General features: G+C 43.0%; 51 protein-coding genes (1 of these 51 running past the window's edge). 25 read left to right on the forward strand and 26 right to left on the reverse strand.

Annotation, left to right across the window (positions count from 1 at the left end):
* Both WS34_RS03050 and WS34_RS03055 read right to left on the reverse strand, forming a co-directional pair.
* Positions 1-650, reverse strand: a 650-nt coding sequence (locus WS34_RS03050) for a hypothetical protein (RefSeq protein ID WP_046403084.1), incomplete at its 3' end; no start/stop codon positions are given.
* A 5-nt stretch (positions 651-655) separates the two neighbouring features.
* Positions 656-985 carry a hypothetical protein gene (locus WS34_RS03055; protein WP_046403086.1) on the reverse strand — a complete coding sequence of 110 codons (330 nt, stop codon included), beginning with the start codon at positions 983-985 and terminating at the stop codon, positions 656-658.
* Positions 986-1,264: 279 nt separating this feature from the next.
* Between WS34_RS03055 and lon the strand changes: the two genes are divergently transcribed.
* Entirely contained in the window at positions 1,265-3,685 is a 2,421-nt protein-coding gene (lon, locus tag WS34_RS03060; RefSeq protein ID WP_046403088.1) for an endopeptidase La, read from the forward strand.
* 165 nt (positions 3,686-3,850) lie between these two features.
* Entirely contained in the window at positions 3,851-4,102 is a 252-nt protein-coding gene (locus WS34_RS03065) for a hypothetical protein (RefSeq protein WP_013613248.1), read from the forward strand.
* 49 nt (positions 4,103-4,151) lie between these two features.
* On the opposite strand, the gene WS34_RS03070 is transcribed toward WS34_RS03065, so the two are convergent.
* The 4 genes from WS34_RS03070 to WS34_RS03085 all read right to left on the reverse strand — a co-directional run bounded on the left by WS34_RS03070 (position 4,152) and on the right by WS34_RS03085 (position 7,421).
* Positions 4,152-5,360, reverse strand: coding sequence for a DUF4934 domain-containing protein (locus WS34_RS03070; RefSeq protein ID WP_046403090.1), 1,209 nt, complete (start codon positions 5,358-5,360; stop codon positions 4,152-4,154).
* A gap of 4 nt (positions 5,361-5,364) precedes the next feature.
* Positions 5,365-5,595: a hypothetical protein gene (locus tag WS34_RS03075; protein ID WP_046403092.1), complete on the reverse strand. Its 231-nt coding sequence runs from the start codon at positions 5,593-5,595 to the stop codon at positions 5,365-5,367.
* 109 nt (positions 5,596-5,704) lie between these two features.
* A complete protein-coding gene (locus WS34_RS03080) occupies positions 5,705-6,289 on the reverse strand; it encodes a hypothetical protein (RefSeq protein WP_013613245.1) in 585 nt (194 codons plus the stop codon).
* Positions 6,290-6,314: 25 nt separating this feature from the next.
* A complete protein-coding gene (locus tag WS34_RS03085; RefSeq protein ID WP_022161126.1) occupies positions 6,315-7,421 on the reverse strand; it encodes an AI-2E family transporter in 1,107 nt (368 codons plus the stop codon).
* 421 nt (positions 7,422-7,842) lie between these two features.
* On the opposite strand from WS34_RS03085, the gene WS34_RS03090 reads away from it, so the two are divergent.
* From WS34_RS03090 to WS34_RS03105, 4 genes are all read left to right on the forward strand, one after another.
* On the forward strand, positions 7,843-8,052 hold the full coding sequence (locus tag WS34_RS03090; protein ID WP_013613243.1) for a DUF4492 domain-containing protein: 210 nt from the start codon (positions 7,843-7,845) through the stop codon (positions 8,050-8,052).
* A 3-nt stretch (positions 8,053-8,055) separates the two neighbouring features.
* Positions 8,056-9,603: a cytochrome ubiquinol oxidase subunit I gene (locus WS34_RS03095; protein ID WP_046403096.1), complete on the forward strand. Its 1,548-nt coding sequence runs from the start codon at positions 8,056-8,058 to the stop codon at positions 9,601-9,603.
* Between the two features lie 72 nt (positions 9,604-9,675).
* Positions 9,676-10,794, forward strand: coding sequence for a cytochrome d ubiquinol oxidase subunit II (gene cydB, locus WS34_RS03100; RefSeq protein WP_046403098.1), 1,119 nt, complete (start codon positions 9,676-9,678; stop codon positions 10,792-10,794).
* A gap of 226 nt (positions 10,795-11,020) precedes the next feature.
* Positions 11,021-11,899: a DMT family transporter gene (locus WS34_RS03105; protein WP_046403100.1), complete on the forward strand. Its 879-nt coding sequence runs from the start codon at positions 11,021-11,023 to the stop codon at positions 11,897-11,899.
* 171 nt (positions 11,900-12,070) lie between these two features.
* On the opposite strand, the gene lacZ is transcribed toward WS34_RS03105, so the two are convergent.
* The 7 genes from lacZ to WS34_RS03140 all read right to left on the reverse strand — a co-directional run bounded on the left by lacZ (position 12,071) and on the right by WS34_RS03140 (position 24,648).
* Complete coding sequence (lacZ, locus tag WS34_RS03110) at positions 12,071-15,163, reverse strand: beta-galactosidase, LacZ type (protein ID WP_046403102.1); 3,093 nt, start codon at positions 15,161-15,163, stop codon at positions 12,071-12,073.
* A gap of 187 nt (positions 15,164-15,350) precedes the next feature.
* Positions 15,351-16,256, reverse strand: a complete 906-nt coding sequence (locus WS34_RS03115) for a hypothetical protein (RefSeq protein WP_046403105.1) — start codon at positions 16,254-16,256, stop codon at positions 15,351-15,353.
* Positions 16,257-16,275: 19 nt separating this feature from the next.
* The gene (locus WS34_RS03120; protein WP_013613238.1) at positions 16,276-17,700 is read right to left on the reverse strand and encodes a RagB/SusD family nutrient uptake outer membrane protein; all 1,425 of its coding nucleotides are present in this window, start codon (positions 17,698-17,700) and stop codon (positions 16,276-16,278) included.
* Positions 17,701-17,708: 8 nt separating this feature from the next.
* Positions 17,709-21,122, reverse strand: coding sequence for a TonB-dependent receptor (locus WS34_RS03125; protein ID WP_046403107.1), 3,414 nt, complete (start codon positions 21,120-21,122; stop codon positions 17,709-17,711).
* Between the two features lie 79 nt (positions 21,123-21,201).
* Entirely contained in the window at positions 21,202-22,395 is a 1,194-nt protein-coding gene (locus WS34_RS03130; protein ID WP_022161117.1) for a FecR domain-containing protein, read from the reverse strand.
* A gap of 79 nt (positions 22,396-22,474) precedes the next feature.
* Entirely contained in the window at positions 22,475-23,038 is a 564-nt protein-coding gene (locus tag WS34_RS03135) for an RNA polymerase sigma-70 factor (RefSeq protein WP_046403110.1), read from the reverse strand.
* A gap of 191 nt (positions 23,039-23,229) precedes the next feature.
* On the reverse strand, positions 23,230-24,648 hold the full coding sequence (locus tag WS34_RS03140; protein ID WP_022161116.1) for an amidophosphoribosyltransferase: 1,419 nt from the start codon (positions 24,646-24,648) through the stop codon (positions 23,230-23,232).
* A gap of 430 nt (positions 24,649-25,078) precedes the next feature.
* Between WS34_RS03140 and WS34_RS03145 the strand changes: the two genes are divergently transcribed.
* From WS34_RS03145 to WS34_RS03160, 4 genes are all read left to right on the forward strand, one after another.
* Positions 25,079-25,471 carry a hypothetical protein gene (locus WS34_RS03145; protein ID WP_013613233.1) on the forward strand — a complete coding sequence of 131 codons (393 nt, stop codon included), beginning with the start codon at positions 25,079-25,081 and terminating at the stop codon, positions 25,469-25,471.
* Between the two features lie 294 nt (positions 25,472-25,765).
* Positions 25,766-26,980 carry a BACON domain-containing protein gene (locus tag WS34_RS03150; protein ID WP_013613232.1) on the forward strand — a complete coding sequence of 405 codons (1,215 nt, stop codon included), beginning with the start codon at positions 25,766-25,768 and terminating at the stop codon, positions 26,978-26,980.
* A 10-nt stretch (positions 26,981-26,990) separates the two neighbouring features.
* Positions 26,991-28,181 (forward strand): BACON domain-containing protein, encoded by a 1,191-nt coding sequence (locus tag WS34_RS03155; protein WP_286693613.1) that lies wholly within the window; start codon positions 26,991-26,993, stop codon positions 28,179-28,181.
* Between the two features lie 243 nt (positions 28,182-28,424).
* Entirely contained in the window at positions 28,425-30,098 is a 1,674-nt protein-coding gene (locus WS34_RS03160) for a SulP family inorganic anion transporter (protein WP_046403115.1), read from the forward strand.
* A 31-nt stretch (positions 30,099-30,129) separates the two neighbouring features.
* Here WS34_RS03160 and WS34_RS03165 read toward each other — a convergent pair whose 3' ends face one another.
* The 5 genes from WS34_RS03165 to WS34_RS03185 form a co-directional block, all read right to left on the reverse strand.
* Positions 30,130-31,842, reverse strand: coding sequence for an ATP-dependent nuclease (locus WS34_RS03165; protein ID WP_046403118.1), 1,713 nt, complete (start codon positions 31,840-31,842; stop codon positions 30,130-30,132).
* 108 nt (positions 31,843-31,950) lie between these two features.
* Positions 31,951-33,471 carry a 4Fe-4S dicluster domain-containing protein gene (locus WS34_RS03170; protein WP_046403121.1) on the reverse strand — a complete coding sequence of 507 codons (1,521 nt, stop codon included), beginning with the start codon at positions 33,469-33,471 and terminating at the stop codon, positions 31,951-31,953.
* Positions 33,472-33,541: 70 nt separating this feature from the next.
* The gene (locus WS34_RS03175) at positions 33,542-34,471 is read right to left on the reverse strand and encodes a DUF362 domain-containing protein (protein WP_013613228.1); all 930 of its coding nucleotides are present in this window, start codon (positions 34,469-34,471) and stop codon (positions 33,542-33,544) included.
* Positions 34,472-34,529: 58 nt separating this feature from the next.
* Complete coding sequence (locus tag WS34_RS03180; RefSeq protein ID WP_013613227.1) at positions 34,530-34,937, reverse strand: phosphoribosyltransferase; 408 nt, start codon at positions 34,935-34,937, stop codon at positions 34,530-34,532.
* Positions 34,927-35,448 carry a hypothetical protein gene (locus tag WS34_RS03185; protein ID WP_013613226.1) on the reverse strand — a complete coding sequence of 174 codons (522 nt, stop codon included), beginning with the start codon at positions 35,446-35,448 and terminating at the stop codon, positions 34,927-34,929. Before WS34_RS03185 ends, WS34_RS03180 begins: the two co-directional genes overlap by 11 nt.
* A 115-nt stretch (positions 35,449-35,563) precedes the next feature.
* Here WS34_RS03185 and WS34_RS03190 point away from each other — a divergent pair, with 115 nt between their 5' ends.
* Entirely contained in the window at positions 35,564-35,932 is a 369-nt protein-coding gene (locus WS34_RS03190; protein WP_013613225.1) for a YccF domain-containing protein, read from the forward strand.
* A gap of 6 nt (positions 35,933-35,938) precedes the next feature.
* Here the strand turns inward: WS34_RS03190 and WS34_RS03195 are convergent, their stop codons facing one another.
* Positions 35,939-36,550: a LysE family translocator gene (locus WS34_RS03195; RefSeq protein ID WP_013613224.1), complete on the reverse strand. Its 612-nt coding sequence runs from the start codon at positions 36,548-36,550 to the stop codon at positions 35,939-35,941.
* Positions 36,551-36,658: 108 nt separating this feature from the next.
* Between WS34_RS03195 and WS34_RS03200 the strand changes: the two genes are divergently transcribed.
* The 13 genes from WS34_RS03200 (at position 36,659) to WS34_RS03260 (ending at position 51,452) form a co-directional block, all read left to right on the forward strand.
* The gene (locus WS34_RS03200; RefSeq protein ID WP_046403124.1) at positions 36,659-37,210 is read left to right on the forward strand and encodes a LemA family protein; all 552 of its coding nucleotides are present in this window, start codon (positions 36,659-36,661) and stop codon (positions 37,208-37,210) included.
* 9 nt (positions 37,211-37,219) lie between these two features.
* The gene (locus tag WS34_RS03205) at positions 37,220-38,149 is read left to right on the forward strand and encodes a DUF3137 domain-containing protein (protein ID WP_046403126.1); all 930 of its coding nucleotides are present in this window, start codon (positions 37,220-37,222) and stop codon (positions 38,147-38,149) included.
* A 14-nt stretch (positions 38,150-38,163) separates the two neighbouring features.
* Positions 38,164-39,108 carry a calcium/sodium antiporter gene (locus WS34_RS03210; RefSeq protein ID WP_013613221.1) on the forward strand — a complete coding sequence of 315 codons (945 nt, stop codon included), beginning with the start codon at positions 38,164-38,166 and terminating at the stop codon, positions 39,106-39,108.
* 27 nt (positions 39,109-39,135) lie between these two features.
* Positions 39,136-40,209, forward strand: a complete 1,074-nt coding sequence (locus WS34_RS03215) for a DUF4934 domain-containing protein (RefSeq protein WP_157741857.1) — start codon at positions 39,136-39,138, stop codon at positions 40,207-40,209.
* A gap of 122 nt (positions 40,210-40,331) precedes the next feature.
* Positions 40,332-40,922, forward strand: coding sequence for a LemA family protein (locus tag WS34_RS03220; RefSeq protein WP_013613219.1), 591 nt, complete (start codon positions 40,332-40,334; stop codon positions 40,920-40,922).
* 3 nt (positions 40,923-40,925) lie between these two features.
* The gene (locus tag WS34_RS03225; protein WP_013613218.1) at positions 40,926-41,363 is read left to right on the forward strand and encodes a TPM domain-containing protein; all 438 of its coding nucleotides are present in this window, start codon (positions 40,926-40,928) and stop codon (positions 41,361-41,363) included.
* Between the two features lie 2 nt (positions 41,364-41,365).
* Entirely contained in the window at positions 41,366-42,127 is a 762-nt protein-coding gene (locus WS34_RS03230; protein ID WP_013613217.1) for a TPM domain-containing protein, read from the forward strand.
* A gap of 17 nt (positions 42,128-42,144) precedes the next feature.
* Positions 42,145-42,720 carry an RNA polymerase sigma factor gene (locus WS34_RS03235; RefSeq protein WP_013613216.1) on the forward strand — a complete coding sequence of 192 codons (576 nt, stop codon included), beginning with the start codon at positions 42,145-42,147 and terminating at the stop codon, positions 42,718-42,720.
* A 128-nt stretch (positions 42,721-42,848) separates the two neighbouring features.
* A complete protein-coding gene (locus WS34_RS03240) occupies positions 42,849-43,982 on the forward strand; it encodes a FecR family protein (protein ID WP_046403127.1) in 1,134 nt (377 codons plus the stop codon).
* 184 nt (positions 43,983-44,166) lie between these two features.
* Positions 44,167-47,607 (forward strand): TonB-dependent receptor, encoded by a 3,441-nt coding sequence (locus WS34_RS03245; RefSeq protein WP_046403128.1) that lies wholly within the window; start codon positions 44,167-44,169, stop codon positions 47,605-47,607.
* Between the two features lie 17 nt (positions 47,608-47,624).
* A complete protein-coding gene (locus tag WS34_RS03250; protein ID WP_046403130.1) occupies positions 47,625-49,061 on the forward strand; it encodes a RagB/SusD family nutrient uptake outer membrane protein in 1,437 nt (478 codons plus the stop codon).
* Between the two features lie 11 nt (positions 49,062-49,072).
* Complete coding sequence (locus tag WS34_RS15390) at positions 49,073-50,260, forward strand: TlpA disulfide reductase family protein (protein ID WP_013613212.1); 1,188 nt, start codon at positions 49,073-49,075, stop codon at positions 50,258-50,260.
* 4 nt (positions 50,261-50,264) lie between these two features.
* Positions 50,265-51,452 (forward strand): TlpA disulfide reductase family protein, encoded by a 1,188-nt coding sequence (locus WS34_RS03260; RefSeq protein WP_046403131.1) that lies wholly within the window; start codon positions 50,265-50,267, stop codon positions 51,450-51,452.
* Between the two features lie 53 nt (positions 51,453-51,505).
* On the opposite strand, the gene WS34_RS03265 is transcribed toward WS34_RS03260, so the two are convergent.
* Complete coding sequence (locus WS34_RS03265; RefSeq protein ID WP_046403134.1) at positions 51,506-52,291, reverse strand: hypothetical protein; 786 nt, start codon at positions 52,289-52,291, stop codon at positions 51,506-51,508.
* 182 nt (positions 52,292-52,473) lie between these two features.
* Here WS34_RS03265 and WS34_RS03270 point away from each other — a divergent pair, with 182 nt between their 5' ends.
* Positions 52,474-53,238 (forward strand): CDGSH iron-sulfur domain-containing protein, encoded by a 765-nt coding sequence (locus tag WS34_RS03270; RefSeq protein ID WP_046403135.1) that lies wholly within the window; start codon positions 52,474-52,476, stop codon positions 53,236-53,238.
* Between the two features lie 100 nt (positions 53,239-53,338).
* On the opposite strand, the gene WS34_RS03275 is transcribed toward WS34_RS03270, so the two are convergent.
* From WS34_RS03275 to WS34_RS03300, 6 genes are all read right to left on the reverse strand, one after another.
* Entirely contained in the window at positions 53,339-53,809 is a 471-nt protein-coding gene (locus WS34_RS03275) for a CYTH domain-containing protein (RefSeq protein WP_013613208.1), read from the reverse strand.
* 90 nt (positions 53,810-53,899) lie between these two features.
* Positions 53,900-54,994: a 2-aminoethylphosphonate--pyruvate transaminase gene (phnW, locus tag WS34_RS03280; protein ID WP_022160349.1), complete on the reverse strand. Its 1,095-nt coding sequence runs from the start codon at positions 54,992-54,994 to the stop codon at positions 53,900-53,902.
* Positions 54,995-55,001: 7 nt separating this feature from the next.
* Positions 55,002-55,787: a phosphonoacetaldehyde hydrolase gene (phnX, locus tag WS34_RS03285; protein WP_046403138.1), complete on the reverse strand. Its 786-nt coding sequence runs from the start codon at positions 55,785-55,787 to the stop codon at positions 55,002-55,004.
* 40 nt (positions 55,788-55,827) lie between these two features.
* Entirely contained in the window at positions 55,828-57,141 is a 1,314-nt protein-coding gene (locus WS34_RS03290) for a DUF5690 family protein (RefSeq protein WP_046403139.1), read from the reverse strand.
* Positions 57,142-57,239: 98 nt separating this feature from the next.
* Entirely contained in the window at positions 57,240-57,473 is a 234-nt protein-coding gene (locus WS34_RS03295) for a hypothetical protein (protein ID WP_013613206.1), read from the reverse strand.
* Between the two features lie 122 nt (positions 57,474-57,595).
* Positions 57,596-57,671: the final stretch of a TlpA family protein disulfide reductase gene (locus WS34_RS03300; protein ID WP_286693614.1), read on the reverse strand. 1,160 nt of this gene lie beyond the right edge of the window; 76 of the gene's 1,236 nt are visible here — the last part of the coding sequence; its start codon lies off the right edge, out of view — the gene reads right to left on this strand; its stop codon occupies positions 57,596-57,598.

Below are 57,671 nucleotides of genomic sequence, written 5' to 3' on the forward strand. Positions count from 1 at the left end.
CGCGCCCACTTCACGACACTCTTCAACAATGGCAGGCTGCGGTCGCCCAATCCACTGTTAGTGGGTTCGTTGTAAAGGTCCCAAACGAAAATGCGATCGTCTTGGCCGAAGCGGGTCATGATATCCTTGACATAAATTTCAAGCAAGGAATGCGTGCGCTCGTCGATGACCATCGTATGGCCGGGCGAGGGCGACCATGCCCATGCATACCAACCTTTAAGCGGTTCGGGTTGTGGTCCGGTCACAGGATCGGTGTTGGCCCCGAAAACGCAGTCATCGAAGAAGATTGGCATTACCTTGATATGGTATTTGTCGCAAATCGACAGGAATTTGTCGAACGCCTTGATAAAATGCTTCGGATTCTCGGCATAGACGGCATATTGGAGTACGACGCGGGCGCAGTTCAACCCGACCTCCTCGGCCAGTGCGAGTTCGCGCTCTATCACTTCAGGCGAAAAATTCGTCTTGTCCCACATAGCCGTATAATTAACGGCATTAGCGGGAATGTAGTTGAAACCGCAGAACCACGGATTGGCTTCGCTCCATGCCTGTGCCTGCGCTTTGGTCCAGCGTTCCGAAGCATTTACACCGGTAGTATGGATCGTCAGGGCCGCCAGTAGGGCTGCAAATTGGATAATAGTCTTTTTCATCAGTCTCAGTTTGAAATCTTATTGTATTCGGACAACACTTTGTAGAAGGTTTCGGTATCGGTGTGGTGCGTTTCGTACGCCGGAATTTTCAGAGCTCCGATCTCCGTAAGGTCGTGCACCGAAGCATCGGTGATGCACGGAACTTCATTCTTCGAAAAGACGAGGTGTACGCCGAAAGCTTCTGCTTCGACTATCAGGTCCATCATGACCGGATCATCTGTGTCGTAGTACTGCATAAACGCCTCTTTCGGCTTTTTGGTGAATTTGAAAGACCAAGGAACGTAAGGCGGCTTTTCACCGCCGAGGACGCACTTGATCACTTCTTGTTTGATCATATCGTTAGTTTATAAAAAATGGAGCGAATTTAATTGTACAAATATATAGGATAAGAAATCTGCTATCTACTGTGTTATTTGCAAATAGTTGTGCTATATTTACACTAAGAGCCATTCCTTCTATAATAATAAGAGGTGTTTATATAATACTCCCTACTCGATTGTGGCACAGGATTTGTGCTATAGGTAATGAATTCTATTTTTACACAAAACATTGACAAAATGTCAGTTGTTACTCGTATAAAAATTTATAACCATAAAACAAGAGAGGACGAATAAATGGATAAAATAAATCTGAAAGCAGTGTTATTACAGAACATGGGAGAAGATTCGGCAGATTTCCTACCCATCATGGGGGACGAGAAAGAACTGCTGAATGATAATATGCAGATTCCTGACACACTGCCAATTTTACCGCTACGGAATACGGTATTATTTCCGGGCGTAATCATTCCGATCAACATCGGACGGGATAAATCTTTAAAGTTGATCAAAGATTCCTACCGGCAGAGTGCCCTGATCGGAGTAGTTGCACAAAAAGATACCAATACTGAAAATCCGGATATAAACGATCTTTACCAGATCGGAACAGTAGCTTCTATCCTGAAAATACTGGAAATGCCGGACGGAACCACCACAGCCATCATTCAAGGCAAGAGAAGGTTTTTATTGGAAGATATCCTTTACGACGATCCTTACCATGTTGGGAAGATCAGTTTGAAAAAAGAAGAAGGGGTACCTAAAAACGATCCGGAATACAATGCGATAGCAGAATCGTTGAAAGATATGGCTTCCAAGATCGTCAAATATTCCAGCCATATCCCTAATGAAGCAGGTTTTGCGCTAAAAAATATCGAGAGTATGCTTTTTCTGATCAACTTCATCTCTTCGAATACAGATGTAGACTATCAGAATAAACAAGAGTTGCTGGAAATCGACAACCTGAAACAACGGGCGATCAAACTACTGGAAATCCTGAGTAAGCAGGTGAGTTTACTGGAATTGAAAAACGATATTCAGAAGAAAGTAAAAATGGATATCGACAAACAACAGCGCGAATATTTCCTGCATCAACAGATGAAGACCATACAGGACGAACTGGGAGGTAATCCGACCGACGAGGAAATCAAAGAACTGGAGGAACTGGCCGAAACGAAAGAATGGAACGGGAATGTCCGGGAAATTTTCAACAAAGAGCTGAACAAGCTGAAACGGTTGAATCCTTCTTCCCCCGATTACTCGGTACAATCCAATTATTTGAGGGAAATGCTGGACCTGCCCTGGAATCACCTCTCGGAGGACAACCTGGATCTGGAACATGCACGCCAGGTACTGGATGCCGATCATTTCGGACTGGAGAAAGTAAAAGAAAGAATTTTAGAATACTTAGCGGTTTTAAAGTTAAAAGCCGATATGAAATCGCCGATTCTGTGCCTCTACGGCCCTCCGGGAGTAGGTAAAACCTCCCTGGGAAAATCTGTAGCCCGGGCCTTGAACCGCGAATTTGTACGGATGTCTTTAGGTGGATTGCACGATGAATCGGAAATCCGGGGACACCGGAAGACCTATATCGGAGCTATGCCGGGACGAATCCTTCAGAGTATCAAAAAAGCAGGAACTTCTAATCCTGTTTTCATTCTGGATGAGATCGATAAAGTGGGTAACGATTTCCGGGGGGATCCTCAATCTGCCCTGTTGGAAGTGCTCGACCCGGAACAAAACGGCAGTTTTCACGATAATTTTCTGGATATCGACTATGATCTGTCGAAAGTGATGTTCATCGCCACAGCCAATGACCTCAGCACGATTGCAGGTCCTTTGCGCGACCGGATGGAAATCATCGAAGTGACGGGTTACCTCATGGAGGAAAAACGGGAAATCGCCAAGCGGCACCTGATTCCGAAGCAATTGGAAAACCACGGAATTACGGCCGGGCATGTAACGATCCCAGACGAGATCATCGACCTGATCATCGAGAAATATACCCGCGAATCGGGCGTTCGTAGTCTGGACATGACCATAGCTAAAATTATGCGCCATGTGGCCCGGAAGGTCGCTATGAATAAAAAATTCACGATTACGCTCGACGAAAATAAGGTGAAAGAATATCTGGGAAGCCCGATTTTCTCCCGGGAGGAATATCAAGGGAACGAACTACCCGGTGTCGTGACCGGATTAGCCTGGACAGCCGCAGGAGGAGAAATTCTCTATATAGAATCGAGCTACAGCAAAGGCAAAGGGCATCTTAGCCTGACCGGTAACCTGGGAGAAGTGATGAAAGAATCCGCTACTTTAGCACTCGAATACATCAAATCGCATGCAAAAGAGATCGGGATCGACGAAAAGATGTTCGAAGAAAACGACATCCACGTCCATGTTCCGGCTGGAGCTGTTCCCAAAGACGGACCTTCGGCAGGGATCACCATGGTTACTGCACTAGTATCCGCCCTCACCGGCCGGAAAGTGAAAAAAGCCATCGCCATGACCGGAGAAATCACCCTCCGTGGCAAAGTATTACCGGTAGGGGGAATCCGCGAAAAAATCCTGGCCGCCAAACGAGCCGGAATAAAAGAGATCATCCTTTGCAGTGAAAACAAAAAAGATATCGACGATATCAAAAAAGAATACCTGAAAGGGCTGAAATTCCACTATGTGGATCATATCAAAGAAGTGCTGGAAACAGCGCTTCTAAAAGCATAAAGGAATCTCCTGTGAGACCTATGGTTTTTAGTTACAACGGCGATAGCAGTCCGACTAGACTTCTGAACCGTTGTAACTATTTAAAAATATGTTTACAAATATGAATATATATAACTACCTATTTTATAAAATTGTCGTCTATATAACTACCTAAAAAAAAAACTCATGGAAAATCAAGAACTACAAACCACCCGGAATCAATCGATCGTTACAATCGGTGATTGGATCATTACGATGATCCTGATGTGTATTCCTTTTGTGAATTTTATTATGTTATTAGTCTGGGCTTTCAGTGCCGGTACTCCTGTCAGTAAAGCCAATTGGGCAAAAGCTACTCTTATCTTTATGCTGATCGGATTTGTATTGGTGATCCTGTTTTGGGGAGCCATCGGCGGACTACTCTTAAGCAATATGTAGACACACTTAAATTCAAATAATGACATTAAGATCTCCGGTTTTAATATCATTATTTGAACCGATATCCTACAACTACCGTATTTCCTTCCTCCCCCTGCTCCCGGTAGATTTTCATGAGATCGGGATGAGCCCGTCGGTAGGCCTCCCATTGTTCCTCATTCAAGGAGGCTTTCAAGCGGTCCAGCATCATACAGTAATCAGAAGAGGGAAAATAAAAATACATATAATCGTCGCACTGACGCATGCCCGGGTTCCAGTTATGGTATAATCGCAACACTGCATTCGGTTTATATCTGAAATTTCCCACCGACAACAAATCATCGTCCACTAAATCATAATTACAGGTTACTTTTTTCAACTTATCATAAACCAATAAATAATATTTTTGATTCACTAAAACTACAATCAAAACATATTTATTATTTTCCGACATCTCAATTACAGTCAAACAATTATCTGAATACCCAGCCTTTCCGCATAGACGAAAGTTTTTAAAAGAACCTTTATCTAAATAATAACGTAAGGTAACCGTATCTTCCGAAACCTGATAAATACTATTGTCGATATCAGAATAATAACAAAAGGTATCATTCACTACATACGACTTATTCCTTACAGCATATTTCCCTACTTTCTGACCTGGGAAATAAGAAATTTTTAACTGTCCGCTCTTCCAGTTTACCAGATTCACCAAACATTCCTCAGACCGATATGTCGATCCACAAATAGGTGTGTTTAGATATACTGCACAACTATCATTCAGCATCCACGTAAAATACCCCACTCCATATTCATAAGAAGGATGCTCGGATCTCTTCTGCCAAAGCAACGTTCCGTCCAAAGCATAGCAATGAAAACCCAACACATCCCCGGCTAATACATTCGAATCAGGGGTCAATACAATTTCATGCGGCAAATAAAGATATTCATCCGGTCCACGGCCAAACCGGCCAAGAGTGTGCTGAAACTCACCGGCAGAATCGAATACGCTCAAGGTTACCACATCAGTCATGCCCTCGGTCACTATGGAAGTCGCAACAATCCGATCCCCCATTTTTACAAAGTCTCCGATTCTATTACATACGATCCCTTTAAAAGTCAGCACTTCATATCCATCGAAAAGCTCGGACATCTTCAATGTCCGGGCTTCATCAGGCTTAAAACGAATAACCGGTACCGACTCTTCCTGCATACTCCCGGAAGAACATGCCACCAAACAAAGCCCTATAAGAAAAACAATCGAAAAACGATACAACATAGGATTATTCTGCTATGAATTGACACTGAGGCCCCCAAAAACCTTGGAAACAAACGCAATAACCATATACTGTCGTTGCATTTTCACCGGTTTTTTCAAAATATCCGGAGACACAATACTCTTTTTCAGGTACATTTTTATCCCAAGCCCATATTTTTTGTTCGGCCCAAGCCGTCAAAACAAAAAACAAGGCTATTCCTATCAAAACGAATGATTTTTTCAATGCTGTTTTCATAATACAAAGGGTTTAGATTAATAATTGCAATATATTAATTTATATTAATAAAAACAACTATTTCTAAATAATTTATCAATAATGCCCGAAAATAAAAATTTTCCAGTGATTAAAGTCCGATAATAAAAACCACTCCGAAGCTGATATCCAACCAATTATAGCGCCACCGGCTATCGGTCACCCGTTTGTTGGAAACTTTATCCCTCATATACACTTCTTTATATTCCAGGCTCATCAAGCTAATATCCAAAGCCAGATACTCTTTGAGCCGCGCCCATAAGCCCGGTTTCAAGGTAGACACCCATAATTCGTGTTTTCCATCGTGTCCTTTTTTCAGAAAGCTTTTTCCCCAGCCATATCCACTGGTTCCCTGCAGGTATAACCGGACTCCCCCACGAGGAGCATACAGCCGGAAAAATCCACCTGTCTCCAGTGTATACTGGTGTCCCTCGTCATCCATCATATATTCGTAAGCCAGATCGGCTCCCAAAGCGATATTATTCGTCACAAAATAACCTGGCGAAACAATGCCTTTGATGGTATATCCCAGATTGACAATCTTCCCGTCATAGGTCACTAATTTCCCGCCTCCGGTGTAATTCAACCGGGCTCCGATCGTCATTTCGCCTCCATATTGTGCTTTGAGGGTCATACCCAAGCATAAAAATAAACCGAAGAACAGTATTTTCTTCATGATCTGTTTTATTTACCTGCACAAGCTATTCATTCAAGCTCTGCGTCAACTTCTTCACCAGCTTATACTTATTAAAAAATTCCTTCAACACAACCCGCAGAACCGTATAGGACGGAATCGCCAGAATCATTCCCAAAATACCGGCCATACTACCGGCCATCAAAATCACCAAAAATATTTCCAAAGGATGGGCGTGTACACTACTCCCATAAATAAAAGGCTGAAAAACAACATTATCGATCAATTGAGTCAACAACATCGCTATAGTCATATAGATCAACAGCGGCAGCATCTGATCGTAAAAATCCAGCCCCAAATTCAACACGACTCCCACAGCCAATCCGAAAAATACCCCGATCATAGGCCCGATATACGGTATCACATTCAAAACTCCGGTCACCAAACCGATGACAACCGCATTACTAAAGCCCAAACCGACAATCGTCAGTCCGATCGTATTCAAAGCCATAACCCCCAAAACTTCGAGCAATAATCCGACAAAATAACGGACCAGTAATTTTTGTATGGAATCCAAAGCATTCCGGGCCTGTTCTTCGAAGCGGGAAGGAAGCACCGCCATCACCATCCCTGAAAACAAGCGGCTATCCTTCAGAAAGAAAAATAAAATAAACGTAATGGAAAAGAGAGCGACAAAAATATCCGTCATCGTTCCGGCTACCGTCCCGAACCAGGTTTTCAGCTGACCGACATTAAACACTTTACTCAATAAATCCGTCACATAAGCATCCACATCCTGATCCTCATCCATCAAACCGTAATGCTTCATAAAATGTCCGGCATCCTCGATCGGGCTTTCCAATTCGGAAACGATATTAGACACACTTACATTGCCCAACGACTGAAATTCACGGATAGCGAGCGGGATAATGGTACTAAAAAAAAGAATAAATAATCCCCAAAGGCAAATCACCGTGATTCCGGCTTTCAAACCATCAGGCAAACGATAGCCCCGGATCTTCACCCGGCCTAATAAATCGATAATCGGCCTGCCGATAAAAGAAATGACAGCTGCCACTAAAATATAAACGATGACAGAAAAAAAATACCAGGAAAAGAAAATTGCCCCAGCTAATGCGACAATTCCTAACACATATTTGGTGACTGAATTCATTCCGCTCCCTTTTTTCAATTGCTTTTCTCCTCTCTTAATTTTCCAAAAATAAATAAAAACCTTTGATTATTTTCTTAAATACCTCAATTTTTAAAAAGATCGATCAAAACCGGAAATGAAGGGGTTTATCCTGTCTGTATTCCATATACGGTAATAAAAGTAAAAAGTAAACGCATATAAACGGCAGTCCTCCAAGGTGACTGACAGGAACCGGAAGTTCCGCCAGAAAGATATCTCCACGGATCCACCAACTTTAAACACCCAAAAACTCTTTGAACACGATAAACTTTATAAGCCTCTGCCCCCTCTAAACCGATTTTTTTTAAAGATTCAGAAAAAGAGCGAAGAAGATCAGGTTATTTTTAAAAACCTTTATATCTTTAATACGTTAATTTTAGATCGAAACAAACCGTTTAAAAACATGTTCATACGCCTTTGGCATATCTATTATGATGGTTTCAGCCATTTACCCAAATGGGGAAAAATATTGATCGCAATAGTTGTGGCCAAACTATTGGTCCTGTTTGTGGTATTTAAATTCCTGCTCATGCCGAATTATCTCAATACGACCTATACGACGGAACAGGAAAAAAGTAATCATGTACTCAACGAATTAATTACCAAACCTTAGCTTATGATATCAGAATTAACCACTACAACTTTGGTCGAATGGTCACGCTGGCAATTTGCGATGACCGCCATTTACCATTACATGTTCGTACCTCTCACTCTGGGGTTATCCTTTCTACTGGCTATTATGGAAACCATGTGGGTCAGGACCGGTAAGGCCGAGTGGTTGAATGCCACCAAATTCTGGATGAAGCTTTTTGCAATCAACTTCGCCATCGGTATAGCTACGGGACTGATATTGGAATTCCAATTCGGTTCCAACTGGTCGAATTATTCCTGGTTTGTCGGGGATATTTTCGGAGCTCCTCTGGCCATCGAAGGTTTGTTCGCTTTCTTTCTCGAAGCCACTTTCTTCGCCGTCATGTTCTTCGGCTGGAACAGGGTAAGCCGTCGTTTTCATCTGGTTTCCACCTGGATGGTATTCATCGGTTCCAACATTTCCGCTTTGTGGATCCTGGTAGCGAATGCGTGGATGCAAAACCCGGTAGGCATGGAATTCAACCCGATGACAGCCCGCAACGAAATGTCGGATTTCTGGGCGGTACTACTCTCACCGACAGCCATGAGTAAATTCTTCCATACCGTCACCTCGGCTTATACGCTTTCGGCTTGTTTTGTCGTTGGAGTAAGCGCCTGGTTTATTCTGAAAAAAAGACATTTCGAATTTGCCCGGAAGAGTATCCTGCTGGCCTCCGTTTTCGGCTTCCTGAGTATCATCGCTACGATCTTCACGGGCGACATCAGTGCCCAGGATGTTACCCGTACCCAACCGATGAAACTAGCTGCTATGGAGGGACTCAACGAAGGAGGGAAAGGAGCCCCGTTTACCTTGATCGGCTTGACTTGCACCGATCCTCAATTACCGTCCGAACGTATGAAAACGGTAAAATACGGTATTACCATTCCTAAACTTTTATCCTTCCTGGGGTATCATGACTTCGATGCCTATGTGCCCGGTATCCAAAATATCATGGACGGCTACACCTCCGAAGACGGAAAAGTATATCCTTCTATAGAGCAACGCATGGCCAACGGCCGTCTGGCGATAGATGCACTGAAAACGTACAAACAAGCTGTTAAAGACAAAGACGATGCGCTGGCTAGCCAATCTTTACAGACACTACGGGCCAACTTCCAGGATTTCGGTTACGGCTATCTCAATTCGCCTTACGAGACGATCCCTCCTGTTCCTCTGGTATTCTATAGTTTCCGGCTGATGGTAGGTCTGGGCATGCTATTCGTTTTGTTGTTTATCTGCTCCTGGTGGTATGCCAAGAAAAGAAAATTCGAAAAATTCAAGTTCATCCCCTATCTGGCTATCGCGTGTGTTCCGTTGGCATATATCGCTTCGCAATGCGGATGGATCGTAGCTGAAGTAGGACGTCAACCTTGGGTGGTACAAAACCTGATGCCTACGAATGTGGCCATCACCCGCATCGCTTCGGGTTGGGTTGTCACCACCTTCTGGATGTTCGCCATTCTGTTCACCTTATTATTGATTGCCGAGATCGGAATCATGTTCACCCAGATCAGGAAAGGGGTAAAAGAGTAAAAAATGAAAAATGAGGAAACCATAACGGCCTGAAAAGTTATAGTCCTCACAAACGATAAATAATAATGGATTATGGATTTAAATATATTACAACATTACTGGTGGATCTTGATCTGTATATTAGGAGGTTTACTGGTATTCTTATTGTTTGTACAAGGAGGACAAAGTCTTCTTTATACCATAGGAAAAAATAAAGATGAACGGGATTTGATCGTCAATACCCTGGGACATAAATGGGAATATACGTTTACCACATTAGTGGTATTCGGCGGAGCTTTCTTCGCCAGTTTTCCCCTATTCTACTCAACCAGTTTCGGAGGAGCCTATGTCGTCTGGATGCTGATCCTCTTTTGTTTTGTCTTGCAAGCGGTATCTTATGAATACCGGAATAAAAAAAACAATTTTCTGGGCAGTCGGACTTACGAAGTATTCCTGATGATCAACGGATTCGCTGCGCCTCTTTTGTTGGGAGCCGCTGTAGCTACTTTCTTTACAGGTTCCCCTTTCCGTCTGGGTGTAATGCATGATGTCGAATGGATGACACCCTGGCGCGGTCTGGATGCCTTGTTCGTCATCACCAACTATTTCCTGGCTCTAGCCGTTTTCTTCCTGGCACGGACATTAGCAGCCCTTTATTTTATTCTTACTATCGATGATCCGAACATCCGCATACGCAGCCACCGGCAAGTGAAATTCAATGCCGTACCGTTCGTTCTCTTTTTCCTGTTGTTTATCGGTTTTATTTTTGCCGGTGAAGGGTATGCAATCACCCCGGAAGGAAACATTGCATTAGTACCCTATAAATATTTTTATAACCTGATAGAAATGCCGCTGAATGCCTTGATATTCATGATCGGAGTAGCGGGAGTACTCTACGGCATTATCCGAAACTGGATATTTCCCCGATGGACGAAAGGAATCTGGTTTGCAGGATCCGGAACGGTATTGACCGTTATCGCTCTGCTGATTCTGGCAGGTTTCAACCAAACCGCCTTTTATCCCTCATATGTCGATCCTGATTCCTCACTGACTATTTACAACGCTTCTTCGTCCTTATATACCCTGAAAGCGATGTCCTACGTATCTATTATCATACCTGTAGTAATCGCCTATATCTGGTATGCCTGGCGGACGATGACCCGGAAAGCCATCGACAAGCAGGAATTAGAAGAAAGTGAAAATAAATATTAATCCACCGATCCCTCCCAGGGAGGGATCGGCATTATGCCGCACAGGCAATGCAAAAACTTTTAAACCATATCCGGTGCCACGATCCTCGTTCCCCTAACTAACCGGATAATTCAGTACCGATGATACCATCAAAGAACGGGAAATGAAAAGTCTGAAAACCGATCTCACCCTTTTCTGATTTTCACTCAAAGCCTTATCTTTGCGCAACTGAAAAATTCATACGTTCATGAACAGAATTAAAGGTATCCTATATGCTATCGTCTCCTCTTCGACTTTCGGACTGGCCCCTTTTTTTACGCTGACCCTACTAAGCTTCGGCTATTCATCTTTTGAAGTATTGACCTACCGTTGGGGGATCGCTTCCCTTTGCCTGATCGGATTCGGTCTATTGGCCGGGTGTAATTTCCGGTTAAGTAAAAAGGATTTCGGGGTCGTCTTTTTGTTAAGCCTGTTTCGGGCAACGACCTCATTCAGCCTGGTGATCGCCTATCAGAATATTGCCAGCGGTGTAGCTTCGACAATTCATTTTATGTATCCTTTAGCTGTAGCGCTGGCCATGATTTTTTTCTACCATGAGAAAAAATCCGGCTGGGTCATTTCGGCAGTACTCCTATCCATTCTCGGAGCAATCCTCTTATCTTCAGGCAATATAGCAGGTTATAACGCCAACGTGACGGTAGGTATTATTTGCGCCTGCATCTCTATTTTCTCTTACGGAGGTTATATCATCGGAGTCCGGAAAACACGGGCTGTAGCGATCAACTCCACCGTACTCACTTGTTATGTCATGGGATTAGGGGCATTGTTTTTCATTATCGGCGGGTGCCTTACAGAAGGCATCCGGTTAGAAACCCAAGGAAAGGTATGGCTTTATATTCTAGGCCTGGCTTTACCGGCAACCGCTATTTCCAATATGGCCTTAGTCAAAGCAATCAAGCATATCGGTCCCACATTAACTTCGATCTTCGGAGCGATGGAACCGTTGACCGCTGTTTTTATCGGTATAGTTGTTTTCCATGAAACCTCCACGATAAGCGGTATTTTAGGCATGCTACTCATTATTATAGCAGTCTTCATCGTCGTCGTCAAAGAAAACCGGAAGTAAAAGGAAAATAACCTTAGGTATCCGGAATAAAATCGCAGATTTATACCTGTAATATGTATATCACTGCCTAAATTCGAATCAAGGCTTAAGGATTCTTTTAACAGAACTTTCAGTTTGCCCGACAGTCGGGCAAACTGAAAGTTCCTAAACAACAAAATCCTATTTTTGAGTTCAGTATTTCCGAATCGGCGTAATCACCACCTGGAAAGTATAGTCCTGATAAGGCAACAGATAAGGTTGTAACGGCCAGGCACCCCAGCTATTGATACATCCCAATCCCATTTGTTTCAGGTCAAAAGACAAGGTGGTCAATCCACGTGGTTTCAATTCTCCGGAATGCCGCTGATCTTTGTCCCAACCGTCATCCAGGTCTTCCGGCAAATAATTCAAAGCAGAGGCTGAGAAAGGAACATCCGAACGAATAGCCAAACCACGCCCATCGATATCGGTCAGTTTCCACCAACGGATATCCGATTTCGTACCGGATTCCTGCGGACGGATATAAGGATAATACTGATCTTTCACCAACTGACGGTAACGGCCCAGACGCTGACTCTCATTCCGGTCGTCATAATTCTCAACAGGTCCCCGGCCATAATAATCGATCCGGTCGAATCTGCCCGGCATCACCAGTTGCATACCGAAACGGAACAGGTGGGGCATATCTTTCTTCTCCTTGTCGACAGCAAGCTGTTCACTGATCCGAATCTCCCCGTTTCCACCGATAAGATAAGTCATGGTCAATACAGCTGCCAATCGGGGTAATTCATAAGTTGTCACCACCTGAACCCGATTGCCTTGTTCCTCTGCCTCAAAGCTCTTCAATTTCAATCCGGGATTCTTCCAATCCACAAAGCGGCGGTGAAGATTCGCCCCGAAATCATTATCTGTCGGAGCCCGCCAGAAATTGGGCCGTAAAGCATATCCATATTCGATCATCTCATACCCATTCAGACTGATCCCCTCTATCCAGCCGGACCATTTTCCAAAAGTTACCTGTACTTCTCCGGCACTCACGACAGCATGTACCAAATCTTCATACAGAGAAGCCTTTTGCCCGGTTTCGGCCAATTCAACCTGAAACAAAGGATAAGGGGTAATCTCCAATTGTTCTTCCGCAACCGCATAACCTGCCGGAAGTAATTGCCGGGCTTGTTTCAGGCGATAGGTCACATTCAGCAGAATTTCACCTTCAGCAGGAAGATCCGTTTCTTTATACCCCAATACGACCGGTTGTGTTTGTTGCGGGGCGATCTGCAAATCCATCACAACACCCTGTCTCACCGGCTCTCCATTCTGTAACAATTGCCACTCCAGGTAATAATCCGAAAGATCGGTAAAAAAATACTCGTTGTACACGTCTACGATTCCTTTCCTAAGATCTGCCGGCGTAGTCCATATCGACTGATACATCTTCCGCACTTCATACATATGGGGATTCGGCACCCGGTCCGGACTGATCAAACCGTTGCAGTTAAAATTCTTATCCGAAGCATCGTAGCGGTTGTAATCTCCCCCGTAAGCATAAATCATTGCGCCGTCTGCCGTATACTTCCGAAGTCCCTGATCTACAAAATCCCAGATAAAACCGCCCTGCAAATTCGGGTATTTCCGGATCAAATCCCAATATTCTTTAAAACCGCCCAAAGAATTTCCCATGGCATGCGCATATTCACACTGAATCAGTGGTCGTGAATCCCCACTCTTAGCGAAATTTTCCATCCAATTCAGGTCGGCATACATCGGGCAAACAATATCCGTATGGGCTCTGCGTCCTGCCTGTTCATATTGTACAGGACGGCTGCCATCTCTCTGTTTGATCCAGTCGTAACAAGCCACAAAGTTCGGTCCGTCACCGGCTTCATTTCCCAACGACCAGAAAATAATCGAAGGATGATTTTTAAAAGTCTCCACCATCCGCTGATTTCTTTCGAGGTGAGCCTTGGCATAAGCCGGTTCCTTGGCCAGTGTCCGTTCGCCATACCCCATTCCATGAGATTCGATATTGGCTTCACACACGACATACAACCCATATTCGTCACAAAGGTTATACCATTCGGGATCGTCCGGATAATGACACGTCCGCACGGCATTCAGATTATTCTCCTTCATCACCCGTATATCCTCGATCATTCTCTCCCGGGATACCTGATATCCGGTCAAAGGATCCAATTCATGGCGGTCGGCTCCTTTAAACAAGACCGGCTGCCCATTGACCCATACCTGCCCCAATTCTTTCTTCAGTTCGATTTTCCGGAATCCGACCCGTTGCGGAACAACTTCCAGCACTTTTCCGGCATTATTTTTTAAAGTCAGCAACAAAGTATACAGATTAGGCTCTTCAGCACTCCATTTTGCCGGATTTTTCACTGCCATTTCAGTACGCACAATTCCTTTTCCATCGGGCTTGACACTCGTTTTTTCTACGATATTTCCTGCTTTATCTTTCAATTCGAGTTCCACTGTCCCGCTGTTCCGGGACACTTGGGCCACGACATTCAAAGACCCGTCACGATACGCCTCATCCAAATCGGGAGTGATAAAAATATCCTTCAGATGTAACGGATTCCGGGCATACAACCAAGCTCCCCGGGCAATTCCGGATAAACGCCAAAAGTCCTGATCTTCAAGATAACTCCCGTCACACCAACGATATACCTGCATCGCGATCAGGTTCTTTCCCGGCCGTACATAACCGGTTATATCGAATTCGGCTGCCAGCTTACTATCTTCGCTATAACCGACAAATTTTCCATTCACCCATACATATAAGTTCGAAGTGGCAGAGCCTACATGCAGAAACACCTGCTGTCCTTTCCATGAAGCAGGAATTTCAACGGTTTTTCGATAAGAGCCCACATGATTATTCACCGTTTCTATTTTCGGAGGATCAGGTGTAAACTGATTCGACCAGGCATAACCCGAATTACGGTATAAGGGATCTCCGTATCCATTCATTTCCCAGATTCCGGGCACCGGAAAGTCCACCCAATATTGATCCTCGAAATCCAACCGATAAAAGTTTACAGGCCGTTCGGTTTGATCCTTTACCCAGTTAAACTTCCACATCCCGTTCAACGATAGAAAATTGGATGATTCTTCTCTTACTCCTTGCTCAGCCATTTCCCTGGAAGGATAAGCAAAATAATCCGCCCTTGCCGGTGCACGGTTGATCGCATTCAACTCCGGATCGAGCCATTCCTTCTTTTGAGCAAACGTTGTCATAGAAAGGCATAAGCCTAGACACAATAACAGTTTTTTCATAAATTATAATATTAAATGCCAATTTATTCTGCTCAAAAATAGTCAATATTACACCTATCGAGGTAGAAAAAGAATTAAAAAAGGAAGAAAAATATACGAATAGTCTGAAAGTGGTTGTATGAAACCCTCATTCCAGCGTCATTTTCTCTGGTGTACAAATGTACATGAGGGTTTCATAACATGCTTGTCATTCATTATTGCCGATCTGCATTTTCGTTAGGAATACACGACTCGGGTTTTTATACAAATGTTTGGCAAAACCTTTGCGGCCACTTTCTGTCACAAATCCACACGTAGCATTATTCGCCATAGTCAACTTATCTATTCCGTCCGATATCACCAGCCCGGATAACTCTTTTTCCGTTATCAACATAAAGTTCAAAGTTATTCCTCCCATAAACTTCGTTGTATTCATTTCAGAAGCTTTATAATCGGTATATCCCAGCCCGTGCATAATATCTTCTGTCTCTGATGCTGCCGGATTCAAACAATAATATTTAGAATCGTTGTCAACATACAATATGACATCGATCTCACTCAAATGAGCTTTATAATCGGCCATATCATAAACCACATCTTCTGTCGGATTATACAGCCATGCCACGTTCTTTCCAGTCATTGTTATGCCATGGCGGTTATTGATGTACCTGATCATCTCAAATTTCTGATCCAACACTTTTGTGGTTCCGTCATTCCGGGTAACTTTCAGTTTTATGCCCAGACTTTTACCACGCAGCGATTCGTCATCCGGCATAATCAACGGATATTTCACCAATACGGTAGATATCTCCCGGGAAAAATAGCCTTCACTATCCAAGGATAATGCTTTATCTTCATCCACCATAGCAAAAGTAACGTCTTCCACGATAGGCCGGATTCCATCTTCCGAGGTAATCTCGATCCGGCTCAATTCTCCTTTACTGGTTGAAGCGACAAACTGAAATACAACTGTTTCTCCCGGTTCGGCTTTAATAGGATTATTGGTTTCTATGACGGTAAGGTTCAGCTCCCCATTGGATTCCAATACATCATCCATAGAACAGCTTCCCCATAAAAACAAAACCGGTAACAATAATAAATATATCTTTTTCATAATTCTATACTTTAATCGATTAAAGTGGTTTTTGTTCTACACTGGTATTATGCTCAAACTCAGCCCGCGGTATCGGGAAACAAAGCTGATCGTCTTTTTCATAATTATCGTTCCAGGTTTTCAACAGCCGTTTGCCTCCGACTCTCATCCGCACGGCAAGATAGTACAAGGCTCCATTCTCCATACCGATTTCCCGGAGATTTTCATTGAAGATTTCATTCATCAGACTTTCCCGGTCCGGATAATCCGATGCTTTCAACGGCGTAGCTCCTGCCCGGTTACGGACAATATTCAGGACATCCACCACGTCTTTCACAGGACTGTCGGTCCGTAACATCGCTTCCGCCTTGATCAGGTACATCTGAGCTACACGCATATAATACATCGGACAGTCGCCGGTGGATACATAATGCTTCTTCCAGATTTGTCTTTTATATTTTTCCCCGTTCAGATTAGTAAATTCCAGAGAATCGAAAGTCACTTCATACCGGGGATCCTCTTCCGGAAAAACCGCAAGATACGCACTCGACGGTTGATAAGTCCCGCCACCGAACATTTTAAACAAACTCCCCACATTGTCATCCATCGCAGGAGGATTCTTCATGAAACGGGTAAACAATAACTCTTTCGAGTCATATCCATGCTGAAAAATATCAGCATAAGTATCCTCCATTCCAAACTCCGCACTACCGATCACTTCATTTGCCAAACGGATGGCTTCGCTATAATCGCCATCAGCCCCCCGGTTCATCAGTAAGTCGGCTTTAAAAGCTTTCGCGAAAGTAGCACACACACGGTACCTGGAATAAAATGCCGGAGCATATTTTATGGCATAGTCCAAATCTTCAAAAATCTTTTCATAAGATTCTTTGACTGTAGCTCTTGCCTGATTGTTGTTGGAAAGCGAAGAAGGTTCCAGGCGTATAATCGTCCCTAACCGGCTGTCGAGATCCCAGAAATATCCGTATTTCCGTAACAAAAAAGCATGCGCAAAGCCCCTCAGGAAACGGGCTTCGGCCAACATTTCCGTCTTACGGTTCGGCCCGAAAGCACTTTCCGGTAAACGATCGGTATAATAGATGAAATTATTGGCCGAATTCACAATCTTATAACCACTCTTCCAGGGATTCTCCGCATCAGAATTATCATCCAATACCTGCAAACGGGGTAATTGTTCCCCTTCCGTTTTTGAACGATAAAAAGCTGTAGGATCTAACAATCCTGTACGGAATTCATTATCACAAATGTAATAGGCACTCCATGTTCCCCATCCCTCCAGGTAGGAGTATACCCCATTCAAAGCGACCTTTGCCGAAGATTCATTGGTAATCGCATTATCTCCCACCAAATCATGAGGCGGAATTTCATTATCGAACATACTGTCACAACTTCCTAACGTCAGCAGCAAAAGTATCAACGACAAACTGCTATATATCTTATTCATAATCATGCTTATTTAATAGTTACTTTTACTCCGAAATTAAATGTTCGCGTTGTCGGATACATATCGTTATCGACAGAAGCGCCTTCGATCGCATCCGTACTGAAAGACTCCGGAGAAGGACCCGGATAAGAAGTAAAGGTATACACATTATTTGCAGAGGCAAATATGCTGACATTACCGAAAATCCTGGTTTTATCCACCCAGTGCCGCGGCAGGCTGTATTCAAGATTTATATTCTGTATTTTCACATAAGAAGCATCGTATACCGCATTATCTCCAAAGTCATTATAATAAAAATTATACCTGATGCTCGGATATTTATTCGAAGGATTCTCGGGTGTCCACCTTTTCAACGCTGTGCTCTGTGTATTTTGATTCTCCGCCATATTGAACATATTGGCTTCTCCCATCCAGATTTTCTGCGCACCATGGCTAAATGTTCCCTGAACACTTAATTTCAATCCTTTCCAGGACAAACGGGTAGCAAATCCTCCCTCAAAATCGGGCCGGGAACAACCGATCACCGTTTTATCTTCAGTGGAACCGGAGACTTTATTTACATACCCATCTCCAGACAAATCTACATATTTCAAATCGCCGGGCATCGTTTTCCGTCCGTAAGCCTCCTGGTAAGGTTGATCCGGATTCAAAGCCTCATAACGGTTCACTTCCTCCTGTGTCTGAAAAATACCATCTGTCTTATACCCGTAGATCAAACCCAAGCTCTTGCCTTCCTGAATCACTGTATTTCCCAGATAACTGCTCCCAGGATAAGAAACATATTCGGCATCGATATCCGCAATTTTATTTTTATTCTTCCCGATATTAAAGCCAACGAACCAATTCCAATCCTTATTATCAATAATATTAGCTTTTATTTCAAATTCGATACCTTTATTCTCGATATTGGCAAAATTAATCTGTGTAGTCTCCAGGCCTGTACTCAACGCCATAGTATAAGCATACAACAAACCATCCGTTTTCTTTTTATAAAAACCTAAAGTTCCGGAAATCCGCTGGTTGGGTAAGAATCCAAAATCAAGTGCCAGATCGACCTGTTCGGTAGCTTCCCATTTCAAACGGTCATTCCCGATTTGTGAAGGCCGGGTGGCAGGCTGATTCTCATAGTCCGCATTTTCATAAAGTGTTCTCCAGCCATACTCACCGACATAAGCATTTCCGGTTTTACCCCATCCTCCTCTCAGTTTCAGGAAAGTGAAAATATTCGATTCCCGCAGAAAATCTTCTTCCGACACAATCCAGGCCGCAGCCACTGACGGGAATTTACCCCAACGATATTTAGGGGCAAACCGGGAAGAACCATCGGCACGGAAAGTACCTGTCAACAAGTAACGGTTCATAAACTTATACTCGGCACGGGCAATATAAGAAAACATCACCGAACCGACAGCTGAACCACCTTTCCCTCCATAATCCACCAAATCACTGCCTTGCCAGATTCCATTCTGTACCTCATCGTCCGGGAAATCCCGTAACTTAAAATAGGTATTATTCTGCCGGTCCTTATTATATACGATGGCCCCTAAAGCGTTCAGGCTGTGTTTCTCATTAAAAGTCTTGTTGTAAGTCAACCGGCCTTCGAACTCCATGGTTTGCCCGGCAGAATATGCCCAGCGTCCAACACCTTTCTGATCTCCCCAATAACCACTACCCTCTTGGGTATTACTGGAAGCATAAGAACTCTCTTCTCCTTTCCGGCGTTGATACGTATACTGGGTCAAAAGTTTCAATTCCGGCAGAATCTGAAATTCAAGGTTCCCCGTCAATCTGAAATTATCCTGACTATAAGTCGTCGTATTTTCCGTCATCTCAATAATCGGATTCTTAACATAATACACCTTCCCTCCGGAAATATAAGGATGCAAATACAAGGACCCATCTTCATTATAAGCCGGTATATCCGGTCGTGCTGCAGCTGCTGTTGACAAAGAAGCGCCGTTCACATGCCGGTCAGAAGTAGTACCGGAGAATTTTGCATTCGCTTTTATCCATTTATTGATATCGGCATCAAAACCCAATGTATAAGTATATCTCTGAAAATCAGTAGCTTTCACCATTCCTTCTTCGTTAGCATATCCAAAAGAAGCATAATATCCGAAATCCTGGCTTCCACCCCGGATGGAGAGCCGATGTTGCTGAGTAGAGCCATTACGCATGATATGTTTCATCCAGGGAGTATCTTCTTCACCGAAATATCCGGGAGCCGTGACCTTCTGATACATCGGATACAGATTTACATCCTCAAACCCATCGGCTTTAGCGGAATTTGTGATCGCCTCCAAAAACAACATCTTGTACTCGTCAGCATTCAGCGTATTTACATCCGATACCAGACGGGTAGCACTGTAATCATAACTATAATTAATAATCGGTTTCTGATTTCTTTGTCCGGCTTTCATCGTAATCATAATGACTCCGGCAGCTCCCCGGGACCCATATATCGCTGCTGAAGAAGCCCCCTTCAAAATATCGATACTCTGTACATCATCGGGATTCAATTCATTAATATCGAAATCCGAAGGCATAGGCACATTGTCCACGACAATCAACGGAGCCAAAGCTCCTGTCAGGGAAGGTACACCCCGAATTTCCAGCCGGGCAGCGCTACCCGGCGAACCGTCGCCATTCAGGATACTCAAACCGGCCACCTGTCCCTGCATCATATGGGCAATATTCGTTGCAGTAGACTCCTCGATAATTTTAGAGTCAAAACGGGCTACTGCTCCGGTCAAATCTTTTTTCGTAGCCGTACCGTAACCGATCACCACCACCTCATCCAGATCGCTTTGATCATATTCCATAACTATATTGAACTCCCCGTTCCCCTGAACAGTTAATTCTTTATTTTTCATTCCGACATAAGAAAATTGTAACACCATTCCCGCTTTCGGAATATTTAAGGAAAAATTCCCATCGACATCGGAGGCGGTACCTATCGTCGTGCCTTTCAATACGATAGTTACTCCCGGTAAAGGCATCCCTTCCTTATCAGTCACCTTGCCTTTTACCGTTACTTCTTCGACATGCTGCGGTGTTGCTGGCTGTTTTACCAGTATAATATAATCGTCCATGAATTTATACGACATCCCCTGGCCTTGCAACACTTGTTTCAATATCTCTTCCAGTTCTACATCGGTAAAATTTGCTTTTACTTTCTTACTCAAAGTCAACTGATCGTCATTATACACGACCGCCTTATTTGTCTGACGCTGGATTTCTTTAAATACCTCTTTTAGTCCGGTTTCACCCAACCGCATAGTCAACCGTTGCTGTGACCAAACCTCTGCCGAGACTGAAGTCGCAAAAAAGACACACATCAAAAAGGGTAATTTCATCACCCAAAATAATTTACGCGGCTTGTTTTTTGGCAGAGCAAGCCACCAATTCGCACTTTTTTTCATAAATTTGTAAATTAATTATTAAATTTATTTCCCCAAGGGGAAGATTTGTCGGTGCGCGCTTCCAACACGCACCGATTTTTTATTTTCTATTTACTACAATAGTCCTCTCGTTCAAAACAAATTGAACATTCGTAATCTCTTCTATAATATTCAAAACATAACGTATATCATTATATTTCTTAAAAGCACCGGAATATTTCAAAGTTTTCAGTTCTTCAGCAACAAAAAAGAAATCCACATCGTACCAACGGCCCAGCCTGCGAGTGAGTTCTTCCAAAGGCATCGAATCAAAATTCAGGATTCCATCTTTCCAGTCGACATACTGCGACACATCTACCTTTCTAACTGTTCCCCGCCGGGTAGTCGTCTGATAAACATATTGTTCATCAGGTTGTAAGATCTGTTGCCGATGGTCCGTCTGCACCCCGACCTTTCCATGCACTAAAGTTACTGCCGCCTCCATCTCCTCCGGATAAGCCATCACATTAAATCCGGTTCCCAATACGGTCACGCTCATTCCCGATGTCTCCACCAGAAAAGGATGTACTGTATCGGCAGCTACTTCAAAATAAGCTTCTCCCTCCAGAAAAACCTTTCGTTGTCCGCCTGTAAATGCTACCGGATATTTCAATTTCGAAGCCGAATTCAACCACACTTTCGTACCATCGGATAATACCAGCTTATATTCTCCACTCCGCGGAATAGTAATCGTATTGAAAAGCATTTCCTCCTGCTGCATATCCCCGGCCTTTTGTTCATATGTCAGTTCCCCTTTTCTCTTTCGGATCAATGTCCCATCTTTCCAAAGCGAATCCCTGCCCCATTCCTCCAGGTTCACCTGTTCGCCACTAGCCAATGTCAACACGGCCTTATACGATCCAGGCAGGACAGCCGGCTGTTGCGCCATCGGCGATATTTCACTACTCCGATCTTCCCACGGCCTTTCGATCAGTCCTATAGCGATCCCGATCGTAAAAACCGCAACAGCGGCATACCGCCAAAAATAATTTCCGGACAAAAGGAAACGCCGTTTATTTCCGGACAATTTCTTTTTCAGTTTTTCCATATCCTCCCGGACACGTTCCGGATTCCGGAATACATTCTCTCCCTCACCTCTTTTCAAACGCTCACGTATCCGGCAATATCTCATATAGTGGCGTTCATCCTCCGCCAACCACACATTAAGTCTCTCCTTTTCCTCCGGCGTAATTGTTTCTGACAATTCAGCCGTAATCAAGCGTGCTATCTCATAATACGCAGACAAATCTTTCATCGCTTATCAAATTTGTATATAAAACACACAGCTGATAAAAAAGATGAATGAAAAATAATTTTTTTTGAAAAAAAATGGTTTATCCTTGTACCTCAAACCAGGCAAGTAATAACAATAACGATCCTGTCAATTCTTTCCGAAGGATATTCAAAGCATTGTATTTCAGGGTTTTTACGGAATTGACCGAAATTCCTAACTGATCGGCGATCTCTTGATTTTTATCTCCTTTTACAACCAAACGCATAATCCGGGCAGATTGTGCCGGAAGACGATCGATAGCCGAATAAAGCGCTTCAATAGCTTCCTCTTCAATCACCATCAAATCGAAATCGGCATCTGTTTCTTCCGAAAACCTCCCGGCCAGATCCACCTCTTTCCGATGGTCCCGGATATAGTTCAGGCACTGATTTCTGATAGTAATATATAAAAAAGATTTCACAGCTACAAAATCTCTGAAATCTTCCCGTTTATTCCACCATTTGATAAAAGCATCCTGAGCAACATCCTTACTCAACATTTCATTATTAAGGTAATGGTTGGCAATATTACACAATCCCGGATACAGACTCACAAACAAACGTTCGAAAGCCTTCATGTCACCGGAACGCATTTTCCGAAAATCCTCAGCCTGTTTTTCTAGCATCTTACCTTAAATTAACCTAAACAAAAATATTGAAAATAAGAAAACAAAAAAAATATACCCTGAAAATCACGAAAAATTTAGGAAAAAAAACTTCCCCGAAAGTTAAATGAAAAACTTTCGGGGTTCAGTAGACAGATTAAATAAAATAGATATCTATTTAAATAATAAAAACTTTCGTCTCCACGACGAGTTTATTCCATATAACTGGAATTATCCCAGCAATGTGTACAGAGCTGTTCTTTAGGTAAACCGATCGCTTTCACGAGATCGTCCAAGCGCTGGAATTGCAGAGAATCCAACTGGAGATGCTGGCACATCACCCTCACCATCTCCTTATATTTCTCTGAATCCGGATCCGAGTAAGGTTTCAGTATTTCGTCCGTCAGTTCGGAAGTTCCTTCCAGGTCGCGGATGACACGGCGGGCAAATAAGTCAAAGGTCGAACGGGAAGTGGAGAAATTAAGAAAACAACAGGGGTAGATCAAAGGAGGACAGGCGATCCGGATATGTACCTCTTTCACTCCGCATTCACGCAATTTCACGACATTGTCTTTCAACTGGGTACCCCGTACGATAGAATCGTCCAAAAAAACGATCCGGGCATCCCGCGTAAACGCCTCGTTCGGTAACAACTTCATCTTAGCGACCAAATCACGCATATTTTGATTTTGCGGCATAAAACTCCGCGGCCAGGTCGGTGTATATTTCACAAAAGGTCTTTTATAAGGAATCCCCTTCTCGTTGGAATATCCGATAGCATGTCCCACACCCGAGTCCGGAATTCCGGCAGCAAAATCAGGAGTCAATTCATCACGTTTCGCCATAGCAGCCCCACAACGGTAACGGGCATCTTCTACATTGATTCCTTCGTAATAAGCAGAAGGATAGCCATAATAAACCCACAAAAAAGAACATATCTGTTTTCTGCAACCGGCAGCAATAATCGGTGTAATCCCGTCTTTCGAAACCCGTATCGCTTCATGCGGTCCCAGATCACGGACTATATTATAGCCTAAATTGGTAAACGAAGAGCTTTCACTGGCCACAACATAACCGAATTCATTCTTACCGATAATGATGGGAGTACGGCCGAACTTATCACGGGCAGCATAAATACAACTGTCTGTCAGAATTAAAAAAGAACAAGACCCCTTGACCATACGGTAAACGTTCTCTATACCTTCCTTGAATGTCTCTCCTTTGTTGATCAGAATACTGACTACTTCGGTCGGGTTGATGGCCGACCCGGACATTTCGGCAAAGTGAATCTTTTCCTTCAACAACTGAGCGGATATCTCTTCCAGATTATCGATTCGCCCTACCGTCACTACGGCAAAACGCCCCAAATGCGAAGTTACCGTTATCGGCTGCGACTCCATATCACTGATCACCCCGATCCCCAGGTAAGAACCAATGAAACGTCCCAATTCCGGCTCGAACTTATTCCGGAAATAAGCACTTTCTATACTGTGAATCGACCGGACAAAATCCTCTCCGTTATAAAAAGCCATACCGGCTTTCTTCGTTCCCAGATGTGAATGGTAATCGGTGCCGTAGAAAACATCGGCAACGCACTCTTTGCGTGATACGCAACCAAAAAATCCGCTCATATAATTGTAGTCATTGATTTAAGGCTACAAAATTACAAAAAAAGTAAAAAGTAGAAAGCAGAAAGCGTTCAAATTCTCCCCGCAAGAGCAGGTTCTTATAAAGCAAGTTATCCGGTAAGAAAATAAAAAGCAAGATCTGTTTTCAAAATTCCAAAATAATACTTACATTTGCAACGAAAATCACATCTATATGCGTAAAAAGCCGATCTACTAAGCACAGAAGGAGTGCCTGGAGATTTTTTTGCCTGTATCGGGTGTATTCAAAAAAAGAGTTATGAAACGACGAACGTAACATCTTTGGATGTTAAACATTTGAAAAACAACATTTTAATTCGGATTATCCGCTAAAGAGGGTAAAGTATGTCCGAACAGTTCTTTGACATGTTGTGTTTTTCAAAATAAAATGTTTAACTATAAAATCCAAAATGTTATGAATTCAAAAAGTCGTTATGAATTAGCCGCTTCGGTATGTCGCGGAAAAGTATGGCTCGACAATACAGCCCTGGCAGCCATTAGCCGAATGTACCGGAAACGAATAGAAAATGCAACCTCTAAACTGGAAGCGACCGTCGAACAAGGACGCTACGCTTCATTCAGAATCGATCAGGCGCTCGATCACCCTAAAGCCTCCCGTCTTGTTTTACAACAAATGATTGCTTCATTGGAAGAGGTCATCGGTCAATTATTTATTTTTGAAGCAGGTAGCCGCATCAATACGAACCGTTATACCTGTCTTATCTCACAATTCCGGGAAAAACAGGCTTTAGCCAAGCGCGCACTTGAGCATTCAGATAAAAACAATACCCCGGAAGTGTTTGTTTAGCAAACTTTTCATTATTTTTGTAGGGTCTCTTCGGGGACTTACATATTTCGATGAAAGTGTTTCGCTTTTATCCTGTGCTGAAAATCTGGTAAATTTAAAGTAAACAAGGAGAAGCAATACAAAACACTCATCACTTGCACGTTATTGCGTCAAATCACGTAATACTGTCAAGTGTGGGGTATTGTTTATTTGTTTACAGGTTTACCAGAACCTTCAGCACAATAAACCGATAACTCCACACTTTCTTTATATTAACGAATCACTATCCCGGAGTTAGATAGTAGCTCAAACATCATGAAAAAAATTTTATTCCATTTATTTCTGCTGGCCTCATTATTTATGGCAGCTTGCCATGACGATAACGGAGGTCCCTCTTCTATTGTCATCGACAAAGATCAGCAAAACCAGACAGCTTACGCCGACGATACAGAAAAAACCATCCGGTTCGAAGCGACAGAAGCCTGGCATACCGAAGTCGACTACACAGCAACAAAAGCAACGGAAACCGTAGAAAAATGGGTAAGTCTCGATCCAGCCAGTGGCGAAGCAGGCGAAATCACCATTAAACTCGCCTTATCCACCAATTACACCGGTACTGACCGAAAAGCGACGATCCACATCATTTGCGGAGGTACGACGATCACGGTCATCATCGAACAAAAAGGAGAAACTGAAAACGGAGAGGTGCCGGATGAAGATTCTCCGGCCGATGGAGTACGTAAAATCTCTGAAATCATTACTTCCACCGACGGCGAACCGAATCACATCGTATTTACCTACGATGAACAAGGACGTGTACAAGAATACTCACTGTATAAAGAAATCTCCGGTCAGAAAAAAACAGAATACGTGACGACTCTGACTTACTCAGAAGACCGGATCGTCAAGAAAACCCAAGCTTACAACGACAGTTATACGACAGGAACAACAACCTATTCGCTATCCGAAGGCCGTATCGGCAAAGCAAGGGCGGAAACCGACAATTTCGATTGTGACACCTGGTACTACGACTCAGAAGGCAATATGACCAAATATATCGAAAGATATACGATTACGATGGGAAGTGTCGATCAGGAAGGAAATACAGGAGCAACCGTCGAAGTTCTCGATTCGACTGTCACCACTTATATCTGGCAAAACGGAGTGGTGAAAACCATGCATTACTATCCGGAAGACAATGTTTCCAACGATATCATCACCTCGGAATTCGAATATTACGACCTGGATGAAATCCGGCCATTACCATCGGTAATAAAACTACAATATTACCCGGAAGAACTGGCGGGTGAAGATCTGACTTTATTTGGTTATAACGGTAATGTTCCTGCCCGGTTCATAAAAAAAGTAACTACTTCGGGAGACCGGTGGAATAAAGACAATGGCACGACTACTTATCGCTATGTAACCGATTCTAAAGGATATGTGGTCCAAATCTACAGCAAATGGGAGTCCGCGCAGGGCAAGACCGATGCAGAAGAAAAACTGGAATGTGAAATCATTTATGAATAATTCTACGGCAATGAAACATTACCTATCCTTATTCACCCTCTGTCTGAGTATTATTTTCCTATCCTGCAACGATGATAATTCTTCGGACAGCATCAGCATTTCAAAAGATCAGCTGAACCAAAGTGCCTATGCAAACGCCTCGGAAAGAGGCATTACTTTCACTGCACAAGAAGCCTGGAAGACTGAAATAAATTACAATTCGGCTACGAAGGCTACAGATACTTCGAACTGGATCACCCTCGACCCACCCAGTGGTGAAGCCGGAACAGTAACCGTAAAGATTCTCTTATCTCCCAATTATACAGGAACCGACCGTAAGGCTACGATCCGGATTATCTGTGGTGGTAGTAGTATTACGGTAACAATCGAACAAAAAGGTCAAACCGAAGAAGGAAATACGCCTATCGATCCGGAACGCCCTGATCAGTACAAGAAGTTGGTCAGTAAAATAGAGATAACCAACACACATTACGGTTCTTCCGGTAATCTGACCCATAAATCGGAACGCCTTTTCACTTACGATGAACTCAACCGGATTTCCACCTATGAGGAATACGATTATACGGACAATAAACGTATGCTGGACTGGAGTGATTCCTACAGTTATTCCGGCAATACGATCACTTGTCTGGAAAAAGTCGAAGATCAGAATCAGATATTCGAATATAAAACCATATATAAACTGGACGAAGAACAAAACGTAAAAACATGGACCTGTGAATATAACGAAATCGGAAAACCGGAAATCGATCAGGGTGAACTGTCTTATGAAAACGGATACTTTTCAAGCTCAAGAACTGAAGTCAGCAATTCCGGACCAACGACAGACCAGGCTATTTGGGTAGACGGTAATCTGGTAAAAGCAGGAGAAACCGATGAGCCACGTGCCACAACGAACATAGAATACAGCCATATCCCCAATAATAGTAACGTCGATTTCAATTACCTGTTATCCCAGACCGAATGGTTGGATTGCCTGGCATTCGAGGAATCAGGCATAAAAGCCTTCGGCTGTTTCGGAAAACGGAGTGCTTACCTGATGAGCAAAGAAAAAGACGGGTACAACAATGACGAACATGTCTTCGAATACCGGACAGACAACGAAGGCTATATCCGGGAAATCACCGTTACAACTTACGATGGCCAACACCAGGTAAGCAGTAAACGTATTCACACCATCAGCTACATCGACGCAAACTGATTCTATCGTTTCATCGATCGGAATCATTCCCCTATCTTCCCGCTGAAAGCCGATTCGCTTCATATAGAGAAGATAGGGTTTCTTTATTTCGCCATAACAACCGGGGAAGCGTCTGATATGATTCACTTTGACCGGCGATCAAACGGCTTTTACATCATAAAGTCAACTTTGTTAGCGCCGGACATTCTTTATTTAAAGTTTATTTTATAATTTTGCAGCTTGTTATAAAAAAGTGTGCTAGTCATGAAACGGATTGATTTTCAACCGGTATTATTCGATACCCTAAAAAATTATTCGAAAGAAAAATTCTTTACCGACCTGATGGCCGGAATTATTGTCGGAATCGTTGCTCTTCCATTAGCCATCGCTTTCGGTATTGCTTCGGGGGTAAGTCCCGAACAAGGTCTGATCACAGCCATAATCGCAGGATTTATCGTTTCCTTCCTGGGAGGGAGTAACGTACAGATCGGAGGACCGACTGGGGCCTTTATCGTTATCGTTTATGGTATTATTCAACAATTCGGTATCGAGGGTCTGGCGATCGCTACCGTTATGGCCGGAATCATGTTGGTCTTGATGGGAGTATTTAAACTAGGCACAATCATCCGCTTTATCCCTTATCCGATCGTCGTCGGATTTACCAGTGGTATTGCACTTACCATTTTCACGACTCAGATCAAAGATCTGTTCGGATTAACCATGGACAAAGTGCCCGCCGATTTTATCTCCAAATGGATTGCTTATTTCCACAGTTTCGACACAACGAACTGGATTGCACTAGGGGTAGGAATCGGAAGTATCCTGCTCATTATCGTCACTCCCCGGTTTTCTAAAAAAATACCGGGTTCGTTGATCGCCATCATTGTCATGACCGTTATCAGTTATCTGTTACGCCATCACCTGAATATCACCGGCCTGGAAACCATCGGCGACCGTTTTGAGATCAATGCCAGCCTGCCGACTCCCAACGGCTTAGCGTTTAATATCGAAACCATCAATCAGCTTCTGCCGGCAGCTTTCACCATCGCCATTCTGGGAGCCATCGAGTCTTTATTATCGGCCACCGTAGCAGATGGAGTCACCGGACATAAACACAATTCCAATACAGAGTTAATAGCCCAGGGAGCAGCCAATATCGTAGTTCCTTTCTTCGGAGGGATTCCAGCCACCGGAGCAATTGCCCGGACCATGACCAATATCAATAACGGCGGCAAAACTCCTGTAGCCGGTTTGATCCATGCCGTTGTATTATTATTGATACTCTTGTTCCTCGGCCCCTTGACCAAACATATTCCGATGGCTTGCCTGGCCGGCGTTTTGGTTATCGTTTCTTACAACATGAGCGAATGGCGTACATTCAAATCATTGATGAAAAACTCCAGATCGGATGTCGCTGTATTATTGACTACTTTCTTATTGACCGTCATTTTCGATCTGACCATCGCCATAGAAATCGGTCTGTTACTGGCCCTGGTACTCTTTATGAAACGAATGAGCGAAGTAACGCATATCACGGTTGCCAAAGATCAGCTCGATCTGTCGAACGAGGGCGAAATCTACCATGAAGAAGAAAAACTGATCGTACCGCAAGGAGTCGAAGTATATGAAATCGACGGCCCGTTCTTTTTCGGTGTCGCCAATAAATTCGACGAATGTATGAAAACCATCGGCGACAAACCCCGCATTCGTATCATCCGGATGCGCAAAGTACCGTTTATGGATACGACAGGGCTGCACAACCTGGAAAGCCTTTACCGTTTATCTACGAAAGAAAAAATACAGGTCATCCTCTCCGGAGTAAACGAACAGGTACGTACCACCCTCCAAAAGTCCGGCTTTGCCGACGTCATCGGGGAGGAAAACATATGCAGAGACATCCACGCCGCCTTGCAACGGACCACTGAATTGATAAATTGAAATAGGACCGGAAAATTTTTCGGTCCCTATTTCAATTTATAAGTTGTTCTAAAGCTTCAAAGAACTCGTATATATCTTCATGAATCTCTTCGGGAAGCATAGCTTTAGCTACTAACTGACGATTTATTTTCAATCTTCCCCCACTACACTCAGCCAATCTATGAAACAAAGAATTAGAATTTTCAAAAAGTATCTTTTTCCCATCTACAACAGAAAAAATATTAGCCTTCACCTCTCTCCAAGTAATACGAGGAGGTAAAGTCAAATTTTCAGCTTCAAAAAAATCCCGAACGATATCAACATAAGGCTGAATGAATAAATTTACTTCAGTCTCATTAAATGCGTAACAGATAGCCCTCACCCAAGCCTCTGGAACTAAAAGGTAATTATCTATATTTTTTCTTTTCCATTCCCTTAAACAAGAATTTCCTTTCTCCGGATGATAAGTCGCTTGATCATCATAATCCAGCAAAAGGATTCTCTTCAAAGCAGGATTGATTTGTTTCAATGCTTTATAGTGCATATCAGATTTATCACTCATAAGCTTTTTCGTTGTACCTCCTAACATATAAGGATAAAATTTCTGATAAATCTCATTTTTATTTAAGACATTAGCCCAAGCTGCAAGAATCCGTTCATCATCTTCTCCCTCTACATAAAGAATATAAGGATTTTCTTGCGTCCTGAATACATCGTTATTATCTATTTCACTCAGCGCTTTCAATACATTCTCGTTGTCATTTACTCTTTTAGGCTGTCCCGAAAGAATAGAGAGTATAGAATGAATATCTACATCCTGAATAAATTCCTCGGAATGAGTTGCAATTAAAAATTGTCTTTCTTTTTTTTCAATAAAATAGTTTATAATTTTTCTTTGAAGGTTAACATGCAAATGAGCATCAGGCTCGTCAAATAACATGGTGGTTCCCGGATAACCATAGAAGAAAGCTAAAAGAGTCAGAATCTGGTGAAAGCCGCTTCCACCCGAGATAATATCAAAAACTCGACCATTCGACTTATATTCCACTTTAATTTCGGTACTGATTCCTTTTGTATATTGTGGAACCAACAATTCTACACCGAACCAATCCTTAACTTGCTTTGCTATCTCTTGCCATTCTTCATTCTCCTTAATATCGATATCTTTATCGATAACTCGATACAACAAATTCCTTAATACAGAACCTGGTTGTGATTTCCCCACATGTTGCCTGACATTTCCATCATCCATCCACTGTTCATGAGGTTCAATACCTGAAAAAGGAGGAATATAGACAATTCTCGGTAATAAACTTTTTGAATCTAATTCATTAAAGTTAGTCCATCCACCTTCAGGTATCGCAAAAACAGCCTGAGGAGATTGATATCTTAGTGAAACTTTAAAATTTAATTCTCTTTCATTGGAAATTTTCCAATAAGTATCTATTTCAATATAGATATACTTTTGTTCTTTTTTAGAACTATGATCTTCTTTTGTATAGACACGATCGGTTTTATTATTCCAAAGTAAATTGAATTCAGGAAGAGGTAAAGCTGTAAAATTCGGTAATACGATTTGAATCCCCCGACTCCCAGTTTTTTTCATAATACGAAATTGCTCAATACAGTATTGCCAGATAGCTAATGCCTGTAAAGCCGTACTTTTACCGCTATTATTCGCTCCGACAATTAAGTCAAAATTATTGAACTCAAAGGTCTCTTCTTTTATTTTTTTAAAATTCTTAAGGATTAGCTTGTGTATCATAACGATCTTACCTAATAATGAGGTAAAGATACAGAAAATAAATGAGAATCAATATGCTGATCGATAAGGATTATCCTCTCACTGACAAAAGGCAATTTTTCCCTCGGCTCAGAATCCGAAATCATCGAGTATTACCTCTTTTTTCTCTGCTTCCTGAAAAGGTTTAGCTTCCTGATGCACCGGATTCCCTTCGATATAGATTGCGCGGAACGGACGTACCGGGCAGACATATTCACATCCCCCGCATCCGACACAAATATCGGGATTCACGGAAGGGATCGTCAAGCCGTTTTTATAAGGTATCATAGTCACGGCCTGAGTAGGGCAATGTTCGGAGCAAGCCCCGCAACTGGTCTCGTCGGTATTGACGATACAATTTTCGCGAACAAAAACCACCCGCCCCATCTGCAGCTTATGCTTTTCCTCTTTGGTAAGCGGCAACAAAGCCCCGTTCGGACACACTTCAGTACATACCGTACAATCAAAGTTACAAAAACCATGACCGAAATCCATTTTCGGTTGCATCATCCCCCCTAAACCATAATCCATAAAGGCAGGTTTCAGTACATGCGAAGGACATTTGGTGACACAAAGATGACAAGCCGTACAATGTTTCAATAAATGCTCTGCACTTTGAGAACCGGGAGGGCTCAACGGATGCTCTCTTTGCCAGGATTTATTGGCTTTAACGACAGCCTTTCCCTGAGCCAGCACTTTGTTGGGAAGGAGTAAAGACAAAGCCCCTACGGTAGCCACAAACTGCCGTTTAGAAGTATCCACCGGCTTTTCCGATGTCTTCTTCCACTCTTTCTTCCACCCCAATCCGTATTTTATACTATGCTTATGGCAAACCGACAGACAATTATAGCAGTCCACACAACGGCTCTGATCTACCTTTTTGGCCTTGCTATCGATACATCCCGCCTTACATTGCCGCTCACAAAGCCCACACGAAACACAGCTATCGGCCTCTAGCCGTATCCGCCCAAAAGAATAACGCGATAAAAAACCCAATAATGTTCCTACCGGACAGACAGTATTACACCAGATACGGCCATACTTCCAGGCCAACCAGCCAATCCCGCAGAAAGTCAGGATCCCGATGAAAAAAGAGGCCATACTCAATACATAAATATCGGTATGATAAAACGTATAATTACCGAAACTATTGAATACCCAGGCCAGCAAATTATTTACAGCCAAATAAACAGGCCGGAAAACATTTACCACCATCCGTCCAAATGCACTATATGGATCGAGCAGGCTTAACAACACGGTAGCACCGAATAAAAAAGCCAACACCACTATTCCCAACACCCCATAACGCAAAACGCGTTTTTCACGGGTATAACGATAATGCTTTTTACGATTTATTTTCTTCGCTATCCAAGCTATGACATCCTGAAAAATACCCATCGGGCAAACCACCGAACAATAAATACGCCCGAATAATAGTGTCGCCACCAGCAGAATCAGCACAATACCGAAACTCCCCGCCAATAAGGCCGGGACAAACTGTATCCGTGCCAGATTAGGCCATCCTGTAGTTAAACCGGCAAAATCCAGAAAATAAAAGGTAATCACGGCTCCCATGACTACCGCAAACAAAACACGCAATTTTTTTAGCATAACATCCCCCACCTTTAGCCTTTTGCCTTTAGCCTTTAGCTTTTTGCTTTTAGCCTTTTTTACCTTTTTTTCAAATCTTAATCCTCTTCACTTTCAAGCGATTGATGTCCATCGTACCGATTTTAAGCTCCTCTCCTTTAGCCAAATGTCCAACCACCTCCAGAGGCATCTTTTCAACCTGATTGAAAAACTTAGTAGCTGCCGTATCTACAGCGACAATATCCGGCGACATAAACAACCCCTTGGCCAGCACCACGTCGGCTTCTGATTTTCCGCGCGGTCCATTGGTTTTCATCAGACGGTAAGCATCCACGACATTCAATACCGCCGGCTTACTGATTGTGCAAATATCAGCGATACATTGCTGCAAATCATTGCGATGGAAAAATCCGCGATCCCAGACAATCCCCATATGATTTTTCATCGAAATGGTCATTTTAGCCCCACCGTGATTTTTCAAAATAGGAACATTGATCCACACATCACAATCCAAAATAGCCGAATGTATTTTAGCTGTTTTCAGGCTTTTGGCCTTAGGTAGTTCCACTTCCCGGTAATAAGATTCCTCATGTGCCGGCATCACCTTAGCACCGGCCGCTTTGGCAGCCTCTTCGATTCCGCTGTTTTTATAACATTTCCGCCAGTCATCGCAAGTATGATCGAACACAACCACCTCCTTTGCACCGGCATCGAAACATTGCTTAATAATTTCAGATACCAATTCAGGATTGGTATTTCCTGCCAATTCGGGCACTTTATCCCAACCGATATTCGGTTTGACAACCACTTTTTGTCCGGCTTTGACAAATTTCCCCATACCTCCGAATTCAGCGATTGCTTTCCGGAACATTTCTGCCGGTTCACCACCCATTACGGCGACCAAATCGCATCCCCCGGCCTGAGAAGTATTTTGTGCCATGATATCCATCACCCCATCCCACTTCATTGTCACAGCAGCCCCTGTCAAGGCTAGTGTCTTTAAAAATTCTCGACGATCCATAAAGTCTGTTTATAAAGTTCGTAAAGTTATAAGGCCCATCATACGCACGAACAACTCCTTAATCCGTCCGCCATGGAAAACGAAAACACATTTCATTATACAGGCAATAGTCGGCATTCCCATTGACAGCAAAAGTCTTCACTACAGCAGCCCCCGCACCGAGCAACAACTGTCGGGCATAATTCAAGGTTGTTCCGGTTTTTACCCGGTCCTCTACCAATAATATTTTTTTCCCTTTTACCTCGAACCGGATTTCCTCTAACAACCGGGGCCGGTCGTACAATTGTTTTTGATCGGCATCCCTTAAATGCAATTTCAGCAACTGCATATCCAGATTCAAACGCTGATTCAGCATCGCTGCCGGAATAATACCTCCATTCGCAACAGCAACAATCAAATCGAATCGTTCTTCGAAAGTAATCTCCAGAAAACGCTGTCTTACTTCCTCAAAAGTCTTAACATTCATATTTAGCCAACCCTTTCAGGATTACCCAGCCAAGCACCACTTGCAACAACATTCCCGGGAATCCGATTTTAAAATCTTGCAATGCAGCAGACAAATCCGAAGCGATCAACCATTCGGCTATACCACCGAGCACCTGATAGGCCACCACCACCGCAGCGACATGCAATAAAGAAACCCGTTGACTTCTGTCGGCTACAATAGCTCCCACCAAAGCCAGTAACGTAGATTTTACCAACAAAACAGGTAACATCCCTGCCGGCGGCATCCCGAATAAGAGGTGATTACACAAAGGTGACAATACAGCAGTCAGTATACCCACTTTCAAACCGAATTTATAAGAAGCGATCAAAGTAAAAAAATAGATCGGTAAAAATATTTTACCTCCATCCGGCATTAAATGGCACAATTGGGGAAGCAGCATATTTCCTCCGACAAAAAGGACCGCAAACAAATAGGTCCGGACATTCACAACAGAAAGATTTAACTGACGAAATTGAGATACGATCATCATCTTAGTGCATATTTAAAATTTAACCACTTCAAATATACAAATTTTTCATAGTTTTGATCAATCGCTATACTTTTTTCCGATTGAAATTAAAAAAAACAATGCTTATCTTTGGAACATGAAAATTTTAGGAAATATCATTTGGTTACTATTCGGAGGAATCTTCGTCGCCGTCGAATATTTCATCGCCAGTATCGGATTATTTATCACAATCATCGGTATTCCCTTCGGGCTCCAGACAGTCAAACTCGGTATATTGGCATTATGGCCCTTCGGAAGCGAGATCGTACATAAACAATCGCCCCACGGATGCCTCTCTACCCTGATGAACATCATCTGGTTTTTTATAGGCGGAATCTGGATTTTCCTATCGCACATTTTTTGGGGAGTCCTGTTTTGCATCACGATTATCGGTATCCCATTCGGAATGCAACATTTCAAATTAGCCGGACTGGCACTCACTCCTTTCGGACACGATGTAAAATAAAACCTTTTATCTTACAAACAATATGCTGACTCCGATGACACAATAAATCAAAGATTCTGCCACATTCACCGCCAAAGCCACCTTAGGGTTTTGCATCAAGCGACGAGCTAACCGATCCGCCACAGCAGCTACCATTGAAAAAATCAGGAAAGCCTGAACCATAAAAACAAGCCCTAACAATAACATCTGAGGAATGGGATTTTCTATCCCTTTATCTATAAATTGCGGAAAAAAAGCCAGAAAAAACAAGATTACCTTAGGATTCAATATATTCATCAGTATCCCTTTCCGGTATAGTTTTCCACTGACAGCAGCGTCTCCCGACAACTCGAAATGATTCTCCCGACGGGCCAGAAAAGCTTTTACTCCAAGATACAACAAATAAGCAGCACCGGCAAACTTCAACATCGTAAAAGCTACAGGAGAACTCATCAGCAAAATCGAAACACCCAGACTGACAGCCGTTACATGAGCGATCAAGCCGGTACACAATCCGGCGGCAAAGACCATCCCGGCCTTTCGTCCCCGGGTGATACTCTGTGTAATCACAAAAAGTATATCCGGTCCCGGCATCAAAGTCAGCAGCACTGCCGCACTAATAAATCCCCAAAGGTTCATAACTATAAATCAGATTCTAATTATTTTCAGCTAAAATTAATGCTAATAATCAAAAAAAATTAATTTTGTGAGAATAATTTAATCAATAACCATTAAAATCCATCGATCATGATTTCACTGATTATCCTGGGTATTATTTTCCTGTATGCCATTATATCTTACAATACGCTGACCCGAAAAAGAAACAATGTCGACAACGCTTTCGGTTCGATCGATGTCATGCTGAAAAAAAGATTCGACCTTATTCCCAATTTAGTCGCTACTGTACAGCAATACGCGAAACACGAAGAAGAGACATTTACTAAAATCACAAATTTACGGACGAAGAGTTACGACTCCCTCACAGCTGAAGAAAAAGCAGATTTTGACAAAACATTCACTGCTGCTAAAAATAATTTCTTTATGGTAGCTGAAAACTATCCGGCCTTACGGTCTTCGGAAAATTTCATGCAACTTCAAAAAACACTGAACGAGACAGAAGAACAACTTTCGGCTTCCCGCCGGACCTATAATGCAGCTGTTACGGATTACAACAATTCGGTGATGACCTTTCCATCCAACATCATTGCCAACCTGTTCAGTTTTACCAAAAAAGAAGTACTCGCTATTCCGGAGGAGGAAAAAGTGAATCCGGATGTAAAAAAATTGTTCCGATCTTAATCCACAGTTATGGAACAAAACTTTCAGGATATTTATGGACAATTGCAATCCCGAATCCGACAAGCAGAAGACAAGAGACTGCAATTAAAAGCGAAAGGAACGAAAAACGGGCTGATAGCGGGGGGTATTACCCTTGTGGCAGGAGTTGTCGTCAGCCTGATTATCGGAGGGGGATGGCCGGGTATCCTTATAGCATGTATGCTCGGCTTGATCGTACTATTTTCTTGTATTCAGTCCAAGTCGGGAGAATTATGTGCTTATTATAAAGAAAATATCATCTCGTCCATTATTTCCTATCTTTGCCAGGAAGCAAGTTACCGGCCGGAAAGCGGAATCGCAGAATCGGTCTTTATGAACAGCCGGTTATTCAGCACCTCTCCCGACCGTTATCGCAGTGAAGATCTGATTTGCGGAAAAATCGATAAAACCAGTTTTATCTGTTCGGAAATTATAGCCGAAGAAAAACGGGTCACGACCGATTCCAAAGGCCGCAGGCAGGAACACTGGATAGATATTTTCAGAGGTTTCTTTTTTATAGCCGACTTCAACAAAAACTTTCAGGGCCAAACGGTTGTTTTCCGTAACTCCTGGTTCAAACTCAACCTGGGCAAACAGAGAGTAAAACTGGAAAATCCGAACTTTGAAAAGCAGTTCGACGTATTCTCTACAGATCAGGTAGAAGCCCGATACATCCTCACTCCTAATTTAATGGAAAGATTACTCGAACTCGATTCCAGGTTTCCGGGGAAAATAACGGTAAGTTTCAGGGATTCTTCTGTCATTATCGCCATTCCCGATCAAACGAATCATTTTGAAACCAACATTTGGGAATGCCAGTTGAATACGGATAAACTGAAACGGGAATTCGGGACCTTGGTCAATCTATTTCAAATTATTCATGATTTAAACCTGAATCTGCGTATTTGGACCAAAGATTAACTTTTTATTGATTTATGTTACTAAATATCATTTACTTATTAGCAGGGTTTATTATTTTAGTGTATGGAGCCAATTTGCTGGTCGACGGTGGTGCAGCACTGGCCCATCGGCTGAAAGTACCGAATATCGTTATCGGTCTGACGGTAGTAGCCTTCGGTACCTCGACTCCGGAACTTGTAGTGAATATCATTTCATCGATCGAAGGAAGTTCCGCGCTGGCATTAGGTAATGTTCTGGGAAGCAACATATTCAACATCATGGCAATCCTGGGAGTAACCGCCTTATTCGTCCCTATCGGAATCAAAAGATCCACAACATGGATTGAAATTCCGCTGGCTGTACTGGCAGCAGTTCTTATCCTGATATTGGCGAACGGTGAGCCGGCAGGTATCATCACCCGGGCAGAAGGATTTTGTTTACTTTGCTTTTTTGCCGTTTTTATCGCCTACACCTTATTTATTGCCAAACGGGGTGGTCAGGAAACCGAAGAAGTAAATATAAAACCCTACAGCCTGAAGAAATCCGTACTTTTTATTTTGTTAGGTCTAGCCGGCCTCGTCGGAGGAGGACGCTTATTGGTTGACGGAGCAGTCAGTCTGGCTCAGATGGCAGGTATTTCGGAACGAATCATCGGATTGACCATTATCTCTATCGGAACCTCCCTGCCGGAATTAGCCACTTCCTTGATCGCTGCCCGCAAGAAAAACGCAGATATAGCCATCGGAAATGTCGTGGGTTCGAATATCTTCAATACCTTCCTGATCCTGGGAGCTTCGGCCGGCATATCCCCTCTGAAGGTAACAACGGATAGTGTAACCGATTTATGGGTCAATATCGGAGTTTCCGTCCTGCTGTTTATTTTTGTTTTCACCGGCAAGGGAAGACAGATCAACCGCTGGGAGGGTGCCTTATTTTTAACCCTGTATATCACCTATCTGACTTTATTGATCGTATCATAAAAGACCGGCATGTTTTTTTATACCGTTATGAAAACCCCTATCGTATATCTCCTATTCATGATCGTTCTGTATCTGTCTTGCTCACCTCGTCCCCAAAGCCCGGCCGATATTCACACCGATCTCAGCAATAACAAGATATTACAATTATCCGAACTATTCGACAGGATCCGTTATATTCCTTTGGAAACTCCAGATACCGCTTTGATAGCCAACGTACAATCGGTCACTTATCATAACGGCCGTTATTATCTTATCGCCGAAAACACCCTTTATGTTTTCAACCGCCACGGGCAATACCTCTCCCAGCATAACAACCGGGGACGGGGAGCAAACGAATACAGCAGTATCTTCAAAGTAAAAAGTTCCATCGGTGATTCTGTGATCTATGTATCGGGCGATAACGGTAAAGGCCACATCGTCATGGCTTACGACAAGAACGGAAACTACCTGAAAACATTGATACAAAACCGATCCTTCAATATGGAATTTAACGTACTGGAAAATGGTATCATCATTTCGGATGGGCGAACCGTCTCCCTATATGACAAACAAGGGAAATTGGAAAACGAAATTCGGATCAGTCCTTTCGATTCTATCTCTTTCGGTACGAGCAATTATTTATCCGATTTCTCCAGCCAGGAGGTTATATTCAGTTGTCCCGGTAGTGACACCCTCTATTTTTTGGGTAAAAGCGGTATTACCCGTAAAATATCCCTGGATTACGGTCATAATCAAAGCCCGGAACAATTCAAAAAATCGCTTTCGAAACCGATCACCTTCCCTTATTTTCACAATTTCATTTCCTTAGGTAAAACCGTCCTGGACCTCATCGTTATCGGCCAGAAACAATACATGATTCAACTGGACTTAACCCATCGGACCGCCACGGTATGCGATACCCTCGTCAACGATATCGATCACACGATTCCCTACATTCCCCGGGAGATGGTACAAAATCAAGGTTTGATGGTTTTACCGGCCCCGGTTTTCTTTCATTTTATCCAACCGGAACAACTTGCAGCTATCCCCGCCCTTCGTAACCTGACCGAAGATGCTAATCCGGTAATCGTCGTTTTAAATCTAAAATCCTCCTCTTTATAAAACAATAGAAATATTTCTCGTCCTATCTTCACAGGCGAATCACAGAAATCATTAACTTTGTATCTGTGAGAAATAATTGTTCTAAAAAAAACACAAATTTTTTTGACAAAATTTATAAACATATGAAAAAGGGATACATTGTTTTAATCGTTATCGCTGTAGTTGTATTGAGTATTTTCTTTTGGTTTAAAGGAGCTTACAACGGCATGGTCAATATGCGCGAAGCCGTATCGGCCCAATGGTCGAATGTGGAAAACCAATATCAACGGCGCCTGGATCTGATCCCCAATCTGGTCAATACAGTGAAAGGGTATGCTTCACACGAAGAAAATACACTGACCGAAGTAGTCAATGCCCGGGCAAAAGCCACTCAGATGCAGCTGAATATCGACCAGCTCGACGAAGCGGCCCTAAAAAAATTAAGTAACATACAAGGGGAATTATCCTCCGCTTTATCCCGATTGATGGCTATTTCTGAAAATTATCCGGATCTGAAGGCTAACCAAAACTTTCTTGATTTGCAAGCCCAGCTCGAAGGAACGGAAAACCGGATAGCAGTAGAACGCCGGAAATTCAACGATGTCGCCCGCAGCTACAATGCTTTCATCCTGCAATTCCCCAGAAACCTGGTAGCCGGAATGTTCGGATTCACCTCCAAACCCTATTTTGAAGCCAATGCAGGAGCTGAAAATGCTCCTAAAGTAGAATTTTGAGCAATGAAACCATCCGATTTTTTCACCCCGGCTCAGAAGACCGCTATGGTTGCCGCCATCCGGCAAGCAGAAAAAGATACTTCCGGCGAAATCCGGATCCATTTCGAAAATCATTGCCGGAAGAATGTACTCGACCGTGCAGCCCAGGTCTTTGCCGACTTGAAAATGCATAAGACAGCCTTGCGGAACGGTGTACTGATTTACGTCGCATTAGAAGATAAACAATTGGCGATATTGGGAGATGCAGGGATCAATGCGAAAGTGCCGGACCATTTTTGGGATGACATAAAAAACAATATGATAGAAAAATTCAAATCAGGACAGATTTGCGAGGGAGTTTGCGAAGCTGTCCTGACTGCAGGACAGCAGCTAAAAGCTTTTTTTCCCTATCAGGCAGACGATGTCAACGAACTGTCGGACGATATCTCATTTAAAAATTAAACATGAAACGATCAGTCCTTATTTTCTTTATATGCATTACTTCCTTTTTACAGGCTCAGGATCTACCCGAACCGATGCGCCCCAAACGGATAGTCAATGATTTCACTCAGCTGTTCAGTCCACAGCAACAACAAGCATTGGAGCAAAAGTTGAGAAATTTTAACGACACTTCTTCCACCCAGATCGCAATAGTAACCGTACCCACCCTACAAGGCTACGCCCCCAGCGATTATGCCCAGCGTTTAGCTGAAAAATGGGGAGTCGGCCAAAAAGGAAAAGACAACGGAGTCTTACTTCTGATCAAGCCCAAGAGCAGGACAGAAAAAGGACAAGTAGCCATTGCCGTCGGATATGGATTGGAAGGAGTCATTCCGGATGCCATCGCTTCGAGAATCATCCGGAACGAAATTATACCTGAATTTCAACAAAACAATTATTACCGGGGAATTAACAAAGCGACAGATGTACTCATGCAGCTTGCCGGTGGGGAATTTACAGCCGAACAATATGCCCGCAAAAACGGAAATGGCAGTGCCGAAGTGATCATCATTCCTATCTTGATCCTATTTCTCCTGCCTCTGTTTTTCCGAAGAAAAAAAGGGTATACCACAGGTAGCCATGGAAGTGGAGGAATCCCTCCCATATTTTTCGGAGGTTTCGGCGGTGGCGGCAGCAATTTCGGTTCTTTCAGCGGAGGTAGCGGAAGCTTCGGAGGTTTCGGCGGAGGGAGTTTCGGCGGTGGCGGGGCCAGTGGAAGCTGGTAAAACGATAAATACAGATAATGCAAATACCGGACAGTACCATATGTTCACTCCTCAATCAAGGCGAGGAGAAAGGCATGGAATATTTGTTTACCAGATATTACAAGCCTTTGGTACTATGGGCGGCTTCTTTCCTGAACAACATTCCCCAGTCGGAAGATCTGGTACAGGACTTTTTTATCCGTTTATGGGAAAAAAGGACCCAAACCTCACTACAAGCAACCACCTTTAAATCTTTTCTTTACACTTCTGTACGCAATCTGGCATTCGACCGGATGGAAAAAAAAGATCCCCTGCGCCATGCTACCGATCTGAAGTCTTCCGACAAAGCCTGGGAAGAATACGATACCCTGGAAGAAGAAGTATTGGCCCGGGTCAAAAACGAAATCGATAAGCTTCCCGAAAGAAGCCGTCAAATCATGCAATGTATCTATTTACAAGGATTACATTATAAAGAAACTGCAGCTAAACTAGGCATTTCTATCGCTACGGTGAATACGCTTTTAGTCAACGCCCTCAAAAAAATTCGTCAGGCCTATCCCGATATAACCCAAAATATCATCCTGTTTTTGCTTTTATCCGACAAAAAAAGATAAAAAACCAAAAACACAAAAGATTAAATTCCAATTCATTATAATTATTTTTTCAACTATTTCAAAAAAAGTTGTCTTTTCCATTCAATGAAAATTAATATTTTCCCGTACTATGGACAAATGCAACCGATATGCTAAATAAAGACAACATCGATCAATTACTTTTAAAGCATCTCTTACAGGAAAACGCCGTAGAGGAAGAACAGCTTCTGAAAGAATGGTTGGGACACGATCCTGAACATCAAAGGTACTTCGAAAGATTCCGTCGGCATCACATTCACCTTCAGGCTGCTATCCAATCCGGCCGTATTCAAGGTCAATATATTGAATTTGCATCCCGTCTGAAACGGCGTCATATCCGCCGTCTTTTTATCCGAGTTGCAGCCATCGCCCTGATTCTGCTCGGAGGCGGACTTTCCTTTTACCTGATCCATACCCCTTCACTGATTCCGACTTTAGCCGAAGTTCCGATTCATCCGGGTTCGTCAAAGGCGATTCTGCATCTTTCTTCCGGAACTGCGATTCCCGTAAACACCACTTCGCAGGAGTTAAAGGAAAAAGATGGAACACTAATCCGTATTTCCAATGAAGGAGTCTTGAATTACGCAGAATCAGCCAACATTTCGACTGCAAACCTGATAAACCGACTCGAAATCCCCAGAGGTGGAGAATTCAAAATCAAACTGGCAGACGGGACCGAAGTATGGTTGAATGCAGAGACAGAACTCCGATACCCAACGGTTTTCTCAAGCCTGGAAAGAAGAGTAAAACTTCAGGGAGAAGGCTATTTTAAAGTTGCTAAAAATGAAAAACAGCCTTTTATTGTCGAAGTCGGCGATATTGAAGTCAAAGTATATGGTACCCAATTCAATATCAGTACTCAAAATAAAGACAACATCGAAACCGTTCTGGTCAGCGGTAGCGTCAGTATCCGCCACCACGACCAGGAGACTCACCTAAACCCTTCCCAAAAGGCAGCCTATACCTCCTCCGGGAAACTAACGATTGAAGAAGTGGATGTTTTACCTTATATCACCTGGAAAGACGGAAATTTCATGTTCCAAAACGAGTCCTTGGAATCGGTCATGAATAAATTAGCCAGATGGTACGATCTGGACGTATTCTACCTCAACGAGCAAACTAAAAATATTCACCTGTCAGGTATGATGACCAGATATAAAGAGGTATCGGAACTTTTCCACTATTTTGAAAAAATTTCCACCGCCCGTTTCATCATCAAAGGCCGGACCGTGACGGTAAAATAAATGTTCGTTTATTCAAAATAAACAGCCGGGAATGTACCACCATTCCCAGCTGCAATCAGATAAAAAGACAGCGGACAAAGCTAACTGTAGGCTGTCGGATTGTTTTACCTTAAAATACAAATTTATGGAATGTAAACGAATCTTTGTCCTTTCAAACTTAAAAAGATTAAAAATTGTCAGGATTATGAAGTTATTCTCAATTTTTATGCTGGTATTCACCTTGGGAGGTTTTGCTTCCGGATACTCTCAAAAGCAAGTCGTCACTTTGAATTTAAAGCAATGTGACGTCAATACGCTATTACAGGAAATCTGGAAACAAACCGGGTTGCGGTTCGTTTATAACGAACAGGATGTCGCCCAACTAAAACGCTTTGACGTTAACGCCCAACAGAAGCAAGTAGACGAAATTTTAGACCATATCTTCAAAAACACGCCTTATCAGTGTGCTTATGAAAGCGACGTTATTTATATCACCCCTCGTCCGGTAGGCGATCTTCCTCAAGTCAAACAGGAAAGAGTGAAACTTTCCGGTAATATCAAGGACAAAAACGGAAATGTTTTACCGGGAGTAACGGTCTTCATCGGTAACTCGGACATTGGTACTTCTTCCGATATCAATGGTAACTATCAGCTTGCCATCCTCAAAGGTAATGCGGTGGAAATCGTCTATTCTTTTATCGGAATGAAAAAAGTCACCTATAACTTTCCGGCAACGGAAGATGTCCGTCATAATGTCGTCATGGAAGAAGATCAGGTTGAATTGCAAGACGTTGTAGTTATCGGTTACGGAAGCAAGTCGGCAAGAAACCTGACCAGTTCCGTATCGTCGGTCAAAGCGAAAGACCTGGAAAAATATGCCAACGGAGCCACGACTTTCGACAACATGCTAGGTGGAGCAGTGAAGGGGGTATTGGTCAATCAAAACTCAGGAGAACCAGGTGCCAAAGCAACTTTAAACATCCGGGGAATCACTTCCCCGTTAAAATCGCAAAACAATAATGAACCCTTGTATGTCGTCGACGGTGTACCTTTCTTTGTCGAGCGCAGCCTGAATATGCTGAATCCGCTTTCAACTCTTTCCCCCAACGACATCGAAAGTATCGACGTATTGAAAGACGCTGCCGCAACAGCTATTTATGGTTCCAGAGGAGCCAACGGAGTAGTCATCATCAAAACCAAGGACGGTCACCGCAACGAACAAATGAAAATCAGTCTGGGATATACCTTGAGTGTCGGTAACCAAATTAAAAAATTCAAACCATTAAACACAACTAAATTTAAAAATCTCCAGGAATTAATCATTAAAAATACACTCGGAGCCATCAACAAAGCACAAATCACAGACGATAATATCATATACGGCCAAATCTATCCTGCAATCGATTATATGGCCAATACTTCCTATGATAATTACGGAAATATGATATTCGACGGATTAAAAGACGAGGCTTTCGGTGAAGAAAATACCAATTGGGTAGATGAGACCAATAATAAGAATGCACTGACTCACATGTATAATCTGGCTATCCGCGGAGGTGGAAAATTATCCAATTACTCCTTTTCTTTCAATGCAATCGACCAGGAAGGTTTGTTTATCAACGACGATATGCAACGTTACAACAGTCGTCTGTCCTTTGACTCGGATGTCTCGAAACGCTTCAAAGTAGGAGCAGCCCTGGGTTATACAATGACCAAACGCCATAGCGGAGCTGCAGGCGAAGAAATGGGTATTACCCGAGAATGGAATGTCAGACCCGATGTACCCGTATACGATGAAACGGGAGAATTATACCGCATCGACGGAACTCCGACCTGGGGTTTCCCCGTAGGTTTAGCCAATCCAGTCGCAAACCGGCAAAATAAAAACAAAAAAGAATCTTATCAATTCCTGGGAAACAGTTATCTGGAATACAAAATCTTCAACGGTTTGAAAATCAGAGGAGATATCAATATCTCTATGTTTCAGGATCAGTATAGTAATTACAACCCGCTGGTCGCCCAAGACGATTGGGGAGGCGGAGGCATGTCCACCCTTCAGGACGACCGCAGCAAAGCCGCCAATACTTCGATCAACTTCAGGGCCGACTATAATTTCCAGATAGAAGACCATTATTTCAGCTTTATGGTCGGCTATGGTTGGGACCGTTCTTTTAGTGAATATACTTCGCATTACTACATGGGCTTCCCGGATGATGAAGTCCTGAATAATGCGGGGTCTGCAACAGAAACACACTGCATCGGAGACGCAAAGTCCAAAAGTGCCCTCAATTCCATTTATGCCCGTGCCAGCTATAATTATCTCGACAAATATCTGGCAGAAATCAATTTCCGTTCCGATGCCTCTTCCAAATTCGGCCCCGGTAATCAAAGAGGTTATTTCCCTTCTATATCCCTGGGATGGCGGATGAGCAGCGAAAATTTCATGGCCGATGCAGAAAAAGTCGACGATCTGAAATTACGTTTCAGTTGGGGACAAACCGGTTCTACCAACATCGACGATTTCGTCTACAGACAATTTTATGAAAAAGGCAATCCTTATATAGGACAATCGACTCTGACTCCCGGTTTATTACCTAATCCGGATATCAAATGGGAAAGGACATCCGAATTCAACGGTGGATTAGATTACGCTTTCTTCAACCACCGCCTGTTCGGTAGCATCGACGGATACTATCGTTACACCAAAGGTGCATTGGCTCCTTCCCCCTATCCGCTCGAATCAGGTTCCACTTCCTATACGTCCAACTTAATCGACCTCTCCAACAAAGGCGTTGAGATTGAAATCGGCGGGGATATTATCCGTACAGCCGACTGGACCTGGACCTCGAAATTCAATATAGCCCTGAACCGGAACAAAATCGAAAAACTCAATGGAGCCGAGCTTTCCAGTAACGATGTCGATACCTATATAGAAGGTCAGCCTGCCGGCGTTTTAAAAGGATATATCGTCGAAAAAATATTCCAAAACGACGATGAAGTAGTTACTCTAAATAAAACAGCCGTAGCTCGTGGAGCGAATTATTACCAGGAAAAGTCGACCGGTATGGGTGACTTCAAATACAAGGACCTGGATGGGAACGGTTATATCGACAGTAAAGACCGGGAAGTTATTGCTACTCCTCAGCCTAAATTCTTCGGAGGATTTTTCAATTCGGTCAATTACAAAAATTTCAATTTGTCGTTCGTTTTCCAATTCTCCCAAGGAGCTAAAGCTGCTGTTTATAATATGATGAGCGATATGTATGGGTATATTGGAAATAACATCTATCCCGAACTCTATGGGAAAACCTGGAGTCCCGAAAATCCCGATGCTCGTTATGCACGTCTGGTTTATACCGATCCTTCCAAAAACTCTCGTTTCTCCGATCGTTACATTTACAAAACATCGTATTTACGCTTAAAGAATATTACTTTCTCTTATAATTTACCACAGAATTTCCTGAAGAAAATCAATGTACAATCGGCCATGTTATTTGTCAGCGGCTCTAATATCTGGACCGTGACCCAATGGCCGGGTATCGATCCGGAACTGATCAGTAGTTTCACTACTTCACAGATGACCCTGAATGAAGATCCCTATCCATTGAGTAAAACATTTACCTTAGGTGTTAAAGTTGAATTTTAACGATAAAATCTCATACTATGAAAACAACATATATTATTTCTACCTTATTTCTCTCTGTATTGATTTGGGCATGTGACCTGATGGGAGACGTAGATAAAGTAAAACCTTATTATAAACTGGAAGACCAAACCGCAATACGGAATGCCCAGAGTGCAGAACAGGTGTTACGCGGGGTATATACCCAATGGAGGGCCTGGGATCTTTGTAACTTCCGAAGCCATATCGGCCTGCTCGCCGGTTCATTAGCACTCTCGGGTAGTGGTGGATTGGCAGGAGAAACCGGTTTCACCGACAACAATGTACTGGAAGACAATAGTATCATCGGAAATGTCTATAATAATTTATATGATGTAATCAACGCGGCCAACTTTATGATCGAATTTTTGGAAAACAATACGGTAAAAGACCTGGACCCTGCGAGACGTATGGAAATATTAGGCGAAGGCTATTTCAACCGGGCCATGGCTCACTTTATGTTGTTACGCTATTTCGGGCAATTTTACGATACCGATTCTCCATATGGTATCGTCCTGTCCGACAAACCTTACCGGGAACCGTTAGCAAAGGCCCGCTCGACTGTAGCTGAAAGCTATAAATTTATCGAATCGGATCTCGATTCAGCTATATTATATGCTCCGGACATGCCTATGAGTAATTATACGCCCACTCATGCGCAGGCCGGAAAAACAACCGCACAAGCCCTGAAAGCAAAAGTATTACTAAGTAAAGGAGATTACGTAAATGCAGCCCTACTGGCCGATGAAGTGATTCAAACAGCCGGCAACTACGGATACGGGCTGGTTGACTTTATGAGTATCTTCAGCGATATGTTCGATTCTCCTGAAGTGCTGTTCGCTCCTTATGTCTCCAACTATGAAGAACAATGTAGTTTCATTTTAGACCGGACAACTTATAGTTCTTATTCTCAAAAAATAGCCGATGCGATGGATCCCACTCCAGGGAACAAAGAAACAGGAGAAGGTTACGATCCCCGTTTTGCCGCCCCGTTTCTTACACCGGACGTCATCACAACTTCTTTCAAAAACGGGAAATATCCTCACAGTACCAATGATGACGGCAAGAGCAATACCTACTACTTCCTGCGTTTGGGAGAAGTATATTATATCCATGCAGAAGCGGAAGCCCGGCAGGGAGGCAATCATCTTGCGGCAGCCCGTACCAGTCTGCAAACCGTTTTGGATGCCCATGTCCCGGGAGTATATGACGTGAGTACTATTCCTGACAACCAGCTTTTAGAAATGATCCGCCAGCACAAATGGATCGACCTGCTTTTTGAAAACCAGGAAGAGTGGTACGATATGATCAGGTATTATAAACACGGCGATTTAGACATCACCACCATACGCCCGAATATAAAGTCGGATAAACAATTGATCCTACCCATCCCGCAATCGGCCAAAGCAGGTAACAACTTACTCATCGAAAACCCTTAAAATCCCCAAAAATGAAAAATCTGTTAACTGTGCTATTCCTTGTTCTGGCAATTCAGTATTGCCAGGCACAAAATAAATCTTTTCACATCACCGGCTCTATCCAAGGCCCATGTGAAGGGATGGTTTTCAAACTGTTGGATAATAGCTATCCTCCTCAAACAATTGCAACAACGGTCATTAAAGATCATTGTTTCGAATTGACCGGGGAAATTCCGGCACCCGGCTTTTATCGTTGGATCATCGATACGACTCCCGTAGGGAAAAAATCCTCGGAAGCCAACTGGTTGGCCGGCAATTTCTATTTGGAAAATTCGGATATCACTTTCCAGGGAGATATCCATACTTTACCCACTTATTACTGGAATCCGGAACGTAAAGGTAAGATGATAATCCAGGGTTCGGAGACAGAAGATCTGTATCAGTCATTCAAAACTTCTATCCAAGAACTGAGTAAAGCCAGAAATCAGGCAGACGGCGAATACCTCGAGCAATATCACCGTCCGGCATTAGACAACATCTTCAATACCGAGGAGGGCATTCGCCTGGCCCGCCGGATCTCCGAACTGGATCGGCAGATCATTCAGGCCACGATCCGATTTATCAAACAAAATCCGGCTTCTGTAGTGGCTCTCGATCAAGCCGGTTATTTCCTGCTCGGAGAGATCGACTTAACCTCCGGTCAGATCGAAGATCTGCAAAATACACTTTCCGGGGTTTGGGGAAATTGTCCCCGTATGACCGAATTCAAGGAAAAAGCAGAGATGGCCAAAAAAATCGCTATAGGAGCCCCGTTTCAAGACATCGAACTCACCGATCCGGAAGGGAAAAAAGTAAAATTATCCGAATGCCTTCCAACCGGAAAATATGTGATGCTCGAATTCTGGGCATCCTGGTGCGGCCCCTGCCGGGGTGAAATTCCTCATCTGAAACACGTCTACCAGAATTACAAAGACAAAGGATTCGAGATCATCAGTGTCTCGATCGATCAAAAGAATAAAGATTGGCAAAAAGCCATGAAAGAAGAAAAGATGCCCTGGATACAATTAAATGATCCGCAAGGAGAAAACGGACCGGCAATACAAGTATATAATGTGACCGGAGTACCCCATTGTATTCTGTTGGACAAAGAAGGTAAAATATTCAAAACCAATATGCGGGGCGCATACCTGGACGCCGCATTAGAACAATTAATTCCTTAATACGATGAAAAAAATATTTTTAGCTTTTTTATGCAGCAGTAGTTTAGTTGCTTGCCAAACTAAATATGACGGTTATATCCTCAACGGTAACATCGGGGGAAACAGTGAAGGCATGAAAGTACAGTTAGTAAACGAAGCCGTCTATCCTCCGGTCACCATCGACAGCACAGTTATTAAAAACGGCAGGTTCCAATTAAAAGGTAAAGTCGACCGTCCCGGTATGTATCAATTAATCATCGACAAAACCGGCCAGGATGACCCGTCCCAAATGTTAGCCAGTCGGTTTTACCTGGAAAATTCGGTTATCAGTTATTCCGGTCACGTCGACAGCCTGCGTACTTATTATTGGAGCGATGAAACCTTCCGGAAAGATCCGGTAGTAAAGGGCTCCGCCTCCCAGGATCTGTACGACCGGTATTTGAAAAGTATCGCCGATCTCAGAAAACAATCCGGAACCATAAATGAAAAGTATCTGGAAGTATATCATCGGCCGGCAATGGACGGCATATTCAATACAGAAGAGGGAATCGCGTTAATCAAACAAGAAAACGAGATCAACAAGAAATTAAACATCGCCCAATGGAAATTTATCGAAGAACATCCCGAAAGCATAGTAGGATATGATTTAGCCCTTCAATTCCTACAAGGCATGTACGTCAATTTAACCGTCCCTCAGCTCGAACAATTGACTGCACTCATCACCAAAGCCTGGGCGAATATTCCCCCAATGGCCGAAAACTTCAAAACCATAGCTGACAAAGCCAAAACGATGGCTATCGGCGAAAAATATCAGGATATCGAACTGATGAATCCGGAAGGGAAAATGGTCAAGCTTTCTTCCTGTGTACCCGAAGGAAAATATGTGATGCTGGATTTCTGGGCATCCTGGTGTGGTCCCTGCCGGGGCGAGATTCCACACCTTCGTCATGTATATCAGGAGTATAAAGACAAAGGCTTTGAAATCATCAGTATTTCTATCGACGAAAAGAAAACCGACTGGGACAAGGCGATGAAAGAAGAAAAAATGGTTTGGAAGCAACTGTGTGATCCCAACGGTTTTAACGGACCTGTCGCCCAAAAATACAATATCACAGGAGTCCCCACTTGTATCCTTCTCGATAAAGAAGGCCGTATCTTTAAAACCGAAATGCGGGGAGCCGCCCTGGATGCTGTTTTACAGGAACTATACTGATTTTACCTATTCCCCCGGCCACCGATGTTGCCGGGGGGAAACCTCTGTAACCATCAATAAGAATAAACCTCTCCTTTATAGGTGATTTGCAAAGAGCGGTCACTTCCCGGAAGTGTCTTCATCTCAGCCTTAACAATCTCTTCTTTCGGAGAAAACCTATTTTTCAACCGCAGATACAATAGTCCTTTATCAAAAAGATAATGACTCTCCGCATAACGGATCAGCGATTCTGCAATTTCAAAATTCAGTATTTCTTCCTCATCGGTCATACTCTTCCCCACACCGGAAACAATCCAATCCCCATCGTTAAAATTCCGGGGCGTTTGTTCTCCGTTATAATTAATTTTCAGACTGGCATCGGATATCCATTTCCGGTTTTGCAAAGCGGAAACATGAAACACCCAGGTCCTTAAACCGGAACACAAAACGGTGAGCTGTCCCTCATACGGAGCCCGGCAGCCCACAATTTCCCAATGAGCTGTCTCAGTGGTCAATGCCAGATCGTCTGTTACAACCTTAAAAACCGAATCCTGTCCCTTCCATCCGATCCATTCGTGTTCATCCACTTGTTGAAGACGATAGTCCGGGAAAAGTTCTTCTACCCGGTCTTCTCCTTCCTCATCCAAGGCCGTCAAATACGTGTTCATTCTCAAAGCAAGATCCCAAAACGACAAAATAGAAGCCATATTACCTTCCAAATAATCGAAATTTTGTTTACCTAACTGATAACCTGCATGAGAATCATAGCCACACTCCTCCGAACAAGCTCCCAAAGAACCTATCAAAACAAGAATTAGAATCCTGTATAACAACGATTTAAATATTTTCAAAACTTTCATAACTTATTCCTTCAAAAGGAATCCAATATTTTATGTAAAATTAAGTAAAATATTTTAATAAACCAAACAATACATTTATAACAAATTCTATTCCAAAACTTATACCGGTGAAAATTCTCCCAGTCAACCCGGAACTTTCCATCCGAATTTAAGTATAACAAGTATCATTAAAACGTTTAATTATGGAAAAAAACACTCGTAAAATCGAACCGGGTACACCTACTCCTGACCCGAAATATCACCTTGAAATTACAGCAGACGGCCCCTATCTGGTATATGGAAATCCCCCTCTTCAACAAGAGATCTTCGTTTTAAATAAAGAACAAATCCCCTGGGAATATGCCAAAGGGCATAAATACCCGACCGACAACGAACCCACTGCTTTATGCCGCTGTGGTCAGTCCAAAAATCATCCGTATTGCGACGGTTCCCATCACCATGCCGATTGGGATCCGACGCTAACCGCCGGCAATATCCCTCTTTTAGAGAATGCCGATCTGTATGACGGTCCTAGAGTTCAGTTGGCCGACAACACCGAATATTGTGTACATGCCCGTTTTTGTATGGCCAGAGGAACGGTTTGGCAGTTGACGGAAGATTCCGACAACACCGAAGCCCATGATCTGGCCGTACACGAAAGCATGTACTGCCCCTCCGGCCGGTTAAAACTTTGGGACAAAGAAGAGGAAAAATTTTATGAGCCCCCCTTAAAACCGGCTTTAGGCCTGATCGAAGACCCACAGGAAGAATGTAGTGGTCCGCTCTGGGTCAAAGGAGGTATTCCTGTGAATGGACCTAACGGCACCGAATACGAACAACGTAACCGGGTCACCCTATGCCGTTGCGGAGCATCCGCTAATAAACCCTATTGCGACGGTACCCATGTCACGGTCCACTTCCAGGACCACCTGCCCCTCAGTACCGAATTAGAAGAAAAAATGAAATAAATACAGATTCGAATCGTTCGGTTACTCTATTGTTTCAATCAGAGTTTCAGACAATGGAATAACCGAACTCTCAAACTGTTAAGCATGCATAAATCCGGAATTACTTCCAACTTCGATAGGGCCGGTGTGCCAGCATTGCATTATAATAACGCAGATCTCCGGTCACTTCTTCTCCCAACCATTCCGGCTTTTCAAAAAGTTCATCCTCCTGCTTTAATTCAACTTCAGCCAGCAATAACCCTTTATTCTCCCCCAGAAACTCGTCTACCTCGAAAATATGCCCCCCTACTTTCACTAAATAACGAATTTTGTCAACCACCCCAGGCTCGCACAATTTCAGGAGTTCTTCTGCATCTTCCCTGGCAATCTCTTTTTCCCATTCATAGCGGGTAACTCCATGAACATCACTTTTACCTTTTACAGTAAGATAGCCCTGTTCACCTTTCACCCGTATCCTGACCGTCCTTTCCGGTACGGAGGACAAATAGCCCTGTACAATCCGAAAGGATTGGCAAGCATATGCTTTAAAGTCTCCCCGGACCAAAAACTTTCTTTCTATCTCTTGTGGCATATTGATTTCTTTTACAACAAAATTAAAGCAAAAGAAACACTTAAACAGCCAAAAAACTAAAAAAAGTCAAACTTGTCCGGGCAGCCCTGTTTAATTTACCTGTCTGATAGCCGCAACAGCTTGTGTCAATCTTTCAAAATCCTCCGGGAATACATCTCCAATAGTACCAATCCGGAATGTATCAGCATCCGAAACCTTTCCGGGATAAATGACAAAGCCCTGTTGTTTCAGCAACCCATAAAACTCTGTAAACGAAAAACCCGGCTCCGGATAAAGAAAAGAAGTAATAACCGGAGACTGCTTTTCCGGTTCCAGCAAGGTGGAAAAACCAATAGCCCGCATTCCTTCCACTAATACCTCATGATTCCGGCAATAACGGCGGTAACGGGCTTCTATACCTCCCTCTGCTTTCAACTCTTTCAAAGCTTGAAAAAATGCCCGTACAACGTGAGTCGGTGAGGTAAACCGCCATTTTCCATGCCCTTTTTCCATTTCTTCCCATTGGGCATAAATATCCAGGGACAAAGAACGGGCAACTCCTTTGCATTTCAGCAATTTTTCCCGTGAAGCGAGAACAAAGGTAAAGCCCGGAACTCCCTGTATACACTTATTGGCACTACTAACCAGAAAATCAATACCCAGTTTTTTCATATCGATAGGAATCCCTCCAAAACTACTCATGGCATCAACGATCCAGGTGATCCCGCGTCCACGCAACACCTCTGCAATTTCCTCAATCGGATTCAATAAACCCGTCGTTGTTTCACTATGGACCAAAGACAAATGGCTGATTCCAGGATGATTTTTCAAAGCCTCCTCCACGATTGCGGGGGTAATCAGCTCCGTTTCTTTCAAAGCCACCATGACATAATCCAGTTTATAATAATCAGCAATGGCCGCCATCCGTTTGCCATAAGCACCATTCGCTATAATCAGTAACCTGTCGGTAGGTTTCACGACAGCTCCCAAAGTTGCCTCTACGCCATAAGTCCCACTTCCTTGTAGCAACACAGTTGTATATTCCTTCTCATCCAGTCCTGCCACCTCCAGCAATTCTTTCCGGATCACAGTAACTATTCCTTCATTGTAATCTTTATCCCAGGTACACCAATCCTGTAACATGGCTTCTTTCACCGTCTCAGAAGTACTCAACGGTCCAGGGGTCAACAGTAAATAATTTCTCATACACCTATTATTTTTTATTCATTAAATTATGTATCAGGTCCGGCAATTCACGGATATTATCCAGCACATAATGTGCACCGGCTGCCATCATCCGCTCTCTGACCTCTTGTTTCAAAGTATATAACTCCGGTTCAGGCATAGTTTTGTATTCCTCCTCGGTCAACCCCAACTCATTACTACCTGTAATTACTCCGACAGAACATACTTTTGCATTCAATCCTTCCCGGATATCGGCGATAGTATCTCCAACTTTAACCACCTCGTCAACAGAAGGAATCGCCAGCTCTGTCATGTTCCGGTAAATCATATAAGGAGCCGGGCGTCCGGCAGGCAAATGATCCGGAGTTACCAGACAATCTACAGTATATCCCTGAGCAGCAGCTCCGGGTTGTACAATTTTCATCATAGCGTCGGTATACCCTGTCGTTGAACCAATACGGATCCCTTCACGACGTAATTGTTCCATTGTCTCTATAACTCCCGGAACAGGAGTCGTAAAATCCTGAAGTGAAGCAAACAAATGTTTCTCAAAACTCTGATACATGATTGTGACATCATTCTGATTCCATTCCCGTCCATGTGCTGTACGAAACCTTTCACTCACTTCAGGCATTTTCAAAATAGCCTTTATATGTTCAATCTTTAATAATCCCATCGGTTCACGGGCTTGCCGGTAAGTGATCGTCACTCCCTGCTCCTGAAACACCTTCAAAAAAGCATTCAATGGAGCAAAACACCCAAAATCGACAGCCGTTCCGGCCCAATCCATAATGACACAACTAACTTTTTTCATGTCCTTAAATCAAATATTACTGTAATTAGAATAAAACCAATCAATAAGCATGAGCAGTTTCCAGAGGCATCACCTTTTCAGACGCTCTTCGTTTTGCCCGCCGGTACAGATAAACCCAAGCACCGACAAATAATACACTGCATCCCAAACCCACATAACCCGCCAATTGGTTATAAAACGATAACCAATTGATATCCGGATTTAAAAATTCCTTTACGGCTAAGACAATCACCGTTCCTAAATAACCGATGAAATCAATCAATACAATAAAAAAACCGACATTCCCCCGGATACGGAAACAAGCTATAAAACGATCAAAGAAAATAGTCTGAAAACACAAATAAGCAAGATACAAACAGAGACTTTGAATAAATAACCAAACTACCGGACTTAGTTGCAATGCCTCATATCTCAACGAAATAAAAGACATGGTCAGCATGCCCAAAATCACCAAACTCAATAAAATCAATAAAACCCGCATATTATTACGGACAAAAACCATTAATCCGAAGATAATCAGGATAATCAAAGTAACGATACTGTCCAATTGAGCGAATATCCATGAAGAATAACCACTCCCCGCAACATCAAATATTTTCACCAGAAAATCTTCCTTTATATCCCGTAAAGCCACCAACAAAAAATTAGCGACTAAAATAATAGAGAGAAAAGGCATATAATTTTTGAATAAAGCCCAGCGTTGCCTTCCATCCAAAGTCATCCGCTCTGCTTTCAAAGCCCTGTCTTCTTCGGAAGGTTTTGGCAGAGATTGCAACACATATCCCAATAAAGCCAGGCATGGCAAAGCACAACCACCGATCAGGGCAGGCATCCAAAACTCACTGACCTGCCAATGGTCCATCACAAACAATCCCAGGGATTTCGCTGCACCTGAACTAATCACCATGCTAATCCCCAATAAACTGGCTAGCATATCCGTTACCCGCCGCCCTTCTATAAAACTGAAAATCACTCCCCACATACATCCCAAAGCCAGCCCATTAAAAAACATAGCAAAGATATTACCCGGAGACGGCAGGATAGCAAAACCGACTAAAGCCAACTCAGCTAAAACAATCGCCCCCAAAATAAATTTTAAACGATGTTGTCCCTTTAACTCAGAAATCAATTTAATGCCGATAAACTTGGCCAACAAATAACCTAAAATCTGAGTAATAGTCACTACAACCTTATAATCCATTCCCCAAATACTCAGCCCATCAAATGTAGCAGCCGTAAAAGGTTTACGCAATGCATATACTAACGAATAAGAAAGCAGGGCCGCTCCTCCTGCCCACAGAATAAAAATAAAATCTGAAAATGATCTACGATCCCGGATAAAAGAAAAATTCATAGCCTTGTCTTTAACTGTGACAAAGCTATGAACCCAATGTTACGCCGACATTAAAAAAATATGACGAAATAATGACGATATTCACTTTTTCAATGACACTACCACAGGCCACATCCTCGGTTGTGCCATATCCCTCCAGAAACAGTCTCTTCAAGCAGCTTTTCCGGAATAGTTCCCGGACGATCCGGATATTCCCGTTTCTTAGCATCCGTAACGATACAGGTATGTTCCTGCACCGGCTGTTCGGAGGAAATGACACCGCATTTCTGCATCAGTTCGTTAATCCAGGCGACCTGTCCATCTTTAAAAATCTCCAGTACCCTATTCTTCATTTCAAAATCATAAGCCGTACCGATTGAAAAGCCTGTGACTTGAAATCTCCCTTGACCAAAAATTTCCGTTCTATTTCCTGTGGCCTACCATTCTTCCTGATAACAAACCCGGCTCCCCGCAATTATTTATTAAAATAACTGTCTAAAAAATTCTTCAAATCGATGTGTGACTGTGGTCTGGCAAGCACCTGATTATCT

This window comes from Odoribacter sp. N15.MGS-14 (assembly GCF_000980245.1).
Lineage (GTDB): Bacteria > Bacteroidota > Bacteroidia > Bacteroidales > Marinifilaceae > Odoribacter > Odoribacter splanchnicus.

Excerpts from the sequence above, each read along its gene's own strand:
- WS34_RS03055 (WP_046403086.1), bottom strand. The coding sequence starts at position 985 with ATGATCAAACAAGAAGTGATCAAGTGCGTCCTCGGCGGTGAAAAGCCG.
- lon (WP_046403088.1), top strand. The coding sequence starts at position 1,265 with ATGGATAAAATAAATCTGAAAGCAGTGTTATTACAGAACATGGGAGAA.
- WS34_RS03065 (WP_013613248.1), top strand. The coding sequence starts at position 3,851 with ATGGAAAATCAAGAACTACAAACCACCCGGAATCAATCGATCGTTACA.
- WS34_RS03070 (WP_046403090.1), bottom strand. The coding sequence starts at position 5,360 with ATGTTGTATCGTTTTTCGATTGTTTTTCTTATAGGGCTTTGTTTGGTG.
- WS34_RS03075 (WP_046403092.1), bottom strand. The coding sequence starts at position 5,595 with ATGAAAACAGCATTGAAAAAATCATTCGTTTTGATAGGAATAGCCTTG.
- WS34_RS03080 (WP_013613245.1), bottom strand. The coding sequence starts at position 6,289 with ATGAAGAAAATACTGTTCTTCGGTTTATTTTTATGCTTGGGTATGACC.
- WS34_RS03085 (WP_022161126.1), bottom strand. The coding sequence starts at position 7,421 with ATGAATTCAGTCACCAAATATGTGTTAGGAATTGTCGCATTAGCTGGG.
- WS34_RS03090 (WP_013613243.1), top strand. The coding sequence starts at position 7,843 with ATGTTCATACGCCTTTGGCATATCTATTATGATGGTTTCAGCCATTTA.
- WS34_RS03095 (WP_046403096.1), top strand. The coding sequence starts at position 8,056 with ATGATATCAGAATTAACCACTACAACTTTGGTCGAATGGTCACGCTGG.
- cydB (WP_046403098.1), top strand. The coding sequence starts at position 9,676 with ATGGATTTAAATATATTACAACATTACTGGTGGATCTTGATCTGTATA.
- WS34_RS03105 (WP_046403100.1), top strand. The coding sequence starts at position 11,021 with ATGAACAGAATTAAAGGTATCCTATATGCTATCGTCTCCTCTTCGACT.
- lacZ (WP_046403102.1), bottom strand. The coding sequence starts at position 15,163 with ATGAAAAAACTGTTATTGTGTCTAGGCTTATGCCTTTCTATGACAACG.
- WS34_RS03115 (WP_046403105.1), bottom strand. The coding sequence starts at position 16,256 with ATGAAAAAGATATATTTATTATTGTTACCGGTTTTGTTTTTATGGGGA.
- WS34_RS03120 (WP_013613238.1), bottom strand. The coding sequence starts at position 17,700 with ATGAATAAGATATATAGCAGTTTGTCGTTGATACTTTTGCTGCTGACG.
- WS34_RS03125 (WP_046403107.1), bottom strand. The coding sequence starts at position 21,122 with ATGAAAAAAAGTGCGAATTGGTGGCTTGCTCTGCCAAAAAACAAGCCG.
- WS34_RS03130 (WP_022161117.1), bottom strand. The coding sequence starts at position 22,395 with ATGAAAGATTTGTCTGCGTATTATGAGATAGCACGCTTGATTACGGCT.
- WS34_RS03135 (WP_046403110.1), bottom strand. The coding sequence starts at position 23,038 with ATGCTAGAAAAACAGGCTGAGGATTTTCGGAAAATGCGTTCCGGTGAC.
- WS34_RS03140 (WP_022161116.1), bottom strand. The coding sequence starts at position 24,648 with ATGAGCGGATTTTTTGGTTGCGTATCACGCAAAGAGTGCGTTGCCGAT.
- WS34_RS03145 (WP_013613233.1), top strand. The coding sequence starts at position 25,079 with ATGAATTCAAAAAGTCGTTATGAATTAGCCGCTTCGGTATGTCGCGGA.
- WS34_RS03150 (WP_013613232.1), top strand. The coding sequence starts at position 25,766 with ATGAAAAAAATTTTATTCCATTTATTTCTGCTGGCCTCATTATTTATG.
- WS34_RS03155 (WP_286693613.1), top strand. The coding sequence starts at position 26,991 with ATGAAACATTACCTATCCTTATTCACCCTCTGTCTGAGTATTATTTTC.
- WS34_RS03160 (WP_046403115.1), top strand. The coding sequence starts at position 28,425 with ATGAAACGGATTGATTTTCAACCGGTATTATTCGATACCCTAAAAAAT.
- WS34_RS03165 (WP_046403118.1), bottom strand. The coding sequence starts at position 31,842 with ATGATACACAAGCTAATCCTTAAGAATTTTAAAAAAATAAAAGAAGAG.
- WS34_RS03170 (WP_046403121.1), bottom strand. The coding sequence starts at position 33,471 with ATGCTAAAAAAATTGCGTGTTTTGTTTGCGGTAGTCATGGGAGCCGTG.
- WS34_RS03175 (WP_013613228.1), bottom strand. The coding sequence starts at position 34,471 with ATGGATCGTCGAGAATTTTTAAAGACACTAGCCTTGACAGGGGCTGCT.
- WS34_RS03180 (WP_013613227.1), bottom strand. The coding sequence starts at position 34,937 with ATGAATGTTAAGACTTTTGAGGAAGTAAGACAGCGTTTTCTGGAGATT.
- WS34_RS03185 (WP_013613226.1), bottom strand. The coding sequence starts at position 35,448 with ATGATGATCGTATCTCAATTTCGTCAGTTAAATCTTTCTGTTGTGAAT.
- WS34_RS03190 (WP_013613225.1), top strand. The coding sequence starts at position 35,564 with ATGAAAATTTTAGGAAATATCATTTGGTTACTATTCGGAGGAATCTTC.
- WS34_RS03195 (WP_013613224.1), bottom strand. The coding sequence starts at position 36,550 with ATGAACCTTTGGGGATTTATTAGTGCGGCAGTGCTGCTGACTTTGATG.
- WS34_RS03200 (WP_046403124.1), top strand. The coding sequence starts at position 36,659 with ATGATTTCACTGATTATCCTGGGTATTATTTTCCTGTATGCCATTATA.
- WS34_RS03205 (WP_046403126.1), top strand. The coding sequence starts at position 37,220 with ATGGAACAAAACTTTCAGGATATTTATGGACAATTGCAATCCCGAATC.
- WS34_RS03210 (WP_013613221.1), top strand. The coding sequence starts at position 38,164 with ATGTTACTAAATATCATTTACTTATTAGCAGGGTTTATTATTTTAGTG.
- WS34_RS03215 (WP_157741857.1), top strand. The coding sequence starts at position 39,136 with ATGAAAACCCCTATCGTATATCTCCTATTCATGATCGTTCTGTATCTG.
- WS34_RS03220 (WP_013613219.1), top strand. The coding sequence starts at position 40,332 with ATGAAAAAGGGATACATTGTTTTAATCGTTATCGCTGTAGTTGTATTG.
- WS34_RS03225 (WP_013613218.1), top strand. The coding sequence starts at position 40,926 with ATGAAACCATCCGATTTTTTCACCCCGGCTCAGAAGACCGCTATGGTT.
- WS34_RS03230 (WP_013613217.1), top strand. The coding sequence starts at position 41,366 with ATGAAACGATCAGTCCTTATTTTCTTTATATGCATTACTTCCTTTTTA.
- WS34_RS03235 (WP_013613216.1), top strand. The coding sequence starts at position 42,145 with ATGCAAATACCGGACAGTACCATATGTTCACTCCTCAATCAAGGCGAG.
- WS34_RS03240 (WP_046403127.1), top strand. The coding sequence starts at position 42,849 with ATGCTAAATAAAGACAACATCGATCAATTACTTTTAAAGCATCTCTTA.
- WS34_RS03245 (WP_046403128.1), top strand. The coding sequence starts at position 44,167 with ATGAAGTTATTCTCAATTTTTATGCTGGTATTCACCTTGGGAGGTTTT.
- WS34_RS03250 (WP_046403130.1), top strand. The coding sequence starts at position 47,625 with ATGAAAACAACATATATTATTTCTACCTTATTTCTCTCTGTATTGATT.
- WS34_RS15390 (WP_013613212.1), top strand. The coding sequence starts at position 49,073 with ATGAAAAATCTGTTAACTGTGCTATTCCTTGTTCTGGCAATTCAGTAT.
- WS34_RS03260 (WP_046403131.1), top strand. The coding sequence starts at position 50,265 with ATGAAAAAAATATTTTTAGCTTTTTTATGCAGCAGTAGTTTAGTTGCT.
- WS34_RS03265 (WP_046403134.1), bottom strand. The coding sequence starts at position 52,291 with ATGAAAGTTTTGAAAATATTTAAATCGTTGTTATACAGGATTCTAATT.
- WS34_RS03270 (WP_046403135.1), top strand. The coding sequence starts at position 52,474 with ATGGAAAAAAACACTCGTAAAATCGAACCGGGTACACCTACTCCTGAC.
- WS34_RS03275 (WP_013613208.1), bottom strand. The coding sequence starts at position 53,809 with ATGCCACAAGAGATAGAAAGAAAGTTTTTGGTCCGGGGAGACTTTAAA.
- phnW (WP_022160349.1), bottom strand. The coding sequence starts at position 54,994 with ATGAGAAATTATTTACTGTTGACCCCTGGACCGTTGAGTACTTCTGAG.
- phnX (WP_046403138.1), bottom strand. The coding sequence starts at position 55,787 with ATGAAAAAAGTTAGTTGTGTCATTATGGATTGGGCCGGAACGGCTGTC.
- WS34_RS03290 (WP_046403139.1), bottom strand. The coding sequence starts at position 57,141 with ATGAATTTTTCTTTTATCCGGGATCGTAGATCATTTTCAGATTTTATT.
- WS34_RS03295 (WP_013613206.1), bottom strand. The coding sequence starts at position 57,473 with ATGAAGAATAGGGTACTGGAGATTTTTAAAGATGGACAGGTCGCCTGG.